This is a genomic window from Nonomuraea sp. NPDC023979 (assembly GCF_040639085.1).
Lineage (GTDB): Bacteria > Actinomycetota > Actinomycetes > Streptosporangiales > Streptosporangiaceae > Nonomuraea > Nonomuraea ceibae.
Genome location: NZ_JBEZZG010000002.1, coordinates 226106 through 282800, shown reverse-complemented (window position 1 = coordinate 282800; position 56695 = coordinate 226106). Strand labels below are relative to the sequence as shown.

Here is a 56695-nt window from a genome sequence, read left to right as displayed (position 1 = left end):
GAGCGGCTGGTGAGCGTGCTGTGGGGCGATCAGCCGCCGCAGTCGGCGGACCCGGTGCTCCGGGTGTACGTCAGCGCGCTGCGCAAGATCGTCGACGGGATCACCACGGTGCCCGGCGGCTACCTGATCGCGGCGGATCCGGACGAGGTGGACTGCCACCGGTTCGAGCGGCTGGTCGGGCAGGCCAGGATGGCGCGTGACGCGGGCGCGGTCGCCGAGGCGGCCGGCACGTTCCGGGAGGCGCTCGGGCTGTGGCGGGGGCAGGCGCTCGCGGACGTCGACAGCGCCGAGCTGCGCCGGGCGCACGGGGTGCCGCTGGAGGAGCTGCGGCTGACCGCCGTGGAGGAACGGGTCGAGCTGGACCTGCGGCTCGGGCGGGGCGCCGAGGTCGTCGGCGAGCTGCGGGCGCTGGTCAACGCGCATCCGCTGCGGGAGCGGGCCTGGGCGCATCTGCTGGCGGCGCTGCACCAGGCGGGCCGCCGTTCGGAGGCGCTGGCCGCCTACCAGGAGGCGCGCCGGATCCTGGTGGACGACCTGGGGCTGGAGCCGGGGGCCGAGCTGCGGGAGGCGCACGAGCGGGTGCTGCGGGGGGAGGTGGCCGCCGTTCCGGTGGCGGAACGGCGGGTCCCGCTCAACGAGACGCCGCCCGATATTTCGGACTTTACGGGGAGGGCGGACGTGCTCGCCTGGATTCTCCGCGCCGCCACCCCGGAAGGCGGTGGCGGGGCGCCCGTGCTGCTGGTGGTGCACGGGCCGCCCGGGTCCGGGAAGTCGGCGGTGGCGGTGCGGGCCGCGTCCCGCATGGACCTGCCCGACGGGCGGCTGTACGCCGTGCTGGGCGGCCGCGCGCCCGGCGCCGTGCTGGAGGACCTGCTGCGGTCCCTCGGCTGCCCCGACGGGAGCGTGCCGCCCACCCTCGGCGAACGGGTGCGGCTCTACCGGCGGCTCACCTCCGGGCGGCGGCTCCTGCTCGTGCTCGACGACGCCGCCGACGAGACCCAGGTACGTCCTCTGCTCCCCACCGGGGCGGGCAGCGTGACCCTGGTGACGAGCCGGTCGCCGCTCGCCGGGCTGGAGGCGGCCAGGGCGTACGAGCTGGGGGTGCTGGCCCCGGACGAGGCGCTGGACATGCTCGCCGGGGTGGCCGGGCGCGACCGGGTGGCCGCCGAGCCCGAGGCCGCGCGGGAGATCGTACGGCTGTGCGGCGGGCTGCCGCTGGCGCTGCGGATCGCCGGGTCGCGGCTGGCCAGGAAGACCGGGTGGACGGTGGCCCACCTGGCCGGGCGGCTCGGGGACGAACGGCGCAGACTGGACGAGCTCAGCGCCGGTGACCTCGCCGTGCGGGGCAGCCTGGCGGTGGGGTATCGCGGGCTGGCCGAGCCGGAGCGGCGGCTGCTGCGGGAGCTGGGGGCGTGGACGGGGCCTGACTTCGCGGACTGGGCTCTGGGGGCCGACCTGGAGCCGCTGGCCGAGGCCGGGCTGTTGCAGTCGCTCGGGCTGGACGAGGCCGGGCAGGAGCGTTACGGGTGGCACGATCTGACCCGGCTCTACGCCGTGGAGCGGCTGGCCGAGGCGGGCGGGCCCGGCCCGGTGCTGCGCGCCTGCGCCGCCGAGGTGCTCGACCGTGCCAGGCGTGCCCGGTCCGCCCTCCTCCCCGCCGAACCGGGCTCCGGCCGGACCCTGGTCTCCACCCCCGACGACCCACCCACCCCGAGACCCATGCCCGCCCGTGGTGATCAGGCTGGCCGAGGGCCGGTGGCCGCCCCGTACGGGGTGTTCCCTCTCAGCGGGGAGGGGGCACGGCGGGAGGAGGCCGGGGCCGGGGGGCCCGTGGCCGCCCCGTACGGGGTGTTCCCCCACAGCGGGGAGGGGGCGCCGTGGGAGGAGGCCGGGGCTGGGTGGGGGCCGGGGGTCGGGCGGCGGGAGGAGACGTCGCGGGGGACGGCGTGGTTGCGGCGGGAGGCGCGGTGGCTGGCGGCGGAGCGGCGGTTCCTGGCCGCGGCCGTGGGGGACTTCCACCGGGCCGGGCTGCACGAGGCGGCGTGGCGGCTGGCCTTCTATCTGACGCCGCTGTTCGAGCTGGGCGGGCACCACGACGACTGGCACGCCACCACCGCGACCGGGCTGGACGCGGCGCGGGCGGCGGGGCACCGGCAGGGCGAGGCGCTGCTGCTGCGCGGCCTGGCGGACCTGCACCGGGTGGAGGGCAGGGCCGATGCCGCGGCGGCGGCGCTGAGGGCGGCGCAGCCGCTGGTGGAGGGGCTGGAGCTGGCCCGCGTGACGCTCCGGCTCGGCCTGGTGGAGCCGCGCAGGCCCGAGGCCGAGCGGGTGCTGCGCCGCGCGCTGACGGTCTTCGAGCAGGCGGGCGACCTGCGCGGCCGGGCGGACGCGCTGCGCGGGCTGGGCGCGCTGCTGGACGATCAGGCCATGCTGGAGCGGAGCCTGGCCGGTTACGAGGAGCTGGGCGACCCGCGCGGGGCGGCCGAGGCGCGGCTGGACCTGGCCAGGCTGCACCTGAGGGCGGGCCGCTACGCGGAGGCGCGCGAGCACGCGGAGCTGCGCATCGCGGCGAACCGGCGGCTCGGCGACCGCCTGCCGGAGGCCGCCGGGCTGCTCGTGCTGGCGGCGGTCGCCAGGGCGGCGGGCGTGCCGGAGTCGGCGGCCGAACCGGCCAGGCAGGCGGCGGAGACGTACACGGCGTACGGGGATCGGCGCAACGCCGCGGCGGCCCTGCTCGTCCTGGCGCGTACGTACCTGGAACTCGGCCGGAACGACGGGGCGGTTGATGCGTTGATGCGTGCTATGGGAGAGTTTGACGTTCTCGGCGACCGGCAGAGCCGCGCCGAGGCCGAACACCTGGCGCGGGAGGCGCGCCGGCGCCTATAGCGGGCTATGCGGATCCTGAAGGTCGCAGCGTTAGCTTGTCGAGCCAAGAGTCGAACCCCCGAAAGGTGACCATGGACATGCGCAGGACGATCGCGCTCGTGGCGGCGGCCGTCGCGCTGGCGGGCTGCGGGATGCTCCCGGCCCAGCCGGGCAGCGGCGGCGGTGGCGAGGAGAAGCAGCAGACGGCCGCCACCACGCAGCAGGAGAGCGCCGCGCCCGCCGAGGAGCCCACCCCCGAGCAGCCCGGCGAGCAGCCCGCCGACCAGCAGAGCGCGCCGCCGCAGAGCGGGAAGGCCATCGCCACCCACGAGACCGACGTGTCCGGCGCGGGCGACACCGGCCGGGCCCGCGTCGAGATCACCGCGCTCAAGCGGCAGGGCAGGACGGTCACGCTCAACTGGACCGTCACCGCCGTCGAGGGCAAGGTCAACATGCACAACGGCATGGCCGAGACCCCGTCGGACTACTCGGTCTCCGGCGTGTCGCTCATCGACCCGGTCAACGCCAAGCGCTACCGCGTCGCCCGCAACAACTCCGGCCCCGGCGCGGAGTGCGTCTGCTCCGAGACCCAGGGCGGCTTCCTGAAGGCGGGCGACAAGAGCTCTCTGTACGCGGTCTTCGCCGCGCCGCCCGCCGACGTGACGAAGGTCAACGTCGAGATGCCGATGATCGGCGTGCTGACCGATGTTCCGATCTCTTAGCCTGGCGCTCGCCCTGGTGCTGTCCCCCACGCCGCCGCCCGAGTCGGCGGTCGGCGCGGTGGAGGACCTGGTGATGCCGGTGGAGGACATCATCGGCGCCGTGGAGTCGCTCGACGGCACCGAGAGCGAGACCCAGCAGGGCACCCAGGTGACGGTGGCGCTGACCAGCGACGTGCTGTTCGCGCTGGACAAGTGGGCGCTGACCGGCAAGGCCAGGCAGCGGCTCAAGCAGGTCGCCGAACAGATCAACGCCGAGGGCGCGGGCGGCGTCGTCAAGATCGAGGGGCACACGGACGACCAGGGCTCCGACTCCTACAACCGGACGCTCTCCACCCGCCGCGCCCAGGCCGTCCAGCAGGCCATGCGCGGGCTGCTCACCGGCGCGGGCGTGTCGCTCCAGGCGCAGGGCTTCGGCGAGAGCCGCCCCAAGCTGCCGAACATCGTCGACGGCGAGCCCGTACCGGCGAACCGCGCCAAGAACCGCCGCGTCGAGATCGTCTACGACGTCAAGGAATCCGGATGAGCGCGTCGCCTCGGGGCGCGCGGGTTCAGTCGGCTGCGAGCTCGCCGAGCGTCACCGTGACCGTCTGCGGGGCGCCGCCGCCCCTGGTCAGCTCGATCCGTACCTTGTCGCCCGGCTTGTAGGTGGTGAGCGCCTCGGTGAGGGCCGCCATCGTGGGCGTCTCGGTGTCGTTGACGCCGGTGATCACGTCCCCCTCCTGGATGCCGGCCTTCTCCGCGCCGCTGTTCTTGACCAGCGACACGACGCCCACGCCCGCGGGCTGGCCGTTCTCGCCGATGACCGTGCTGCCCCGGACGCCGAGCGCCGCCCGATGGCTGTTGATCACCTTGCCGTGCTTGATGATCTGGGCGGCGATGTCCGTGGCGGTGTTGCTCGGGATGGCGAACCCGATGCCCGGCGCCGCCCCGCCGCCCAGGCTCGGATCGGTGGCCGCCAGCGTCGGGATGCCGATCACCTGGCCCGACAGGTCCACCAGCGCGCCGCCGCTGTTGCCCGGGTTGATCGCCGCCGACGTCTGGACCGCCCCGGCGATCGTCGCGCCCGGCGAGCCCGGGTTCTCCGGCTCGCTGACGGTACGGCCCAGCGCCGACACGATGCCGTTCGTCACGCTGCCCGACAGGCCCAGCGGGTTGCCCATGGCCAGCACGAGCTGCCCCACGCGGAGCTTGGCCGAGTCGCCGAACCTGGCCGGCTGCAGCCCCTGCGGATCGTCCACCTTGATCACCGCCAGGTCGCCGGCCGGGAACGCCTTGACCAGCCTGGCCCGCCGGGTGGCGCCGCCGGTGGCGAGCGTGACGTCCATCTGCTTGGCGTCGCCCACCACGTGCGCGTTGGTGACGATGTGGCCCTCGGCGTCGTAGACGACGCCGGAGCCGAGGCCGGTGCTCGTGTTGATCTGCACGATCGACGGCAGCACTTCTGCGATGACGCGCTCGTACGCGGTCTCCAGCGCCTGCGCGTGCGAGGTGGGCGACGCGGGCGGTGGATGCGAGGCGGTGTCCGTGTGCGTGGCCGACGGCGGCGCCGGGGTGCCCGGCGACTGCGCGCCCGGCGGAGGTATCTGGCCACAGCCCGCGACCAGCGTCAACGCGGTGAGTGCTGGCAAGATCCGCTGCATGGAGCACTACTGCCCGGCTCAGCCGGAAAGATACGCCTCCCGGACATTTCGCCTGCTCAGCTTGCCTGTGGGCGTACGCGGCAGCGACTCCCGGTACTCGATCGCGCGCGGGTGCTTCAGCCTGGCCAGCCGGGGGCCGCAGTGGCGCAGCAGCTCCGCCGTCAGCTCGTCGTCGCCAGTGGCCCCCGGCGCCGGCTGCACCAGCGCCACCACCTTCTGCCCCCATTCCGGGTCGGGCACCCCGATCACCGCCACGTCCGCCACCGCCGGATGCTCCAGCAGCGCCGCCTCCACCTCCGCCGGGTAGATGTTGACACCGCCCGAGATGATCAGATCCGTCCTGCGGTCCAGCAGGAACAGGTAGCCCTCCTCGTCCACGTAGCCGATGTCGCCCGGCGTGTAGTCGCGGCCCCGCATCGCCTCCGCGGTCTTGCCCGGATCGCCGTGATACTCGAACCGGTTGATGCCGCCGATGTACACCAGGCCCGGCTGCCCCGGCGGCACCTCCTCGCCGTCCTCGCCGACGATCGTGAACGCCATCCCGTCCAGCGCCCGGCCCACCGTGCCCGGCCTGGCCAGCCACTCTTGCGACGACACCATCGTGGCCACCGCCGCCTCCGTCGAGCCGTAGTACTCCCACAGCACCGGGCCCAGCCAGTCGATCATCGCCTGCTTGGTCGCGGGCGGGCACGGGGCGGCGCCGTGGTAGAGATGCGTGAGCGACGACAGGTCGTACGACTCCCGGTCCGGCACGGCCAGCAGCCGGTGGAACATCGTCGGCACCATGAACGCGTTCGTCACCCGGTGACGCTCGATCAGCCGCAGCGCCTGCGCCGCCTCGAACCGCTCCGGCGCCACGATCGCGTGCCCGAACTGCAGCGCCATCATCGCCTGGCCGTACGGGGCCGAATGGTAGAGCTGCGAGCAGACCAGGTGCACGCCGTCCTGCGGCAGGCCGAAATGCCGCCAGCTCTTGCGCATGAGGATCGGGTACAGGTCCTCCGGCGTCAGATCCAGCAGCCTGCGCCGCACGCCCTTCGGCCTGCCGGTCGTGCCGGACGTGTAGAGCATCATCGACCCGGCTCGGCGGTTCGCCGGAGGCTCGGCCGGGCGGCCCTCGGCCAGGTCGTCCACCGTGAGCCGGTCCGGGGCCACCACGACCTTGGCCCGGGAGTCGGCCACGATGTAGGCGATCTCGTCGTCGGTGTAATGCCAGTTGACCGGGACCAGGTAGGCGCCCGTCTGGTAGGTGGCGAGCATCATGGTCAGCGCGTCGAGCCCGTTCTTCAGCACGGTCACCACCGCGTCGCCGTGGCCCACGCCCTTGTCCATCAGGCCGTGCGAGGCCCGGTTCACCCGGGCATGCAACTCTCCGTACGTGACGGTCCCGTGGCTGGTGCTGGTGCTGTCGCTCTCGCTGTCGCCGAGTAGGGCGGGCCGTCCTGGGTCGTTCGCCGCGATCTCATAGAAGCCCCTCATATCTGGCGACATTACAGAATTTAGTTCTGCAAACGGAATAGCGGAAATTTCGGCTTCCGGGGTGACGTAGCCTCGTCCCATGGCGGACGTCGGCGACCAGGACCACACCAACGATGCTCCCACCGCTCCCTTCCGCAAGATCGTCGTCCCCCCGCCGGACGACCCCGCGGCGGACGAGACGATCATCACCACGGACTGGCGCGCCCTCTCACCCACCCCCGGCCCCATCCAGCGTGCCCTGACCCAACCCCCACCCGACCAGGCGCACCCCCCGGCACCAGGCCCCCAAGGCGGCCACGACGCCCCGGCCCCCCAAGGAGCCCCGGGAGCCGTTCCCCCCGTACCCCCCGGAGGCCCCGCCCCCACGCCCAGCGCGCCCGCGTCCGGAGCGCCCACGCCCGGACGGCCCGGCCCCGCCCCTGGAGGGCCCGCGCCCGTACCTGGAGGGGCTGCCTCTGCGCCCGGTGGGGTCGCGCCCGCTGGGGGCGCGCGCGTGCCTGGGGGGATGGCCGCCGCACCGGGTGAAGGCGCCACCGGTGGAGGCCCCGCCGCCTCGGGCGAGCGAGCGCCCGCCCCCGGAGGCCCCACCTCCGCGCCCGGCACGCCGGCGCCCTGGGGGCCCGCGCCCGTGCTCGGGGGGCCCGCGTCCGTACCTGGAGGGGCCGCGCCCGCGCCCGGTGGGGCCGCGCCCCTGCCAGGTGGGGCCGCGCCCCTGCCCGGTGGGGCCGCGTCCCTGCCCGGAGGGGGTGCTCCTGGAGGGGGCTTTCCTGAGCAGGGTGGGTCGTGGGTGGGGTTGCCGCCGGAGCCCAAGGGCGGGGTGGTGAGCCGGATCGGGGATGTGCCGATCAAGGTGATCTACCTGGTCGGCGCCGTGGTGGCGACCGTGGCGGCGGTGTTGCTGGTGTTCGTGATGTTCTCGGGCGATGTGCCGGAGGAGCCGGCGGTCGAGGAGGTGGTGCCGGTCGTGCCGGTGCCGTCCGCGAGCGGGAGCGTGAGCGGGTCCCCGACGGCGACCGGGACCACGGCGGGGGCGGCGTTGCCGGCGGTGCCGGCGAAGCGGGCGTTCCCGAGGCTGGGCGGGAAGGCGGCGGTGCCGCAGACGGTGGTCGCGTCGATTCCGGAGCCGGGAAAGGCGTACTGGGCGGATTTGAAGACGTTGGCGGCGAAAGTTCGTCCACTCTAGGCCAGAAGCATCCTCTAGAATATGGTTCTGGCATCGATGGGACCTGCCTGGAGGATGAGCACATGGCGATCGGGTTGAGCGAGGAGCACGAGGCGCTCCGCGAGTCGGTGACCGGCTGGGCCGAGCGGAACATTCCGGCCGAGCTGCTGCGCGCCGGAGGCGAGGGGCGGCCCGCGTTCTGGCCGGGGCTCGCCGAGCAGGGGCTGCTCGGCCTGCACCTGCCCGAGGAGGCCGGCGGCTCCGGCTACGGCCTGCTGGAGGCCGCCGTGGCCGTGGAGGCGCTGGCCGAGCGGATGGCGCCCGGCCCGTACGTGCCGACGGTGCTGGCGAGCGCGGTGATCCACGCCTCGAAGCGGCACGAGCTGCTGCCGGGGCTGGCCGACGGCACGCTGACCGGCGCGCTCGCCCTGGGCGGGCAGCTGACCGGGACGCCGTCGGACGACGGCACGCTGGTCGTCGGCGGCACGGCCGAGCCGGTGCTCGGCGGTTCGCTGGCGGACGTGCTGGTGCTGCCGGTGTCGACGGCCGACGGCGAGGTGTGGGTGGCGCTCGACGCCGCCTCGGCCACGGTGACCGAGGTCAAGTCGCTGGACCTGACCCGCCCGGTGGCGAAGGTGGAGCTGGACGGCGTGAGCGTGCCCGCCGACCGCGTGCTGGAGGGCGTGTCGGGCTCGGACGTGCGCGACCTGGCCGCCGTCCTGCTGGGCGCGGAGGCCGCCGGCGTGGCGTCCTGGTGCGTCACGGCCGCCGCCGACTACGCCAAGGTACGCGTCCAGTTCGGCAGGCCGATCGGCCAGTTCCAGGGCATCAAGCACAAGCTGTCGCGGATGCTGGTCGCGCTGGAGCAGGCCCGCGCCACCGTGTGGGACGCCACGCGCGCCACCGGCAAGGAGCTGGAGTACGCGGCCGCGATCGCCGGGGTGATGGCCCCGGACGCCGCCGTGCAGTGCGCCAAGGACGCGATCCAGACGTTCGGCGGCATCGGCTACACCTTCGAGCACGACGCCCACCTCTACTACCGCCGCGCGCTCACCCTGCGCGCCCTGCTGGGCCCGTCGGCCGAGTGGGCGGCCCGGGTGACGGACCTGGCGCTCCAGGGCGTCTCGCGGGAGATGGAGATCGACCTGCCGGAGGACGCCGAGCCGATGCGCGAGGCGATCCGGGCGGAGATCGCGGAGATCGCCGCCCTGGAGGGCCAGGAGCAGAAGCGGGCGCTGGCCGACCGCGGGTTCGTCATGTCGCACCTGCCGAGGCCGTGGGGCCGGGGCGCCTCGCCGCTGGAGCAGGTGCTGATCGCGCAGGAGCTCAAGGCCGCCAAGGTCAGGCTGCCCGCGATGATCATCGGCGCCTGGGTGGTGCCGTCGGTGGCCGCGTACGGCACGCCGGAGCAGCAGCAGCGCTTCCTGCCCAAGACGCTCAGCGGCGAGATGATCTGGTGCCAGCTCTTCTCCGAGCCGGGCGCGGGCTCCGACCTGGCGGCGCTGCAGATGAAGGCCGAGCAGGTCGAGGGCGGCTGGAAGCTGAACGGCCAGAAGATCTGGACGTCGGTCGCGCACTTCGCCGAGTGGGGCATCTGCATCGCCCGCAACTCCTCGGAGGGCACCAAGCACGAGGGCATCACGTACTTCCTGGTGGACATGAAGTCGCCGGGCGTCACGGTGCGCCCGCTGACGGAGATGACCGGCGAGAACCTGTTCAACGAGGTCTTCCTGGACGACGTGTTCGTGCCGGACGACCTGGTCGTGGGCGAGGTCGGCGACGGCTGGAAGGTGGCGCGCAACACGCTGTCGAACGAGCGCGTCTCGCTCTCGTCGGGCTCCGGCGGCACCGGCGCGTCCGTGCCGGACCTGCTGGGCCTGGCCGGGCGGCTGGGCCGCGAGCTCACGCCGGTCGAGCGGCACGAGCTGGCCGGGGTGATCTGCGAGGGCCACTCGATCAACGCGCTGTCGCTGCGGGTGACGCTCAAGCAGCTCGCCGGGTCGGAGCCGGGGGCCGACGCGTCGGTGCGCAAGCTGCTGTCGACCTCGCACGCCCAGCACGTCTCCGAGGCGGCGGTGAGCCTGCTCGGCGCCCAGGCGGTGACGGCGGCCGACATGAAGCTCGGCGACGCCGGCTACTGGAACCGCGCGGTGCTGGCCACCCGGGCGATGACGATCTACGGCGGCACGACCGAGGTGCAGCTCAACATCATCGGTGAGCGCATGCTGGGCCTGCCTCGGGATCCCGAGCCCGGCAAGTAACCGGCTACCCTCCCTCCTCGTGGGGAGGCTCGAACGGATGGGACCCGCGCTCCTGGGCGCGGGTCTCGCCGTGCTGGCGCTGGGGCCGGCGCTCGGGTGGGGGTTCGTGCTCCGGTACGACCTGGTGTTCGTGCCGGATCCGCCGCTGCTGCCCGACTCCGGAGGGTTCCCCCGGGCGGTGCCGAGCGATCTCGTGGCGGCGCTGCTGTCGCGGGTCCTGCCCGGGGAGCTGGTCCAGAAGGGGCTGCTGGTCGCGATCTTCGTGCTGGCGGCGAGCGGCGCGGCGGCGCTGGTGCCGCCGGAGCGCCGGATCGGGCGGCTGGTCGCGGCCGTCTTCTATGCGTGGAACGTCTACCTGGCCCAGCGGCTCCTGCTCGGCCAGTGGGCGCTGCTGCTGGGGGTGGCGGGGCTGCCCTGGGCGGTCCGGGCCGTGGCTGCCGCCGGGCACCAGCGGTGGCACGGGTGGCGGCGCGGAGGGTGGCGCGGGTGGTGGCGGCTCGTCGTGGCGCTGGTGCCGGCGGCGGTGGGCGGGTTCCAGGCGATGCTGGTGACCGCGCTGACGCTGGCGCCGATCGCGGCCGCGCGGCGGCGGGCGGCCGTGACGGGGGTGACGCTCGGCGTGCTGAGCCTGCCGTGGCTGGTGCCCGCGCTGACCTCGGGCGCGGTGACGGACCCGGCGGGGGTCGACGCGTTCGCGGCGCGGGCCGACGGGCCGTTCGGGGTGCTGGGGAGCCTGCTGTCGCTCGGCGGCGTCTGGAACGCCGAGGCCGGGGTGCCGGGCCAGGAGTCGTGGTGGCTCGCCGCCGGACGGCTGGCGCTCGCGCTGACCGGTCTGTACGGGTACGCCAGGATGCGCGCGGAGGAACGGCCGCAGTGGTGGGGCGGGCTGGCCGTGGCCGCCGGGGCGGGGTTCGGGGTCGCTTGCCTGGGGGCGTTCGCGCCGGGCGTGCTGAAGTGGCTGATCGGGGCGTGGGCGGGGTTCGGGCCGCTGCGTGACGGTCAGGCGTACCTGGCGCCGCTGGTCCTGGTGGCGGCCGTGGGCCTGGGCTCGCTGCTGCGGTCGGGCGCCCCGGCCGTGGTCGGGCTGCTGGCGCCGGTGCTGGTGCTGCCGACGTTCGCGTGGGGGGCGTCGGGGCGGCTGGAGGCGGTGGCGTACCCGCAGGAGTGGCGGGCGGTGCAGCGGATCGTGAACGCCGACCCGGCTCCGGGCGCGCTGCTGTCGCTGCCGTGGGGCGCGCACCGGGCGTTCGGCTGGAACGGCGGGCGGGTGACGCTCGACCCGGCCGCCAAGATGTTCGCGCGCCGGGTGGTCCGGGACGACACGCTGCTGGTCGGGCTGCCGGACGGGGGGCGGTTGCGGGTGCGGGGCGAGGACCCGCGCAACAGGCTGTCGCCCGCCGGTGTCAGGTACGTGCTCGTGGCCGGCACCGAGAACCGGTTCCCCTTCGATCGGCGCGGCTGGACGCCCGTGCACCAGGGCCGGGAGCTGACGCTATGGCGCCGCTGACCGGCTCATTCACGTCTTACTTGAGGGTAACTTATTACATCACGGTTTGACGATACCTATGGATTCGTCCCGTAACACGTTCTAGTGTCGGCACACATCGTACCGATGTGGAGGGAGCGCTCTGTGTTGCGAATTCTCGCGGCATTGGCCATTGGAGCCCTGCTGGCGGTCGGCGCGTCGGTCGCGGTGGTCAACGTAGCGTCGCCGGCCCCGACCCCGCCGAACCAGCCGCTCTACAACTACGGCACCAGGTAGTCCTTCCCGCCTGACAAGGCCTTACCAGCGGAGCACCGGGCGTGGCTTCGCCATGCCCGCATGCCCGCCGTCGAGGAGTGATGGTGGTCTTCACCGGTGAGCACGCCGACCAGGCACATGCGGTCGTCCGCGGCGAGGGGCCGCTCGCCGGGGTGCGGATCGCCATGCTCAACTTCCGCGAGCCCCGGCAGACGACCGCGGGCGGCGCGGAGGAGTACGCCTGGCAGGTCAGCCGCCACCTGCTGACCCAGGGCGCCTCGGTGGTGTTCGTGACCGGACGCCAGCGCGGCCAGCGCCGGGCCGAGACGCGCGAGGGCATCGCGCTGCGCCGGATGGGCAACCCGTACCTGGTCTACCTGCTGGTGCCGCTCTGGCTGCTGCTGCACCGGCGGCGCTTCGACGCGGTGATCGACTCGATGAACGGCATCCCGTTCTTCGCCCCGCTCGTGATGCCGCGCCGCACGCCGGTGGTGTGCCTGGTGCACCACGTGCACGACCGGCAGTTCGCCGCGTTCCTGCCCCGCTGGCTGGCGGTGATCGGCTGTTTCGTCGAGGGGCCCGTCGCCCGGCTCGTCTACCGGCGCTGCATGACGGTCACGGTGTCGGAGTCGTCCCGGCGGGAGCTGGTCGGCAAGCTGCGCTGGCTGGGCCCGATCGTCGTCGTGCCCAACGGGTGCGCGCACCCCGAGCCGCCGCCGGTCCGGGAGCCCGGCCCCGACCCGGTGATCGTGTACGCGGGCCGGCTGGTCGGGCACAAGCGCATCGATCGGGTGGTGGACCTGGCCGGGGAGCTGTCGGGGATGTGGCCGGGCCTGACCGTGCACATCGCCGGGCGCGGCCCGGAGTCGGGCCCGCTGGCCGGGCACGTGGCCGCCCGGGGGCTGGGCGACCGGGTCCGGCTGCACGGGTTCGTGCCGGAGGCGCGCAAGGTCGCGCTGCTGGCCGGGGCGACGCTGAACGTGACGGCCTCGGAGTTCGAGGGCTGGGGGCTGACCGTGATCGAGGCGGCGGCGCTCGGCGTGCCGACGGTCGCCTACGACGTGGCCGGGCTGCGCGACTCGGTGCGTCACGGCGTCACCGGCTGGCTCGTGCGGGATGGCGAGAGCCTGGCCGACGTGACCGCCCGCGCGCTCAAGGAGCTGGCCGATCCGCGCCGCCGCGCCGAGGTGTCCAAAGCGTGTCGGGCCTGGGCAAAGGAGTTCACCTGGTCCCGAACTGGGGCTAACATGACTGAACTTATCGTGGCGGAACTCCAAGATCGCGGCGGAGCCCATCAGTGACCCATGCCTCGCCTGGACGACGGGACGAGCTCCCCGACTCCGAAGCCGAGAGCTATGACAAGCGGATCGGGCACCGGCTGCGCCTGCTGGCCGGCTGCCTCCTGCTGGTCGCGATCGCGTTCAACACCTCGACCGAGAAGATCATCCCCGAGACGAAGCTCGACATGGCGGTCAACCCGCTCGGCTTCCTCGGCAGGGCCCTGCACCTGTGGGACGGCGCCTACTTCGGCCACCTGCAGAACCAGGCGTACGGCTACCTGTTCCCGATGGGCCCCTTCTACGCGCTCGGCCTCAACCTGGGCATGGAAGCCTGGACGGTGCAGCGGCTGTGGATGTCGCTGGTGCTGTGCACCGCCTTCCTCGGCACCGTGCAGCTCGCCCGCGCGCTGCGGATCGGCGGCCCGGTCTCGCGGATCGTCGCCGGGTTCGCCTACGCGCTCGCGCCGCACGCGCAGGCGCTGATCGGCATCAACTCCTCGGAGTTCCTGCCCAGCGCCGTGCTGCCGTGGATCGTGCTCCCGCTGGTCCTGGGGGCGCGGAGGGCGCTGTCGCCGCGCCGGGCCGCCGCGCTGTCGGCGCTCGCCTTCCTGTGCTGCGGCGGCGTCAACGCCGTGGCCGAGCTGGCCGTCCTCGTCGTCCCCATGCTCTACCTGCTGACCCGGGGGCGCGGCCCGGTCAAACGCAGGCTGATCGCCTGGTGGCTGCCGCTGATCGCGCTCGCCTCGCTGTGGTGGGCCGTGCCGCTGCTCACGCTGGGCCGCTACATCTTCTCCTTCCTGCCCTACATCGAGACGGCGGGCGCGACGACCAGCGTCACGTCCCTGGTCAACGCGCTGCGCGGGACGTCGAGCTGGCTCAGCTTCCTCACCGTGGACGGGCAGGTGTGGCTGCCGGACGCCCACCAGCAGTCGACCGTCCCCTGGCTGATCCTCGTCACCTCGGCCGTCGCCGCGCTGGGCTTCGCCGGGCTGGCCCTGCGCGCCTTCCCGGAGCGGACGTTCCTGCTGGTCAGCCTGCTGGCGGGGGTCGTCATCGTGACGACCGGGCACCCCGGCACCCCGCACGCCGCCTTCATGGCCGAGCTGCTGGACGGCCCGCTGTCGGCCTTCCGCAACCTGCACAAGTTCGACGCGCTGATCCGGCTGCCCGCCGCCCTCGGCGTCGCCGGCCTCATCACCCTCGTACGGCCGGACCTGCGCAGGCACCTGACCGTCGCGGCGGCCGGGCTGGTCGCCCTGTCGGGCCTGCCCATCCTGTACGCGGGACTCGCCCCGGCGGGCGGCTTCACCGCGATCCCCGACTACTGGAAGCAGGCCGTCTCCTGGCTGGGCCGCAACGCCGGCGACGGCATGGTGCTGGCCGTGCCGGGGGCCAAACGCGGCGAGTACCTGTGGGGTCGCCCGCTGGACGAGCCGCTGCAGCCGCTCGCGCGGACCCGGTGGGCCACGCACACGATCGTGCCGTGGGGGTCGGCGGGCGGGTCGCGGCTGATGGCGGCCATCGACGACCGCCTGGCGTCGGGCAAGGGCTCGGCCGGGCTGGCCGCCACGCTGCGGCGCATCGGCGTGAGCCACCTGGTGGTCCGCAACGACCTGGATCGGGCCACGATCGGCACCGCCTGGCCGGCCCGCGTGCACCAGGCGCTGGAGGACTCGCCCGGCATCTCGCTGGAGGCCAGGTTCGGGCCCGGCGTGGGCGTCGGCAGGCACGGCCAGGCGGCCTCCTGGCTGGACCAGCCGTACCCGGCGGTCGAGGTCTACAAGGTGGCCGGGGCCGCGCCGCTCGTCGGCACCGTCCCCGCCGACCGGGCGCTGCGCGTCGGCGGCGCGCCCGAGGCCGTGCTGGCGCTGGCCGAGGAGGGGCTGCTCGACGGCGACCGGCCGGTGCTGCTCAACGACGACGACGGCGTGCTGCCCGCCGCCGAGTCGGTGCTCACCGACACGCTGCGCCGCCGCGAGGTGGCCTACGCCGACCTGCGGCGCAACGCCGGCGCGACGCTCACGGCCGACGAGGAGCGGCGCGGCAGCTCGCCGGCCGCCGACCTGCTCGACCCCGGCTGGGAGCGGTACCTGGCCACGGCCGGGTTCAGCGGGATCGCCGGGGTGAGCGCGTCCTCGGCGGAGTCGGACGTCACGGCGTTCGGCGAGGCACGGGAGCCGGGGCACCAGCCGTTCGCCGCGCTCGACGGCGACCCGCGCACGAGCTGGCGCTCCACCGGCTGGACGGGCGCGACCGGCGAGTGGCTGGAGGTCGCGCTCGCCGGTCCCCGGCGGCTCGACACGATCACGGTGGCGTTCGAGACCGCGCCGATCGGGCCGCCGCCCGCCGAGGTCGTGGTCGAGACCGACGCCGGCGAGCTGCGCCAGGACGTCAGGGCCGGCGCAGGGCCGCAGGAGCTGGCCGTGCCCGAAGGGCCGACCTCCAGGGTGCGCGTCACCGTCACCCGCACCGCCTACGAGCCGGAGAGCGCGCTGGGCAGCCGCGTCGGCATCACCGAGCTGACGATCCCCGGCGTCCAGGCCGGCCGCTCGATCGTCGTGCCCGACCCGGGCGAGCAGCCGGGGGAGCCCGCGATCGCGCTCAGCAGGCAGGGCGACGTGCCCGGCTGCCTGCGCGGCTCGATGGTGTGGAGCTGCTCCGAGGGCCACGAGGTGCTCGGCGACGACGGCCACGGCTTCGACCGCCTCTTCACCACCAGGAAGGACGGCGACTACACCGTCACCGGCCGGGCCGTGCTGCGCGACCGCGTCGCCGTGGAGAAGCTGAGCGCGCTCCCGGACGACGCGCTGACCGTCACCGCGTCCTCGACCTCCGTGGCGCACGGCGCGGCGGCCGGCCGGTGGGCGTTCGACGACGACCCGAGAACCGTGTGGTTCGCCGACCCGCTCGACCCCAGGCCGACGCTCACCGTCGAGCTGGCCCGCCACACCAAGCTGACGGAGCTGCGCGTCACCACGCCCGACTCCTACCTCGGCGCCCCGCCCCTCCGCGTGACGGTCCGCGCGGACGGCGGCGTCCGGCAGAGCTGGATCGGCAAGGACGGGCTCGTCGAGTTCCCCGCCCTGTCGGCCAGGAAGATCGAGCTGGAGTTCGGCGCGTCCGGCGGCCGGCCCGTCGAGATCAGCGACATCGCGATCCCCGGCGCCAACCCGCTCGGCGCGCTGACCGGCTTCCCGCTGCGGCTGCCGTGCGGTTACGGCCCGACCTTCACCGTGAACGGCCGGACCGTCCACACCGAGGTCACCGAGGGGACGCTGCACGACGTCGTCACCGGGCGGCCGGTGCGGTTCGAGACCTGCGAGCGGCTGCTCATGGTGGCCGGGCGCACCAGGCTGGCACTGCGGCCCGGCGACTCCTACCGCGTCGAGTCCGCCGTGGTCCGCCGCCTCGACGAGGACGCGCGGCGGGCCGGGCCGCAGCGCATGCGCGAGACGCCCGTGCGGAGCTGGGAGGCGGGCGAGCGGGTGGTCCAGGTCGACGTCACCGCCGACTCCTACCTGGTCGTCAACGAGAACTTCAACGCCGGCTGGAAGGCCACGCTGGGAGTCGCCGAGCTCAAGCCGGTGCGGCTCGACGGCTGGCGGCAGGCCTGGTTCGTGCCCGCGTACACGTCCGGGACCGTGACGCTCACGTACGTCCCCGACGAGCCGTACCGGGCCGGGCTGGCGGCGGGCGGCGCGCTCGCGCTGCTGGTCGTGGCGCTGGCGCTGACGCCCGGCCGGGGGCGGCTGCGGCGGCTGCCGCCGTGCCGGCCCGCCGCGCCGCGCGGGGGCCTGATGCTGCCCGTGGCCGTCGCGGTCGGCTACTGGGTGGGCGGGCCGGCGGGCGCGGCGGTCGCGGCGCTCACGTTCCTGCCGGGCCTGTGGCTGCGCCCGCTGCGCGACGCCGAGCACCTGCGCGCGGGACCGCGGGCCCGGCTGCTGCGCCCGCTGTCCGGCCCGTACGCGGGCATCGCGCTGTATCTGGTCGCCGCCGCCGGGGTCGCGGCCGGCGTGGGCGGGCTGTGGACGCAGCTCCTGTGCGTGCCGCTGCTGGCGCAGCTCTGCGTCGAGGCCGCCGCCAGGACGCGGCCCGCGCCCAGGACCCGAGCCCCCGTCCCCGTCGCCGCGGGCGGCCCGACCATGACGAGCGTGCCATGACGACGACGGAGCAGCGCGGCCGGGTCGTGATCGCGGTGCCCGGGCCGCTGGTCAGGGCGGTGCGCCGGCACGGCGTGGTGCTGACCGGGGTCGTGATGGTCGCCGCCGCGCTGGCGTGGAAGGCGGTGCTCCTCCAGCACGCCTACTTCAAGGAGGACGACTACGAGTTCGTGGCCAGGGCGGTCGAGAGCGGGCTCTCCTTCGACTATCTGACCCGGATCCACTTCGGCCAGTTCATGCCCGGCGGATTCCTGCTGGCCTGGCTCTCGGCCCGGCTGGAGCCGTACGGATGGGGGGTGGCGGCGGGCGGCGTGCTCGTGCTGCACGCGGCCGCCGGGCTCGCCGTGCTGCGCATGCTGCGGGTCGTGTTCGGCGCGCGGCCGGCGATCCTGGCGCCGCTGCTGGTGTTCCTGCTGGCGCCGATCACGTTCCCGGCGCTCGCCTGGTGGGCGGCGGCGCTCAACACGGTGTTCCTGCAGCTCGCGCTGCCGATGGCGGTGGCCTCGCACTGGCACCACCTGCGCACCGGGCGGCTGCGCCACGCGGTGGCGGCGGCGGCTTGGGTGCTGGTCGGGCTGCTCGGCTTCGTCAAGGGCTTCGCCGTGCCGCTGGTGCTGCTCGCGCTGACGGCGATCTACTTCGGCGGGCTGCGCAGGCGCCTGGCCGCCTGGCTGATGTACGCGGGCGTGCTGGCCGCGTTCGGCGCCCTGTACGCGCAGCGGTCGCTGGCCGCGCCGAACACCGGCGGCCTGCCCCTCTTCGACCAGGCCGCGAGCTTCCTGTGGGAGCTGCTCGGCAGGACGTTCGCGACGACCGTGCTGGGCGGGCCGTGGAAGTGGTTCGCCGGGAACGACTGGGGCGTCGCCGCGCCGCCCACCCCGCTGGTGGTGCTCTCGCTGCTGGTCCTCGCGCTGCTGGTCGTGGTGACCGGCTACTACCGGCGGCGGGCGTACCTGGCCTGGGGGCTGCTGCTCGGCTACGCCGTCGTGGCCGACGCGCTGCCCGTCCTGTGGGGGCGGGTGCACCTGCTCGGCTCGTTCGCCGGTACGGACACCCGCTACGTGGCCGACGCCGCGCCGCTGCTCGCGCTCGTCGTCGGGCTCGTGCTGCTGCCGCTGCCCGGTGAGGCCGAGCCGTACCGCAGGCCGCTGCCCGCCAGGGAACGGGTGAGCGGGCTGTGCGGCGCGGCCCTCGGCGTGTTCGCGGGCGCGTCGCTCGTCTCGGTGACGATCTTCGCCGGCTACCTGGGCGCGGACCGGCGGCACGGCTACATCGAGACCGCCCGCGCCGAGCTGGCGAAGGCCGCGCCCGGCGCTGTCGTCTACGACCGGCTGGTGCCCGCCGACGTGGTGCCGGGCGGCTACCGCACCTACAGTCTCACCTCCAGGGTGCTGGGCGCGATGGCGTCGCCGCAGCTCCGGGCCCGCATGCAGGACCCGCCTGCGGCGCTGGACGGCCTGGTCTTCGACGACCTTGGCCGGCTGCGGCCGGTGGAGGTCGCCGGGACCGAGCTCGCGCCGCGCACGCCCGACGGCTGCTGGCCCGCGACGGGAGGGACCGTGCAGGTGCCGCTGGCCGCCTCGCCGCCGCGCGTCGAGGGCACGCTGATCCGGCTCGGCTACTCCGCCCGCGCCGACACCGAGGTCACGCTGTGGATGGCCGACCGGCCCGTCGACGTGAAGCTGCGCGCCGGGCTCGGCAAGGTGTTCATGGTCGCCGAGCCGGGGGCGGACCGCATCGTGCTGCCCGACCTGCCGCCCGGCGTGTGCGTCGGCGCGGTCACCCCCGGTCAGGCGGTGCCCGTCCCGTGACCGTGAGCCGCACGACCCTCGCGCTGGTCCTGGCCGCGGCCGGGGCGTTCCTGCTGACGATGGTCCCGCTGATGCGCTGGCACGTCTCCGCGCGGGTGTTCGTGGCGCCGCTGGAGCAGCAGACGATGACCAGGTCGGTGGCCGAGTCCGCGACCTACCTGGACCCGGCCACGATGAAGCCGCAGCGGGGCCCGCTGGTGCTGACCCGCTGGCTGATCGGCGACGTGCTGGCCGGGGACGAGCGGCGGGCGGTGTGGACGGAGTCGGTCTCGCTGGCCACCCGTGACGACCGGCGGCTCGACTACCACGAGCGGCGGCTGGCCTTCGACCGGCGGACCGGCGTGATCGTCAACTGCTGCGGCGAGTATCTGGACGAGGACGCCCGGATCAAGCAGTCGGGCCAGGCGTACCGGTGGCCGTTCCGGGCGGAGCCGCGCGACTACACGCTGTTCGACCTGCGGCTGCGGCGGGCGGTGCCGGTCACGTACGAAGGGGTCGAGCGGGTGCGCGGCGTCGAGACGCACCGCTACGCGCAGCGCACGCCGAGGCAGCTCGTGCCGGGGGAGCAGCCGCCGGTGCCGCGCCGGCTGCTCGGGCTCAAGGGCGCGGGCGACGTGGGGGTGGCCCGCTACGCGGAGATCCGCCGGACCTTCTGGGTCGAACCGGTCAGCGGGCTGCCCGTGAAGACCGCGGACCGGGTGACGGAGACGCTCGTCACGGCCGACGGGAGCGGCAGGCTGGTGGCGCTGGACGCCGACTTCACCACGGCGGCGGGCGACGTGCGGGCGGCGCTGGAGACGGCGGCCTTCTACCGGCGCTGGGAGCTGATCGCCGGGACGGTCGCGCCGGTCGGCGGCGGGCTGCTCGGCGCGGGCTGCGTGGCCGCCGCGCTGTGGCTGGCGCGGCGGCGCTCACCTGCGGCGCAGGACCAGCAGCAGGTTCCAGGTGACGAGCTCGCGGACGCCAGGTAGGTGGACGACATGCCGGGCCCAGCGCGGGTGGTAGCGGGGGATCGCGTCGAGCACGTCCACGTCGCGGTGGCGGCGCGCCCACGCCAGCGGCCCCGCCACGCCGACGGCGAACATGCTCTCCCCGTAGACGTTCTTGGGCGGCCTGCCGTGCGTGCGCTCGTAGCGGCGGGCGGCCCGGTGGCCGCCGAGGTAGTGCCACGGCGAGGTCTCGTGGCCGCCCCAGGGCGACAGCCAGATCGTGTAGGACAGGTAGACGACGCCGCCCGGCCGGGTGACGCGGACCATCTCGTCGGCCATGCGTCGCGGGTCCGGCACGTGCTCCAGCACATTGGACGAGAAGCACACGTCGACCGAGCCGGTGGCCAGCGGCAGGTCCAGCGCGCTGCCCAGCACCGCGTCGCGCGGGGGCGCGCCGTCGCGCAGCCGCATCTCGCCGGCGTCGCAGTCGACGCACACCGGGCGCGCACCCGCCGCGCGCAGCGCGTCGGCGAAGTAGCCGGGCCCGCCGCCCACGTCGGCCACCGTCGCGCCGTCGAGATCCGTGTACGTGCCGAGCTGCGCCACCGTGTCGGCGGCCAGCGTGCCGTAGAAGAAGTCGGGATCGCTCTGTTCGAGGCGGAAGGCGCGCAGCAGCCGGACGGACCTCGCCAGATCCGCCCGGAACGGTGCAGGGGTGTCCACGGCGCGGAGCATACTCCAGAGGAGGGAACGCGTTGACGGTCCAGGACGAACGCCCCGCCGGCTTCCAGATCACCCTGCCCTCCCTCGGCACCGGTCCGGTCGTCGGCGCCGGTCTGCTGCTCGTCGCGATCTCGCTGGCCTTCAGGGCGAGCGTGCTGGGCCGGGCGTACTTCGTCGAGGACGACTTCCTGTTCGTCGCCGCGGCCGGTGACAGCGGCCTGACCTGGAACTATCTGACCCGGGTGCACAAGGGGCACTTCATGCCGGGCGCGCTCGCGCTGGTGTGGGTGCTCTCGGCGGTCGCGCCCTACAGCTGGGCGCTGGTCTCGTTCGTGACGATCGCGCTCCAGGCGGCGGCGTCGGTCATGTTCCTGGTGCTGCTGCGGCGGCTGTTCGGCGACCGGCCCTGGGTGCTCGCGCCGCTGGCCGTGTACGTGTTCGCGCCGCTGACCGTGCCCGCGATGAGCTGGTGGTCGGCGGCGCTCAACGCGGTCCCGCTCCAGCTCGCGCTGGCGGGGGCGCTGGCCGCGCACGTCCGGTACGCCAGGACCGGGCAGGGCAGGTGGCACGCGCTGATCTGGACGGCCGCCGGCATGGCCTTCTCCACCAAGGGGGTGTTCATCCCCTTCGTGATCCTCGGGGTGTCCAGCGCCTTCCTCGGCAGGGGGCTGTGGGCCCGCTCGATCCTGGCGGAGCTGCGCCGGCCGGGCTGGTGGGCGCAGGGGGCGCTGCTGGCCGGCTACGCGGTGCTCTACCTGCTGCGCCGCGACAGCGCCGGGTCCGACGCGCTGACCGGGCCGAAGGCCGAGCTGGTGCCGGGGGTGGTGCGCCGGCTGCTGGGCGAGACGTTCCCGACAGGCGCCGTGGGCGGGCCGCTGCGCTGGGGCGGCGTCACCGCCACCGGGGGCCTCGCGGACCCGGAGGCGGTCACGGTGGTGGCCTCGTGGGCGCTGATCGCGCTGCTGGTGGCGCTCACCTGCGTGTACCGGCGGCGGGCCTGGCGGGCGTGGGCGATCCTGGCCGCCTACGTCGTGGTGGCCGACGCGGTCCCCACGGTGATCGCCCGCGCCACGCTGTGGGACATGGTGGGGGCCGAGACGCGCTACGTCGCCGACGCCGCCGTGCTGTTCGCCCTCTGCCTGGCCCTGGCCGCGCTGCCGGTCGCCGGGGAGGAGGACGCCGTGCGGCGGCGGACGCCCGGCGGCCTGCCCGCCGCGGCGGGCGCGCTCACGGCCGCCTTCGTGGTCGCGGCGCTGGTCTCCACCAACGCCTACGCCGACACCCTCACCGGCGACCGCGTCAGGACCTATCTGGACGCCGCCCGGCAGTCGCTGGCCCAGGCCCCGGACCTCGACGTGTACGACCGGCCGGTGCCGCCGCACCTCGTGCTGCCGTGGAACGGCTCCCGGCGGCTCACCTCGAACGTGCTGGGCCCGCTGGCCGACCCGGAGACGCGGCAGCGGATGCGCGACCCGCGCCCGTCGGCCAGGCCGTACGTGTTCGACGACGCCGGGAAGCTGGTGCCGGTGGGCCGGGTGGTGCCGTTCTTCGACGAGGTGGCCGGGGCCGAGTGCTATCCGGCGGGCGCGGTGTTCCCCGTCGAGTCGATGGGCGGGCCCGGCATGGTGGTCGCCCTGGCCTACACCAGCGAGGTGCCGGTGCGGGTGGTGGCCGACCTGGGCGGCACGGAACGGGCGGCGAGCCTGCCCGCCACGCCCGCCGACGGCGGCCTGTTCTACGTCCCGCACGACGGCGCGGGCGCCGGGCTGCGCGTCACCGTGGCGGGCGCCGGGGCTCAGGACTTCTGTCTCAGGGCGGTCGCGTTCGGCGAGCCGGGGCCCGCCCTGTGAGGCACGAACCGGATCAGCGCCCTGGCCGGCTCCTCGACCCAGCGGTAGGTGAGCGCCGACAGCCCGACCGTGATGGCGCCGATCGCGACCAGGTTGACCAGCAGGTTGCCGCTCCACGGCTGCTGCCCGGTGAAGTCGTACCAGAGATAGATCACCACGAACTGCCACAGGAACACGCCGTAGGAGATCTCGCCCAGCCGGCTCATCATCCGCCCGCCGATCACCCGCCGCACCCGCGTGACCCCCTCGGGCTCCAGCGCGGCGGGCGCCACCAGGCAGAAGGCGATGACCGTGTAGAGGAGCTGCTCGGAGAACGCGGTCCAGATGCCGCCCAGGCCGACGAAGCGCGGCCCGGTGAGCGGCGTGGCCGCGATGGCGTACGCCAGGCCGGCGATGACCCACAGCGTGCCCCACGAGGCCGCCAGGGCCGCGCCCAGCCGCCGTGCCGGGCCGTCCTCTGCCCTGGCCCAGACGGTCAGCACCGCCAGGGCCATGCCGGGCACGAAGAACGTCCACGAGCGCGGCAGCCACACGTTCATCCACGGCCGGTACTCGGGGAAGTACTCGAAGATCGTGTACACGTACGAGAGCGCGCCGAAGACGGCCAGGCCGATCAGCAGGCGCTTGGCGCGGGCGGCGACGCCGGGCCCGGCCCGCAGCGCGAAGGCGCGCAGGGCGGCGGCCATGAGCGGCAGCGTGAGGTAGAAGGCCGCCTCGACCGCGAGGCTCCACATCTGGCCGAGCCCCTTGGGCCCGAGGCCGAACCACCACGGGTCGAGGTCGTAGATGTGCACCAGGAACAGCATCTTCGCCCACGTCCACACGTCGCCGCGGTGCGCGCCGCCCCACAGCAGCAGCGCGACGGCGACGACCAGCCAGTAGGCGGGGACGATCCGGAAGAAGCGCCGCCACAGGTAGCGGCCGGCGGCGGGCTCGGGGTCGCCGGTCAGCAGGGCGGCCGCCCACGGCCGGTAGAGCAGCAGGCCGGAGAGCGTGAAGAAGATCGGCACGCCGATCTCGCCGCGCGACAGCAGCCCGCCGAGGAAGCCGGGCTGGAGCGCCGTGCCCGCCTCCATGGAGACGTGGAAGAGCAGGACCGCGAGGGCGGCGACGGCGCGGATGCCGTCGAGCGCGGGCTGGCGGCCGGACATCACGGGTCTGCCCGCCGATGTAGAACCTGTTTCGGTCACGTTTCCGCATCCCTGGTGACGTCGCTCACTGGCGGCAATAACATACCGGCAAGTAGAACTCGTTTTCAGTACGTAATCGCCCAAAACCGGCATCCGTGCACCTGTCCCATGGAGGTTCCATGAACCGGGTCGTTGGAAGCGTTCTGATCGCCATCGGTGCCTTTCTCGTCGTGCTGTCCCCCCTGACGCACTTCCAGGTGGCCTCGGCGCTGATCGCCGCCAAGGCCGACCAGTACGGGATCAGCAACCTCCGGGCCACGGGCGCACAGTACTTCAGCGCCGCCGACGGCAAGGTGCTGACCGCCGACCTCGACATCACCGTCACCACCCGGGGCGACGTCAAGGGAGCCGAGGGCGACACGGTCGTCTGGGACGAGTTCACCTACGTCAACGACGTCACCCACAGCAAGCCGATCGACTACACCGAGCGGCGCAGCGCCTTCGACAAGCGCTCCGGCGTCGGCCTCAACTGCTGCGGCGTCAGCATCGACAAGGAGCCCGTCCAGCTCCAGGGCCAGATCTACAAGTTCCCCTTCGACGTGGAGAAGAAGAGCTACCAGGTCTTCAACTCCACGGCCGGCAAGGCGTTCGAGGCCAAGTTCGTCGCCGAGGAGCAGGTCAACGGCCTGACCGTGTACAAGTTCGAGCAGACGGTCCCGGAGACCAAGACGGAGACCAGGACCGCCCCCGCCGCCTGGTTCGGCATGGGCGAGTCGGGTGACGTCCAGCTCGACCGCGTCTACTCCGGCGTCAACACCTACTGGATCGAGCCGGTCACCGGCGCGCCCGTCAAGCAGGAGCAGCAGCGCAACGAGGTGCTGCGCAGCCAGGACGGCGTCGAGCGGTCCAAGGCGTTCGTCGCCCACGCCAAGATGACGGACGAGACGGTCAAGAAGCTCGTCGACAGCGCCGCCGACAGCAAGAGCCAGATCACGCTGATCAGGACCACGATCCCGCTCGTGCTGGCGATCGTCGGCGTCGTGCTGCTGGCCGTGGGGATCTTCGCGGTGAGCCGCAAGCGCGCATGAGCCAGGACGGGGTGGTGGCGCGGCCCGTCGCCGCGCCCGTCCTCGGGCTGATCAGGGCGGCCCGGCCGCGCCAGTGGCTGAAGAACGTGCTGGTGCTGGCCGCGCCCATGGCCGCCGGAGTGATCGGCGAGCCGCGCAGCCTGCTGGCGGCGATGCTCGTGTTCGCCGCGTTCTGCCTGGCCGCCAGCGGGTCCTACCTGCTCAACGACGCCGCCGACGTGGCCGCCGACCGGCTGCACCCGCGCAAGAGCAAGCGGGCGGTCGCCTCCGGCGTGGTGCCGGTGCCGGTGGCGCGCTGGACCGGCGTGGCGCTCATGGTGCTCGCCCCCGGCGTCGCCGCGCTCACCGGCGACTGGCGTCCGGCCGCCGTCGTGGCCGGCTACCTGGCCCTGACCCTCGCGTACACGCTGTGGCTCAAGCACGTCGAGGTCGTGGACCTGATCGCGGTCGCCGGCTGCCACGTGGTCCGCGCCTACGCCGGGGCCGTCGCCGTGGACGTGCCGGTGACCGGCTGGTTCCTCGTCGTGGTGTCGCTGGCCGCGCTGCAGCTCGTCGCGGGCAAGCGGGAGACCGAGCTGCGCGCCCAGGGCGTGAGCGGCACCCGCGCCACGCTGGCCGCCTACACGCCCGCCTACCTGTCCCAGGTCCGCGTCATGTGCTCGGGCGCGATGATCGTGACCTACTGCCTGTGGGCGCTCAACGCGCACGCGAACCTGTTCTACGGGCTCAGCATCGTGCCCTTCGTGCTGCTCGTCCTGCGGCACAATCTCCTGGTGGACCGGGGGATCGGAGAAGAGCCCGAGGAGCTTGCCGTGCGCGACCCGCAGATCAGGATCTTCGCCGCGCTGCTGATCGCGCTGGCAGGGCTGGGGATCTACACATGACGACGTTCCTGACCGGGTGGGGCCGCACGTCACCCTCCCCGGCGACCGTGGTCAGGCCGCGCGACGCCGCCGAGGTGGCCGCGCTGGTCGGCGCCGCCCCCGGCCGCGGCCTCCTGGCCCGCGGCCTCGGCAGGGCGTACGGCGACGCCGCCCAGAACTCCGGCGGCCTGGTCCTCGACTGCACCGGGCTGGGCGGCTGGAGCTTCGACGAGGCGACCGGGCTGGTGACCGCCTCGGCCGGGGTGAGCCTGCACGAGCTGATGACGGCCCTGGTGCCGCGCGGCTGGTTCGTGCCCGTCAGCCCCGGCACCCGTCACGTCACCGTCGGCGGCGCCGTCGCGGCCGACGTGCACGGCAAGAACCACCACCGCGACTCCTCCTTCGGCGCCCACCTGCGCTCGCTCACGCTGGTCACGGCCGACGGCGCGGTGCGCACGCTCACCCCGGACGAGCCGCTGTTCCACGCCACCGTGGGCGGCATGGGGCTGACCGGCGTGGTGTGCGAGGCGACGTTCGGCTGCGTGCCCGTGGCGAGCTCCCTCATGCGGGTGGACGTGCGGCGCACCGGCGACCTGGACGAGACGCTGGCCGCCATGGCCGACGACGACGACCGCCACCGCTACACGGTCGCCTGGATCGACCTGCTGGCGCGCGGGCGCCGGATGGGGCGCGGCGTGCTGACCAGCGGCGACCACGCCGAGCGTGGCGCCCGCGACTTCGCACCCCGCACCCTGCTGCGCGCCCCGCGCCGGGCCCCCGGCGGGCTGCTCAACGGCGTGAGCGTGCGGGCCTTCAACGAGGCGTGGTACCACAGGGCGCCCCGGCGGGCGAGCGTCGTGCAGGGGATCGCGCCGTTCTTCCACCCGCTCGACGCCGTCGAGGGCTGGAACCGCGTCTACGGCCCACGGGGCTTCGTCCAATACCAGTTCGTGGTGCCGTTCGGAGCCGAGAAGACGCTGCGGGAGATCGTCGGACGGCTGTCGTCGACCGGGACCGTGTCGTTCCTGACCGTGCTCAAGCGGTTCGGAGCCGGGTCCAGCGGGCTGCTGTCGTTCCCGATGCCGGGCTGGACGCTGGCCCTCGACATCCCGGCCGGGCAGCGCGGGCTGGGCCGGCTGCTGCGCGGCTTCGACGAGCGGGTCGCCGAGGCGGGCGGGCGCGTCTACCTGGCCAAGGACTCGCGGCTGCGAGCTGACATGATGGCCCGCATGTATCCCGGGCTGGACCGGTGGCGGCGGATCAGGGACGAGGCCGACCCCGCCGGGCTGTTCCGCTCCGACCTGGCCAGGAGGCTCGGCCTGTGAAGAACGCTCTGGGCGCGGTCGACACCGTGCTGCTGCTCGGCGGACGCAGCGAGATCGGGCTGGAGATCGTCCGGCTGCTGGTGGGGCTGGGCGCGAGCCGGATCGTGCTGGCGATGCGCGAGCCCGGCGGCCCGCCGCCCGCCGTGACGCCGAACGTCGAGCGGCCCGCCGGGGCGGCGCCGCCCGAGGTGCACGTGCTGCCGTTCGACGCGCTCGACGCGGCCTCCCACGGCGAGGTCTTCGACAAGGCCGTGGAGCTGGTCGGCGACCTCGACGTGGTGATCTCCGCGTTCGGCGTGCTGGGCAGCCAGGACGCCTACGACGCCGACCCGGCGGCGGCCATGACCGACGTGGCCGTCAACTACGGCGCGCACGTGTCGGCGGGCCTGCACGCGGCCCGGGTGCTGCGCCGCCAGGGCCACGGCACGCTCGTGGTGCTGTCGTCGGTGGCGGGCGCGCGGGTGCGCCGGGCCAACTTCGTGTACGGGTCGGCCAAGGCCGGGCTCGACGGGTTCGCGCAGGGGCTCGGCGACGCGCTGCACGGCACCGGGGCCCGGGTGCTGATCGTGCGGCCGGGGTTCGTGATCGGGCGGATGACCGAGGGGCTGACGCCGGCGCCGCTGTCGTCGACGCCCCGGCAGGTGGCGCTGGCCACGGTGCGGGCGCTGCGTGAGGGCCGGGCGAGCGTGTGGGTGCCTCCGGCGCTCGGGCCGGCGTTCGGCCTGATGCGGCTGCTGCCCCGCGCGCTCTGGCGCCGGATGCCGCGTTAGAACCCGTTCCACAGAACCCCGTGTAGTCGAACCGCGGAGTAGAACACGTTGCAGTTGGCGGGGTCGCGGCTTATCGTCGAGCCATGCGGACCCGGGTCACGGACATGTTCGGAATCGACCTCCCGATCTTCGCTTTCAGCCACTGCCGGGACGTGGTGGCGGCCGTCAGCCGCGCCGGAGGGATGGGCGTGCTCGGCGCGCTCTACTTCACCCCGGAAGAGCTCGAACAGGAGCTCAAGTGGATCGACGACCACGTGGACGGCAAGCCGTACGGCGTCGACGTGGTCATGCCCGCCTCCTACGAGGGCGCCGACTTCGCGCCCGAGGAGCTCGTCGGCCGCCTCCAGGGGATGATCCCGCAGGGGCACCGGGAGTTCGTCGACGGCCTGCTGGCCGCCCACGGCGTGCCGCCGCTCGGCGAGGACGCCGACGCCGGCCGGGTGCTGCTCGGCTGGACAGACGCCACCGCCCGCCCGCAGGTCGAGGTCGCGCTGCGGCACCCGATCGCGCTGCTGGCCAACGCGCTCGGCCCGCCGCCCGCCGACATCGTCGAGCTGGCCCACGCGCACGGCGTCAAGGTCGCCGCGCTGGCCTCCACGCCCCGCCACGCGCTCAAGCAGGTCGAGGTCGGCGTGGACGTGGTCGTCGCGCAGGGCACCGAGGCCGGCGGCCACACCGGCGAGATCTCCACCATGGTCCTCATCCCGCAGGTGGTCGACGCGGTCGACGTGCCCGTGCTGGCGGCGGGCGGGATCGGCAACGGCCGCCAGATGGCCGCCGGGCTGGCGCTCGGCGCGGAAGGCGTGTGGACCGGCTCGCTCTGGCTCACGGTCGAGGAGGCCGACACGCCGGAGATGGCCAAGCGGCGCATCCTGGAGGCCACCTCCCGCGACACGGTCCGCTCCCGGAGCTGGACGGGCAAGCCCGCCCGCCTGCTCAGGAACGAGTGGACCGACGCCTGGGAGTCGGCCGGGTCGCCGGGCACGCTGCCGATGCCGCTGCAGTTCATGCTGGTGTCGGACGCGCTGCGGCGCATCGGCCGCTCCGACGCCGCGGAGCTGGCCACGTTCCCGGCGGGCCAGATCATCGGCATCACCAACCAGGTCCGCGCCACCAAGGACGTCGTCTTCTCCCTCGTCGAGGAGTACGCCGACGCCCTGGAGCGGCTGGAGCGCATCACCCGCGACTGAGCGGCGCGTCAGCGGCCCCGGTAGACGGGCGGGCGCTTCTCGCGGAAGGCGAGCGTGCCCTCCTTGGCGTCCTCGGAGCCGATGACCGGCCAGCCGAGCTCGTCGGAGACCTTGAGCGCCTCGGGCTCCGGCAGGCCGAGCGTGTCGCGGTAGGCGCGCAGGATGGCCTGGACGGCCAGCGGGCCGCTGGCCGCGACGTCGGCGGCCAGCTTCAGCGCCTCGGGCAGCGCCTGCCCGTCGGGGACGACGCGGTTGACCAGCCCCATCGACAGGGCCTCGGCGGCGGTGACGGCCCGCCCGGTCAGCAGGAGGTCCATGGCGTGACAGTACGGGATCTGCCGGGGCAGCCGGATCGCGCTGCCGCCCATCGGGAACAGCGCGCGCCTGGCCTCGAACAGGCCGAGCGTGGCCGACTCGGCGACGACGCGCAGGTCGGTGCCGACCAGCAGCTCGGTGCCCCCGGCCACGGCGTGGCCCTCGACGGCGCTGATGATCGGCTTGGTGGGCAGGTCGGCGCGCAGCAGGCCCTTCCAGTGGTAGTCGGCGATCTTCGCGCCGCGCGCCTGGACCTCGGGGTCCTGCGGCGGCCGGCCCATGGCCTTGAGGTCGGCGCCCGCGCAGAACGTGCCCTGCGCGCCGGTCAGGACGGCGACGCGGACGGACGGCTCGGCCGACACGTACGCCCATGCGCTCGCCAGGCCGATCAGCATGTCCGACGACAGCGCGTTGCGGGCCTCGGGGCGGTCCATGGTGACGACGACCACGTGGCCGTCCCGTTCGACGCGGCAGTGGGGGGTGCTGATCGGCAGCGATTCCACGGACACCTCCTGAAATCAAGCGCTTGCTCCCACATTAGCGGCGGGTTACGCTCCCGGAAAGAAACGAGAACAGGTTCTCGTTTGTCTGCGCCCGGGTGAGGAGTTCCGATGGGCACGCTCGGTTTCTGGAGACTGGCGCAGGCGGACCCCGGCTGGGTCGCCGCCGTGGACCCCGACGGCACGGAACATCGCGCCGGTGACCTGCTGGCCAGGGCGAACCGGCTGGTGCACGGCCTGCGCGAGCTCGGGCTGCGACCCGGCGACGGCTTCTGCGGGCTGGTGCCCAACGGGGCCGACGGCCTGGTGCTCTACCTGGCCGCGTTACAGGCGGGCTGGTACTACACGCCGATCAACTGGCACCTGACCGGCCCGGAGATCGCCTACATCCTGGCCGACAGCGAGGCCCGCGCGTTCTTCGCGCACCCGCGCTACGCGGCCGAGGCCGCCCGCGCCGCCGAGGCCGTCGACCCCGGCAGGTGCTTCGGCGTCCCGGAGCTCCCCGGCTTCCGCCCGCTGAGCGACCTGACCGACGGCAGGCCGGACACCCTGCCCGGCGACCGGACGGCCGGCGCCACCATGCACTACACCTCCGGCACCACCGGCCGGCCCAAGGGCGTGCGCCGCCCGCTCAGCGGCCTCGACCCCGACGACGCGGCCGAGCTGATGACGTTCCTGCCCGGCCTGTTCGGCATCACGCCCGGCCGCCCCAACGCCCACCTGGTCACCTCGCCCGGCTATCACACGGCCGTCACCCAGTTCGGCGGCACCGCCCTGCACATGGGCCACACCCTCGTGTACATGGACCGGTGGGACGCCGAGGAGATGCTGAGGCTCTGCGAGCGCCACCGGGTGACGAACTCGCACATGGTCCCCACGCACTTCAAACGCCTGCTGTCGCTGCCCGCGGAGACCCGGGGCCGCTACGACCTGTCGTCGCTGAGGTGGATGATCCACGCCGCCGCGCCCTGCCCGGTGCCGGTCAAGCGGGCGATGCTGGACTGGTGGGGCGACTGCGTCTACGAGTACTACGCGGCCACCGAGGGCGGCGGCACCCTGGCCACCCCCGCCGACTGGAAGGCGCACCCCGGCACCGTCGGGCGGGCCTGGCCGATCAGCGAGCTGCTCGTCGTCGACGACGCGGGCGACCCGGTGCCCACCGGCACCCCGGGGACCATCTACATGAAGATGATGGGCGCCTCCTTCGAGTACAAGGGCGACCCGGCCAAGACCGAGGCGAACCGGCTCAAGGACTACTTCACCGTCGGCGACATCGGCTACCTGGACGAGGACGGCTTCCTGTTCCTGTGCGACCGCAAGGCCGACATGATCATTTCGGGCGGGACCAACATCTACCCCGCCGAGATCGAGAACGAGATCATCGTCCACCCCAAGGTCGCCGACGTGGCCGTCTTCGGCATCCCGGACGAGGAGTGGGGCGAGCAGATCAAGGCCGTCGTCGAGCCCGCCCCCGGCGCCGAACCCGGGCCCGAGCTGGCCCGGGAGATCCTGGCCTCGCTGGAGGGCCGGCTGTCGCGGATGAAGTGGCCCAGGACCGTCGACTTCATCGCCGAGATGCCCCGCGAGCCCAACGGCAAGCTGCTCAAACGCAAGCTCCGGGCGCCCTACTGGGAGGGACACGAGCGTGCCATCTGACGAGCCGCTGACGGCCGAGCACGTGCTGGAGTTCCCCGGCGGCTACACGCGCACCACCGGGCCGGTGATCGGCCGGTTCCTGACCGAGCTGCGCGCCGGGCGGCTCGTCGGCGTGCGCACCGCCGAGGGCCGGGTGCTGGTGCCGCCGCTGGAGTACGACCCCGCGACCGGCGAACCGGTCACCGGCGAGTACGTCGAGGTCGGGCCCGCCGGGACCGTCACGGCCTGCGCCTGGGTGCCCGAGCCGCTGGACGGCCACCCGCTGGACCGGCCGTTCGCCTGGGCGCTGATCAAGCTGGACGGGGCCGACACGGCGCTCGTGCACGCCGTGGACGCGGGCAACCCCAAGGCCGTCGCCGCCGGGACCCGGGTGTGGCCGGTGTGGCGCGGCGAACGCACCGGTCACATCACCGACCTCTCCTGCTTCGCGCCGGAGGTGACGAAGATCGTCTCACCGGTGCGGAGCGCGTACACGCTCAGGGCGGGCGGGGCGCTCGGCGTCTTCCTGGAGGGCATCGGGCGCGGCGTGTTCGTCGGCGGGCGATGCGGCGGCTGCGGCAAGGTGTACGTCCCGTACCGGCTGTCGTGCCCGGAGTGCGGCCTGCGGATCGCCGAGCGGACCGAGCTGCCCGGCACCGGCACCGTCACCACCTTCGCGATCAACAACCTGCCCGACCCGCGCGCCCCCGAGGTGCCGTTCGTGTCCGCGTACATCCTGCTCGACGGCGCGGACGTGCCGATGATCGCGCTCGTCGGCGGGGTGCCCGCGCACGAGGTGCGCCACGGCATGCGGGTGCGCGCCGTATGGGTCCCCGAGGACGAGCGGACGCCGTCGATGGCCAGCGTGCGGTGGTTCGCCCCCACCGGCGAGCCGGATGTGGAGCTGTCATGAGAAGGGTGGCGATCGTCGCCTTCGCCCAGAGCGAGCACACCGACCACGACACCGGGCTGGCCGAGCCGGAGCTGATCCTGCCCGTGATCGACGCGGTCAAGGCGGCCACCGGGCTCAGCCGGTTCGGCTTCACCTGCTCCGGGAGCTGCGACTACCTGGCGGGCGCGCCGTTCTCGTTCGTCTCGGCCCTCGACGCGCTCGGCGCCTGGCCGCCCATCTCCGAGAGCCACGTCGAGATGGACGGCGCCTGGGCGCTGTACGAGGCATGGGTGCGGCTCCAGCACGGGGACGTGGACAGCGCGCTGGTGTACGGCTTCGGCAAGTCCACGCCCGGCGATCCGCGCACGCTCATGACCCTGCAGCTCGACCCGTACTACCTGGCGCCGCTCGGGCTCGACCAGGTGTCCTACGCGGCGCTGCAGGCGTCGGCGGCGGGCGTGCCGCGCGCGGAGCTGGACGCGATCGTCCGGCGCAGCCGGGCCGACGGGCGGCGCAACCCGTACGCGCTCGACCTGCCCGACGAACTGGCCGCCGACCCCGTCGCGGGGCCGGTGCTGGCCTGCGACGTGGCTCCCGTGACCGACGGCGCGGCCGCGGTCGTGCTCGCCGCCGGCGACCTGGCCGCCGAGCTGTGCGAGCGGCCCGCGTACGTGACCGGCATCGCGCACCGCATCGAGCCGCACTACCTCGGCCTGCGCGACCTGTCCAGGTCCGCGTCCGCCGCCGACGCCGCGCGGGCCGCCGGGGTCGGCAAGGGGCCCGTCGAGGTGGCCGAGCTGCACGCGCAGTTCGCGCACGAGGAGCCCATCCTGCGCCGCGCCCTGGAACTGCCGGACGACACGGTGATCAACCCGTCGGGCGGCCCGCTCGCCGCCAACCCCGTCATGGCCACCGGCCTGATCCGCATCGGCGAGGCCGCCCGCCGCGTCCACGACGGCACCGCCCGGCGCGTCGTCGGCCACGCCGCCGGCGGGCCCTGCCTGCAGCACAACCTCGTCACCGTCCTGGAGGCATGATGGCGCAGCGCTGCGCGGTGATCGGCGTCGGGCAGACGCACTACACGACCAAGCGCCGGGACGTGTCCATGGCCGGGCTGGTGCGCGAGGCCGCGCTGCGCGCGCTGGAGGACGCCGGGCTGACGTTCAAGGACATCGACGCGGTCGTCATCGGCAAGGCCCCCGACCTGTTCGAGGGCGTCATGATGCCCGAGGCGTACCTGGCCGACGCGCTCGGCGCCGCCGGCAAGCCGATGATGCGCGTGCACACCGCCGGCAGCGTCGGCGGCTCCACCGCCCTCGTCGGCGCCGGGCTCGTCCAGGGCGGCGTGCACGAGCGGGTGCTCGTCGTCGCCTACGAGAAGCAGTCCGAGTCCAACGCCACCTGGGCGCTGTCCACGCACCTGCCGTTCAGCTCCTCCCTCGTCGTCGGCGCGGGCGGCTACTTCGCCCCGCACATCCGCGAGTACATGCGCCGCACCGGAGCCCCCGGCCACATCGGCACGCTCGTGGCCGTCAAGGACCGGCTCAACGCGCTGCGCAACCCGTACGCGCACCTGAAGATCCCCGGCATCGACCGGGCGATGGTCGAGTCCACCCCCATGCTGTGGGAGCCGATCCGCTACCTGGAGACCTGCCCGTCCAGCGACGGCGCCTGCGCGCTCGTGCTGTCGTCCGAACGCGCCGCCACCGGCACCCCCGCCTGGGTGCACGGCGGCGCCATGCGCTCCGAGCCGATCTTCCGTGCCGGGCGCGACACCGTCAGCCCGCAGGCGGGCAAGGACTGCGCCGCCGACGTCTACCGGCAGGCCGGCGTCACCGACCCCCGGCGGCAGATCGACGTCGCCGAGGTGTACGTGCCCTTCTCCTGGTACGAGCCGATGTGGCTGGAGAACCTGGGATTCGCCGCCGAGGGCGAGGGCTGGAAGCTGACCGAGTCGGGCGCCACCGCGCTCGACGGCGACACCCCGTGGAACCCCTCGGGCGGCGTCCTGTCCAGCAACCCGATCGGCGCGTCCGGGCTGATCCGGTTCGCCGAGGCGGCGCTCCAGGTGCGCGGCGCGGCGGGGGAGCACCAGGTGGACGGCGCCCGGCTGGCGCTCGGCCACGCCTACGGCGGAGGAGCCCAGTTCTTCGCGATGTGGATCGTCGGACGGGAGAAGCCCTGATGGAGTTCAACCACGCTGACCTGTACGAAGGGCTCGCGGACGCGATCGGGGACCGGGTCGCCGTGGTCTGCGGCGCCGAACGCCGCACCTACGCCGAACTCGACGCCGAGGCCAACCGGCTCGCCCACCACCTGAAGGACCTCGGCGTCCGGCCCGGCGAGCACGTCGGCATCCACCTGTGCAACGGCGTCGAGTACGTCGCCGGGCTGCTGGCCGCCCTCAAGATCCGGGCGGTGCCCGTCAACGTCAACTACCGCTACGTCGAGGCCGAGCTGCTCTACCTCTACCGCGACTCCGACATCCGGGCGCTGCTCTACGACGTGGAGTTCGACGCCCGGGTGGCCGCCGTCGCCGGCGACGCGCCCCGGCTGGAGCACCTGATCGCCGTCGGCGGGTCGTCGGCCGTCCCGCACGCGGTCCCGTACGAGGAGGCGTTACGCGCCGGGCGGCCCGAGCGCGGGTTCGGGCCGCGCTCCGGGCAGGACGTGTACATCATCTACACCGGCGGCACCACCGGCCTGCCCAAGGGCGCCATGTGGCACGTCGAGGACCTGTTCATGGCCTTCGGCGGCGGCAACCCGTACGGCGAGCCGCGGGCCACGCCCCGCGAGGTGGTGGAGGAGGCCACCAGGACCGCCCCGATGATCATGATGGCGGCGCCGCCCCTCATGCACGGCGCCGCCCAGATGGCCACGTTCATCACCTGGTGGATGGGCTCCACCATGGTGTACGTGCGCAAGTTCCACGCCGCCGAGGTGTGGCGGACCGTCGAACGCGAGCGCGTCTTCACCCTCAACATCACCGGCGACGCCATGGCCAGGCCGCTCGCCGAAGCCCTGGAGGCCGGCTCGTACGACGTGTCCTCGCTGTGCGTCGTCAGCTCCACCGGCGCCATCCTCAGCGGGGCGGTGCGCGACCGGCTCCAGGAACTGCTGCCCAACGTGATCATCCTCGACAACTTCGGCTCCACCGAGTCCGGCTACACCGCCTCCGGCATCGCCGGCTCCTCGCCCGAGACCGGGCTGCGCTACCGGCCGAACGCCACCGCCGGGCTGGCGGTGCTCGACGACAAGCTGCGCCCCGTCACGCCCGGCTCCGGCGAGCTCGGCACCGTGGCCAAGGCCGGGCGGATCGCGTTCGGCTACTACAACGACCCCGGCAAGACCGCCCGCACCTTCGTCACCGACTCCGCGGGCACCCGCTGGCTGCTGACCGGCGACCTGGCCAGCGTCGAGCCGGACGGCACCGTCAACGTGTTCGGCCGCGGGTCGCAGTGCGTCAACACCGGGGGCGAGAAGGTCTTCCCCGAGGAGGTGGAGGCCGTGCTCAAGGGGCATCCCGCCGTCTTCGACGCCGTCGTCACCGGCGTGCCCGACGAGCGGTGGGGCAGCAGGGTCGCCGCCGTGATCGAGCCCCGGCCCGGCCTGCACGTCACCGAGGCCGAGCTCGACGCCCACTGCCGGCGGCTGCTGGCCGGCTACAAGGTGCCGCGCGCGTGGGCGTTCGTCGCCGAGATGATCCGCTCCCCGGCCGGCAAGGCCGACTACCGGTGGGCCAAGCAGGTGCTCACCGGAGGGTGATCACTGGGTATCGGTAGCGCGCAGCACCGTCTCGCGCACCCCGGCGGCCATGGCACGCAGCGGTGCCACGCGGTCCGCCTGCTCCGGGGGCACCCGCTCCTGCTCCGCCAGCGACCAGCCCGCCGCGTCCAGCGCCGCCCCCGGCCGGTCGAGCGCCACCAGCCCCGCCGCCAGATACGCGTACGTCAGCGCCGACGTCGCCGGGTCGTCAGGCTCGTCGCACAGGTCGGCCGCCCGCTCCAGCAGCGCCACCGCCTCCGCCGTCCGGCCCGCCTCCAGCAGCGCGATCCCGTACAGCGCCGCCGCCCGGCCGCCGCCCGGCACGTCCGCCGCCCGCGCCAGCACCGTCAGATCCGGCCGGCCCAGCTCGTGCAGCAGCCCGCCCAGCCGCCCCAGCGCCGCGCCCAGCTCCGCCCCGTAACGGGCCGGATCGCACGCGGCCAGGCACTCCAGCACCCGCACCGCCAGCTCCGCCCCGTCCGCCGCCGTCTCCGGATCGCCGACGACCTCCGTTACCGCCGCGTACGTCTCCAGGCAGCGCCCCAGCAGCTCGTACGCCTCCGCGCCCGCCCGCACCGGGACGTCACGCTCCAGCGCGGCGGCGTGGTCCGTCAACGGCGGCAGCAGCTCGGCCATCGCCTCCGCCAGCCGCGCCCGCTCCCCGGGGCCGCCGCGCGAGGCGGCCTCGAACGCCACCCCGAGATAACCGGCCAGCTCGCCCAGCACCTCCAGGCCGCCCGCCGGACCCTCCAGCGCCCGCCCGTAGAACGCCGCCGCCTCGGCCGGCTCGCCCTGGTCCACGTACCGCCCGCCCAGCCGCAGCAACGCGAGCCGGTGCGTCGCCGCGACCTCGGGAGCCACCGGGACCTGCTCGTCGAACAGCCCCGACAGCAGGGTCGTCCCGCGCACCAGCTCCACCGCCGCCCGCTCACCGTCGCCGAGCAGGCTCCGGCACAGGCCGCTGAGCTGCAGGCACGTACCGGCCAGCACCTCACGGCCCACCGGCGGCAGCACCGCCAGCGCCGCACCGGCCGCCTCCAGCGCCCCCTCCAGATCGCCCCTGGCCAGCCGGATCCCGCCGCGCAACCGCAACGCCCCGGCCAGCGCCGCCACCCCCACCCCGGCGGGCACCCCCCACTGCCTCGACTCCCGCGACGGCTGCTCCACCTGGGCGCGCAGCAGCTCGACCAGCCGGTCCGCGGCAGCCTCCGCCTCCGCGTCGCGGCGCGTCCTGGACAGCGCCGTGGCCGCCAGCACCAGGCGCTCCACCAGCTCCAGCCGCACCTCCGGCCCGCACGCCGCCACCGCCGCCGTCAGGTGCGGCACCGCCTCCTCGTCCCGGCCCAGCGCCACCAGCGACCGGCCCAGCGCCGCCGCCACGTCCCCGGCCAGTCCCGTACGCGCCTCCGCAGGGACGTACCGGTCGAGCAGCTCGGCGGCCTGCTCCGCCAGCACCACGCCGTCCGCCGGGCGGCCCGTCGCCGCCCACGTCCAGGCGAGCCTGGCCTGCACCGCGACATGCTCGCGCACGTCGCCGTCGCCGCGCCGGTGGTCGGCCAGCTCCCGTTCGGCCTTGGTCACGTCCTCCTCGGGGCGCACGCTCGGCACCAGGTTGATCAGCGCCGGCGGAGGCGGCGCCGCCTCCGCCTCCCGGCCCCGCTCCACGGCGGCGAGCACGTCCACCCGCCGCTCGCCCCGCTCCCGGTACAGCTCCGCGGCCCGCTCCAGGTACGCCGTGCCGTCGACGTTGCGGCCCAGCTCCAGCAGGCACATGCCGAGCAGCCGCGCCCCCCTCGCCGACAGGCCGCCGCCGGTCGCCGCCTCGCGCAACGGCTCCAGCGCCTCCTCCGCGCGCCCGTCACCCAGCAGGCACTCGCCCAGGTCGAGCAGCCGCCGTACGAGCTCGGGCCGATGCCCGTCCGGCTCCGTCACCACCAGCGCCCGCAGGCACGCCACGGCCTCGGCCGCGCTCGCGGCCGCCTCGCCGTAGCGGCCCCGGTCCGCGTACAGCCCGGCCAGCTCCCCGGCCGCCGACGCCAGCTCCGCACCCAGGCCCGGCTCCCGCGCGGCCGCCCCGCGCAGCCTCGCCACCGCCTCGGCCGCCGGGACCAGCGCCCCGTCCGCCTTCCCCAGCCGCCCGGCCACCCGCCGCAACGCCCGCCACACACCCTCGTCCGCCGCCTCCGGCAGGGCCCGCGTGGCGGCGACCGCCAGCGCCGTCCCGAGCTCCCTCAGCCTGCCCTCGTCCAGCGCCATCCCGGGCCCCAGCGGCGCCGGCCCGTCCGTCATGCACCCGGCCCGGCCCGCGCCGGTGCGGGCGAGCAGCACGTCTCCGACGGCCCCGGCCAGCTCCACGTCCCCGCCCGCCGCCGCGAACGCCGCCACCGCCTCCCCGAGCCGTCCCGCCCCGAGCAGCGCACACGCCAGGTTGTACTGCGCTCCGGCGGCCTGCCCGGCATACCCGGCCTCCACCTCGGCCAGCCGCCGAAACCGCCCCGCCTCCTCCCGCGCCACATCCACCGGGGTAGGGGCGCCCACCGCTTCCCGCGCTGCGGGCTCCGGGGGCGGCGCGTCCGTTGCCTCGGGCGCTCGCTCGTGCGGCGGCCTCTCCCGGGGTGCGGCCGGTGGGTGCCCGGTGGCCGTCTCTCGTGCTCGTCCGGGTGGTGCGGGCTCGCGTGACGGCGTCTCCCCGGGTGGGGTGGTCAGGAGGAGGCAGGCGGCGTGGTTGAAGAGGGCCTGGGCGACCGGGTGGCTGTCCGGGGGTGTGGTGGCGAAGGTCTCGACGGCCTCCGCCGCGGCGGCGGTCGCCTCCGGGAGCCTGCCCAGGGCCGCCAGCCGGACGGACAGGTCCGACAGGGCGGCGGCCAGCTCGGCAGGGTCGCCGCCGGCGCGCAGCGACTCGGCGCGCAGCTCCGCCAGCGTGGCCTCCAGCGCCCGGAGCCCGAGCTGCCCGGGCGGGCCCGGCGGCACCGCCATCGCCGCCCGGGCCAGCGCGGGCTCGTCGCGTAACGCCCGCACGGCCGCGTCCAGCAGGTCGCCGAGCTGCTCCCCGGGACCGGTGGCCGCCTCGACCGCCATCCGGTCGAGGCGGCCGGTCAGCAGGGCCAGCAGCGCCTCCCGGACCCGCGCGTCGCCGCACGCCGCCCGCAGCACCGCGAGCATCCGCGCCAGGTGCCCGGCCGTGCGCGTCGGGTGGTCGTGCAGGGCGAGCACCAGGTCGGTGAGCTCGTCGACGCCGCCGAGCAGCCGTTCGGCCACGACCGCCGAGGCGGGCCCGTCGTCGTCGAACCCCGCCGCGCCCGGCACCACGGACAGCAGCGCCCGCCGCTCGCCGGGGGCCGGTGCGGTCAGCGTGACGACCGCCGCCGCCTGACGCCAGGCCGGGTCGCCGTGCCTGGCCTGCTCGTGTTCGAGGAGCCGCTCGACGGGGTCGCCGCCGGGCTCGGGGGCCAGTCCCCGTACGCGCATCAGCGCGGCGACGTGCACCTGGAGCGGCCGGTCCGGCTCGTCCTCGCGCGCCTGCGGGTGCCGGTGGGCGGGCCGCTCGTCGCCCACGACGAAGAACCGGCCCGGGGCGGGCTGGTCCTGCCGGGGCGCGGGCGGGGAGCTCACCTGGGCGGAGTGCAGGGTGAAGGCGTGGGTGGCGGCGGTGGCATGGGCGGTGCGTTCGACCGGGCTGAGCGGCCGGGCGTCGAGGTGGATGGCGGTGCGGGTGAGGTGCTTGAGCAGCCCGCCGGCCGCCGCGTCGAAGCGCTGCCACCAGTCGGGCCCGGCGTGGGCCCGTGCCACGAGGAGGACGCGTACGCGAGGGTTGTGCGGGTGGGCGGCCAGCCGCCGGATCAGCTCGCCGGGCAGGGCGGCCGACGGCTCCGGGAGGTCGACGACCAGGAGCGTCGGGCCCAGGGCGTCCAGCGGGACGGCCGGGCCGGACAGGGGCGGGAGGCGGAGGAATCCGGTGTCCCAGCCGATGGAGCCGAGCTCGTCGCAGAGCTCGGCGGCCAGGCGGGTCTTGCCGGTGCCGCCCGCGCCGGTCAGGACCGCGATCGAGAGGCGGTCGGGGCTCGCGGCCCAGCTGCGCAGCGTGGCCAGCTCGTGGGTACGGCCGAGGAACGGGACGACGGCGTGGCGCGGGGCGAGCAGCGCCCAGTCGGGGGAGCCGGGCGGCAGCTCGTCGAGGGCGGACAGCAGCAGGTCGGGCAGGAGGAGGCCGGGCTCGCCGGTCAGCTCCTCGACCTGCTCGGGCCGTACGCCTGCCAGCTCGCGGAACCCGGCGTCGGCGAGCAGCGCGGCGACGGGCACGATGTCCAGCCGGCGGTGGGCGTGCCCGGAGCGGCCGGCGCGCACGACGCCGAGCACCTGCCGGCCGTGAGCGCCGACGAGCGCGGCTCCCGAGAGCCCGAGCCAGTCCGGCAGCGCCACGTCCGCGCCGCCGGGCGCCTCGGCGGGGGGCACGGCGGAGGGCACGGCGGGGGGCACGGTCCAGCCGGTCACGGTGGCGGTGGGCGGGCCCCAGCCGGGGATGCCGTCGAGGTGGCCGGTTGCCGTGATCATGGGGCGGTGGCCGTTCGGGTGGGTGGGGTGGTCGCCGTTGGGGTGGGCGCGCGGGTGGTCGTCGCGGCTGTGGGCGAGGGCGTAGCCGTACGCGACGCAGGGCAGGCCGGCCTGCCGGGTGGCGGCCCAGCGGACGTGGTCGATGCCTGGCACGTTCCGCCAGGGCGCGTCGGGGACGCGGAGGAGGGCGGCGTCGGTGCTGCCGCGCCCGCGCCATACCTGCTCGGCCTCGGCCCACCAGGGCCAGCGCGAGGAGCGCACCTGGCAGGGGGACTCGGGGTCGCGCGCCGAGGTCAGCACGAGGTCGGGGCCGATCACGTACCCGGATCCGGTCGCGCCGACGAGGTCGTCGTGACCGGAGTAGACCTCGACGACCCGCTGGAGCCCGAGGCTGTGCGGTGGCCTGTGCATGGGGCCCGCCTCTTCGCTACATGCCGTCCGAAGTGTCGTCCATGACGAGGGTGTCACCCTTTCCGGCCGCTGCGAAGGCGGTGGCGGGGTGACATGGGGTTCGCCGATGGCGGGTGCCGCGCAGAAACGCCTGAGCCCCCGCCACCCGCTCACTATGGCACTAGAGACACGAAATTTCCGGCTTGTCGCTCTTCTTCGCCGCCTGGCGATCATTCGGGAAGAGGCATGTCACCCGGCGGCTACATCCGCTACGCCTTCTCGCCGGTGAGCCAGGCCGCCAGCCCCAGGTAGACCAGCCCGCTGCCCACGTCGAGCCGCCGCCGCGCCCGGGCCGAGCCGCGCACGTAACCCGCCAGGGCCGACGACAGCAGCGCGTACGTGCCGTCACTGGCCATGCCGAGCACCATCCAGATCAGCCCCAGCACCAGCATCTGCGGCGCGACCGGCCCGGCGGACGGGTCGGTGAACTGCGGCAGGAACGCCAGGAAGAAGATGGCCGTCTTCGGGTTGAGCACGTTGACCACGAACCCCTCCCAGAACATCCGCCGCCTGGACTGCTCCGGCACCGCCACGGCCTCCTCGCCGCCGCCCCGGCGCACCAGCTTGCGCAGCCCGAGCCAGACCAGGTAGGCGACGCCCGCGTACTTGACGACGGTGAAGGCCGTCGCCGAGGCCGCCAGCAGGGCGCTGACCCCGAGCGTGGCGGCGACGACGTGCACCACGGACCCGGCGTGCACGCCCAGGACGGAGACGAGCCCCGCGGACCTGCCCTGGGCGACGCTGCGCGTGACGATGAAGAGCACCGCGGGCCCGGGGACCAGCAGCAGCGCGAGCGTGGCCGCGCAGAAGAGGGCGAGTGTCGTCAGATCCGGCATGCGGCCATCGTAGGAGGGCCCGTCAAAGGGTTTCCCGCAGTGCAGACCGCAGCGCAGACCGTGGTGCCGACCGCAGTGCCGACCGCAGTGCCGCCAGCAGTGCCTCGGTGGCCGGCGGGTGCGGCGGCTCGCCGTAGACGGCGGCGTAGACGTGCCTGGTCGAGCCCGGGATCGGGGTCGCCGACACCTCCGGGTGGCGGTGCGCGCGCAGCGCCAGCCCCGGCAGGACGGTGACGCCCATCCCGGCGGCCACCAGCGCCTGCACGGCCACGATGTCGTCGCTGGTGAACGTGATGTCCGGGGCGAATCCCGCCTTGTCGCACAGGTCGAGCAGATGGCTGCGGCACCGGTCGCACCCGGCGATCCACGTCGATCCGGCATGCTCTTCCAGCGTCCGGTCCGGGCCGGGCGAGACCAGGTAGCTCGGGTCGTCGAGCAGGTGGACCATCTGGATGCCGTTGTCCTCCGGCGCGGTGTCGTCGTAGCGGAAGATGACCGCGACGTCGACCCGCCCGGCCCGCAGCAGCTTGAGCGCCTCGGGCGGCTCGGTCTCGGTCAGGTGCAGCCGCAGCCCCGGGTGCTCGCGCCCGAGCAGCCCGGCCGCCACGGGGACGAACGTGCCGAGCGCCGACGGGAACGCCGCCAGCCGCACCCGCCCCGACCGCAGCCCGACGTGCGCGGCCAGGTCGTCCTCGGCGGCGTCGAGCCGGCTCACGATGTCGGCGGCCCGCTCGGCCAGCAGCCGCCCCGCCTCGGTCAGCCGGATGCCGCGCCCGGCCCGCTGGATCAGCTTGGCCCCGGTCTCCGCCTCCAGCCTGGCCAGGTGATGGCTGACGGACGGCTGCGCGTAGTGCAGCTCCTTGGCCGCGGCCGTGAGCGATCCCTTCCTGGCGACCGCCAGCAGGACGCGAAGCCGCACGACATCAAGCATCCATCAACCGTACCTATGAATGAGCCTCATTACTTCTGTTGGACCTATCGATGCCGCCGTAGGACCGTGGAGAAAAGGAGGCAAACCATGAAGACGACCCTGCGTCCCGGGCTCGGCGAGCTGGTGCCGGGCATCCGCGCGATCACCGACCGCGGCCTCGGCCGCCGCGAGACCGCGTTCGCGGTCGCCGACCTGCTGCGCGACGGGCTCCCCCCGCTGGACATCCTCACCGAGGAGGAGCGCGCCGGCTCACCCGACGGGTACGTGTCCCGCGTGCTGCACGCGCAGGACGCATTCTCGGTCGTGGCGGTCGTCTGGCGGCCCGGCCAGGACACCGTCATCCACGACCACGTCTCGTGGTGCGCGTTCGGCGTCCTCAGCGGCGTCGAGCACGAGACCCTCTACCGGGACATGGGCGACCACCTGCTGGAGATCGGGCGCGCCGACAACCGGCCCGGCGAGGTCAGCGGCTTCGCGCCGCCCGGCGACATCCACAAGGTGCGCAACACCAGCGCCGAGGTCGGGGTGTCGATCCACGTGTACGGGGCCGACGTGAGCAGGCTGGGCAGCAGCGTCCGTCGCGTCTACGACCTGCCGGTCCGCGCGTCCTCGGCGGCCTCCCGGTCGTAGGCTTCGAGCCGGTCGGCCAGCGCGGCGGGCCGCGACAGCATGACGCTGTGGCTGCCGTCGATCTCGTCGGCCGTCACCCCGAGCCGCGCCCGGGCCATCTCCCGCATGAACGGCGCCGGGAACCAGCGGTCGTCCCGGCAGAGCAGGAAGCGGGTCGGCACGTCCGGCCACCGCTCCAGCGGCCACGGCTCGACGAGCGCCTTGTCCGCGTGCGCCCGGTTGTGCCGCGACGCCTCGGCGGCCAGCTCGGGCGGCACGTCGTGCATGAACAGCGCCACCTCGTCGTCGATGTCCTTGTCGCCGAAGCCGGTGTTGGCCCACCAGGCGCCAGGCGCCTCCCCGGGCACGGGCACCATCGCGGCCAGCATCACCAGCAGGTCGGCCCCGGCCCGGTCGCACACCAGCGGCCCGACGAAGCCGCCCCACGAGTGCGCCACCACGGCCAGCCGCCCGGTGCTCTCCCCTGTGCCCTCCCCGCCGGCCTTCGGGGCCGCTCGCCGGATCGCTTCGGCCACGGTGTCCGCGTAGTCGCCGAGCCCGGCGTCCGGGTCCTCGATGGGCAGGTCGACGGCCACCGTGGTGTGGCCGCGCCGGCGCAGCTCGTCCTCCAGCAGGTGCCAGTACCACGCGCTGCAGCCGCCGCCGTGGATCAGTGCGAACGTCGTCACGCTCACTCCCGGCCGGCGATCGGCGCGGGCAGGCGGGTCTGGAAGTCCAGCACCCCGACCCAGGCGGGCCGGACCGCGATGCGGGCCATGCGCACGCCGGGCCGGTCCGCCTCGGCCACGTTCCTGGCGCCCTGCTCCGGGCCGGCGTAGCGGTGGTGGGCCAGGGCGTACTCCGGGACGATGCCCTCCCAGTCGGTCAACTCGGCCCGGCCCCGGATGAGCAGCACGTCGGGCGGCATCGTGTTGGCGTCGATGGTGATGGCGACGTCGGGCCTGGCGCGCAGCGCGGTGATCTTGGCCGCGCCGGCGAACGTGGCCATGACCAGCTCCTCGCCGTTCCAGTGGAACATCGTCGGGTAGACGCGGGGCGTGCCGTCGGAGGCGACGTAGGCGACCCTGGCCAGCTCCGTCGAGACGAGCAGGCTGCGGGCCACCTCGTGCTCCAGCAGCCTGAGGTCGCCCTGCGGCAGTGTGTTCAGGTCGGTCTCCATAGTCCTAAACTAGGACTAGCTGGTGCGAGTTGGCAAGGAGCCTGATGAGAACGTACGACGACCCCTGTGGCATCGCCCGCGCCCTCGACCACGTCGGCGAGCGGTGGGCGCTGCTGATCGTCCGCGAGCTGCTGCTCGGCCCCAAGCGCTTCACCGACCTGCGCGCGGGCCTGCCCGGCGCGAGCCAGAACGTGCTCTCCCAGCGTCTGCGCGAGCTGGAGGAGTCGGAGGTGGTGCGCCGCCGCAAGCTGCCGCCGCCCGCCGCGAGCCAGGTCTACGAGCTGACCGGCCTCGGCCGCGACCTGGAGCCCGTCGTGCTCGCGCTGGCCCGCTGGGGCAGCCGCACGCCGCTGCGCTCCGACCGGCCGCTCAGCCCCGACGCGCTCATGTACGCCCTGAAGTCCACCTTCGACCCCCGGGCCGCCGAAGGCTTCACCGGCAGCGTCGACCTGCGCCTCGGCGAGCAGCGCTTCCTGGCCGCGGTGGACGGCGGTCGGCTCACGCTGACCCGGGCGGCCGACGGGCAGGCCCCGGCCCAGGCCGTCCTCGACACCGACCCCGGCACGCTGCGCGCCGTCGTGTTCATGGGCGAGCCCTGCGACAGGATGGCCGTCCAGGGGGACAAGCAGGTCGCCGAGCGGTTCGTCCGGCTCTTCCCGCGCCCGGCGACGAGTTCCTGACCCCGCCGGAGTCCAATCCCCCGAACCGACACGGGAAGGACCCCGCCATGGAGACCCATCTCGACGAGCGCTTCAGCGCGCCGGGCGCCACCGCCACGCCGTGGGAGCAGGCCCGCGACGAGCTGGCCCGCGCGCAGACGTACTGGCTGTCGACCGTGCGGACGGACGGCCGCCCGCACGTCACGCCGCTGATCGCCGTCTGGCACGAGCGCGCGCTCTACTTCTGCACCGGCCCCGGCGAGCAGAAGGCCCGCAACCTGGAGACCAACCAGCGGTGCGCGCTCACGACCGGCGCCAGCACCCTGCGCGAGGGCCTCGACCTGGTCGTCGAGGGCGTCGCCGCCCAGGTGTCCGACCCCGGCCTGCTCCACGCGCTCGCCGCCGCCTACGTGGCCAAGTACGGCGAGGAGTGGCGCTTCGAGGTGCGCGACGGCGCCTTCCACAGCGAGGAGGGCGGCCGGGCGCTGGTCTTCGAGGTCGCCCCGGACAAGGTGCTCGGCTTCCGCAAGGGCGACTACGCCCAGACCCGCTGGCGCCCCTGACCCCTTGGGCTTCCCTAGACGCCGAGCGCCGAGGGGAGGCTGAGCTCGCGCAGGAACAGCGCCTCGGTGGTGGCCACCCGGCGCAGCTCCTCCAGGTCGAGCCGCTCGTTGGGCGCGTGGATGGCCGCGTCCTCGTCCTCGGCGCCGAACAGCAGGATCTCCGCCGCCGGGAACTGCTTGAGCAGCGTGTTGACCAGCGGGATGGAGCCGCCGGCGCCGACGTCGCGCGGCGGGCGGCCGAAGGCGCGCTCCATGGCGCGGTTGAGCGCCGAGCGGGCCTTGCCGCCGGAGTCGGCCTGGAAGCCGGAGCCCACGGTGAAGTCGCCGAACGACACCTTGACGCCCCACGGCGCCACCTGGCGCAGGAACTCCACGACCGCGTTGACCGTGGTCTTGGGGTCGCCCGCCGGGGGGACGCGGACGGTGACGCGGGCCCGCGCGACCGGCTGGACGGCGTTGACCGCGCCCGAGACGCTGGGCACGTCGAGGCCGGTCACGGTGATCGCGTAGGAGGCCCAGAGGCGGTCGGCGAGCGAGCCGGAGCCGACCAGCGAGACGCCGTCGACGACGCCGGCCGTCTTGCGGAACTCCTCCTCGGAGGGGCCCTGGCCGAGGAAGCTGCCGCGCGGCAGGCCGGGCACGCGGATGTCGCCGTTCTCGTCGTGGAGCGCGCTCACCATGCGCATCAGGGCGGCGAGCGCGTCGGGGGCGGCGCCGCCGAACGAGCCGCTGTGCACGGGCTCGCGCAGGGTGCGCACCTCCATCGTGAAGGCCGCCATGCCGCGCAGCGACGTGGTCACCGCGGGGTCGCCGACGCGCGGGTTGCCGGTGTCGGCGACCACGATGGCGTCGGCGCGCAGCAGGTCGGGGTTGCGCTCGACGAACGCCTCCAGCCGCTCGCCGGCGTACTCCTCCTGGCCCTCAATGATGACCTTGATGCCGACGGGGAAGCGGCCCTGGAAGGCGCGCAGGGCGGTGACGTGGGAGATGATGCCGGACTTGTCGTCGGCCACGCCCCGGCCGAAGAGCTGCCCGTCGATGAGGGTGGGCTCGAAGGGCGGGGTGCGCCAGGCGGCCGGGTCGCCGGCGGGCTGCACGTCGTAGTGGGCGTACAGCAGGACCGTGGGCATGCCGGGCGGGGCCGGCGATTCGCCGTAGACGGCGGGGAAGCTGCCCTCGACGGGGATCTGCTGCACGCGGGCCAGGCCGGTGCTGCGCAGCAGCTCCTCCACTGCCGCCGCCGCCGCGAGCACGGGCTCCTCGGGGTGCCCCGGGAAGGCCACGGAGGGGATGGCGGCCAGGCGCCTCAGTTCCTCGACGGACTGGGGCATGGCGGCCGCGACGGCGCTCTCGATCTGGTCAGGAGTCACGGGTGGGTCCCCCGGGGTCGTTCTCGATAGTTAACGTCTCATTGCATCACACAAGGCTTCACTGTGCGTGAAACCGGATGCTGCAACGGCTAATCTACCTGCGGATTTCGTAGTTGTTACATACCGGTTCTGCGGATCTCGGTTTTCTTGCAGAGTGTCGCGACGCATTCGCTTGGCAAAGCGCAGGTGAAGATGCAGACTGTGGGGAGGTCAGACACAAGGGAAGATAGCTATGACGCAGCCGGAAAACGACGTCCTGAAGGCCGCTCAGGACAACCTGTGGTTGCACTTCACGAGGCACAGCGCCTACCAGCAGTCCGAGGTCCCGACCATCGTCCGCGGTGAGGGCTCCTACATCTACGACATCAACGGCAAACGCTACCTCGACGGCCTGGCGGGACTCTTCGTGGTCCAGGTCGGCCACGGGCGCGGCGAGCTGGCCGAGGCCGCCGCCAAGCAGGCCCAGGAGCTGGCGTTCTTCCCCCTGTGGTCCTACGCGCACCCGAAGGCCGCCGAGCTGGCCCAGCGCCTGGCGGCGATGACGCCGGGCGACCTCAACCGCGTGTTCTTCACCACAGGCGGCGGCGAGGCCGTCGAGACCGCGTGGAAGCTGGCCAAGCAGTATTACAAGCTCGTCGGCAAGCCGCTCAAGCACAAGGTCATCAGCCGCCAGATCGCCTACCACGGCACCCCGCAGGGCGCGCTGTCGATCACCGGCATCCCGGCGTTCAAGCAGATGTTCGAGCCGCTGGTGCCCGGCTCGGTGCGGGTGCCCAACACCAACCACTACCGCGCCGACGAGATCACCGGCGTGCCGGGCATGACGCCCGAGCAGTACGGGATCTGGGCGGCCGACCGGGTGGCCAGGGCGATCGAGATGGAGGGCCCCGACACGGTGGCCGCCGTGTTCGCCGAGCCCGTGCAGAACGCCGGCGGCTGCTTCCCGCCGCCTCCCGGCTACTTCCAGCGGCTGCGCGAGATCTGCGACGAGTACGACGTGCTGCTCGTCTCCGACGAGGTCATCTGCGCCTTCGGCCGGCTCGGCACCATGTTCGGCGGCGAGAAGTTCGACTACGTGCCCGACATCATCACCTGCGCCAAGGGCATGACCAGCGGCTACTCGCCGATCGGCGCCATGATCGCGCACGAGCGGCTGTTCGAGCCGTTCAAGAACGGCGACCAGATGTTCGCCCACGGCTACACCTTCGGCGGCCACCCCGTCTCCGCCGCCGTCGCGCTGGCCAACCTGGACATCTTCGAGCGCGAGGACCTGCTCGGCCACGTCACCAGGAACGAGCCCGTGTTCCAGGCCACGCTCGACGGCCTGAAGGACCTGCCGATCGTCGGCGACGTGCGCGGCTCCGGCTACTTCTGGGGCATCGAGCTGGTCAAGGACAAGGCCACCAAGGAGACGTTCGACGCCGACGAGTCGGAGCGGCTGCTGCGCGGCTACCTGTCGCACGCGCTGTACGACGCCGGCCTCTACTGCCGGGCCGACGATCGCGGCGACCCGGTCATCCAGCTCGCGCCACCGCTGATCGCAGGACCGAAGGAGTTCGACGAGATCGGGTCGATACTCCGCTCGGTGCTCACGGAAGCGTGGGCGCGATTGTAGAAACCCCCCATCCGGTACGGCTCGCCGTACCGGATTTTTTGTTCCCGAAAGGAGCATCGCCCATGAAGATCGGCGTGCCGACCGAGGTCAAGAACCACGAATACCGCGTCGCGGTCACCCCTGCTGGCGTCCACGAGCTGGTCAACCACGGCCACAGCGTGACGGTCCAGCGCGGCGCGGGGCTCGGCTCGCACATCACGGACGAGGAGTACCTGTCGGCGGGCGCGAAGATCCGCGAGGGCGCCGACGCGGTCTGGGAAGAGGCCGACCTCGTCCTCAAGGTCAAGGAACCGATCGCGGAGGAGTACCACCGCCTGCGCGAGGGCCAGGTGCTGTTCACCTACCTCCATCTGGCGGCGTCGCGGCCGTGCACCGACGCGCTGCTGGCGGCGCGCACCACCGCGATCGCGTACGAGACGGTCCAGGAGGGCCGGGCGCTGCCGCTGCTCGCCCCCATGTCGGAGGTTGCGGGCAGGCTGGCGCCGCAGGTCGGCGCGTACAACCTGATGCGCTCCAACGGCGGGCGCGGCGTGCTGCCGGGCGGCGTGCCCGGCGTGGCCCCGGCCAAGGTCGTGGTGATCGGCGGCGGCGTCTCGGGGCTGAACGCGGCCCAGATCGCCGTCGGCATGGGCGCCGAGGTCACCGTCCTCGACACGAACGTCGACCGGCTGCGCTTCATCGACGCCGTCTACCAGGGCCGGCTGCGCACGCTGGTGTCGACGGCGTACGCGATCGAGCAGGAGGTGCTGCGGGCCGACCTGGTGATCGGCGCGGTCCTCATCCCCGGCGCGAAGGCTCCCACGCTGGTCAGCAACGAGCTGGTCTCGCGGATGAAGCCCGGCTCCGTGCTCGTCGACATCGCGATCGACCAGGGCGGGTGCTTCGAGGACTCCCGGCCGACCACCCACGCCAACCCCACTTACACGGTGCACGGCTCGGTCTTCTACTGCGTGGGCAACATGCCGGGCTCGGTGCCCAACACCTCCACGAACGCGCTGACCAACGCCACCCTCCCGTACGCGGTCAAGCTGGCGGACCTGGGCTGGCAGGAGGCGCTCGCCGCGGACGCGACCCTGGCGGGCGGCCTCAACACGCACGCCGGCACGCTCACCAACGAGCCGGTCGCCCAGGCGCTCCAGCTTCCGTACACGCCGGTGGCCGAGGTGCTGGCCGCCTGACCGAGCCGCGGGGCCGGTCGGCGGTGTTCACCGGCGGCGCGCCGAGCCGCCTCCGTCGCGGGCGGCGCCGGCCGTCCCGAGGCGGCGGCGCAGCTCGCGGGCCGTGGCCAGCACGTGCTCGATCTCGCCCGGGCTCGGCCACGGCCCGCTGCCGGGCCGCAGCAGCGTGCCGCGCACCGAGGCCAGGTGCTCGACCGCGCTGGCGTGCAGCCCGCTGCGGCTCACCAGCCAGCCGATCACGTCGGCGTGGTCGAGCAGCGGCCGGGTCATCAGGTCCCAGGTGCCGAGGATCTCCGTCAGCTCCGTCACCGACAGCCCGTGACCGCCCCGGCGGCCGGTGGCGGCGGCGGCCAGCTCGGCGCGGGCCACCAGCTCCGGCTCGGCGGGCCGGTCCCAGGCGGGCGGCGGCGGGTCGGCCAGCCACTCCTCGGCCTCGGCCGGCTTGCCCGCCGCCGTCAGCAGGCCGCCCAGCTCCACGGCCGCCCGGTGGTGCCCGGCCAGCGCCGCCTGGCGGAACCAGTGCTGGCCGCCGCCCAGGTCGCCGAACTCGGCGATGAGCAGCAGCGCGAAGTTGAACGCCGACTCGGCGTCGCCGCCCGCCGCGCCCCTGCCGAACCAGTGGCTGGCGCCCTGCGCGTCGTTCAGCTCCACGCAGACGAACCCGGCCATCCGCTGGTCCTCCAGCCGCCCCGCCCCGGCGGCCTGCTCGTACCAGCCGCGCGCGGTGCGCAGGTCGCGGCGCGACAGCGCGATGGCGCCGAGCTGCGAGGCGGCGCCCGGGTGCTCGCTCTTGGCGGCCAGCCGGTAGTAGCCCTCCGCGCCCTCGGGGTCGCGGCTGGCCTGGAGGAACAGGCCCAGGCAGTAGGCCGACTCGGCGTGCCCGGCCCGGGAGGCGGTCTCCCACCAGCGCACGGTCTCCTCCTCGTCGCCGCCCGAGTAGGCGAGGAACCCGGCGTCGTGCGCGGAGGGCGCGTCACCGGCGGCGGCGGCGTGCCGGTGCCACTCCCGCGCCGCCTGGATCTCGCCCGCGTCCTCGCACATCAGCGCCAGCCGGCGCGCCGCGGCCCGCGACCCGGCCCGCGCGGCGTTCTCGTACCAGCTCCGCGCCATCGCGTAGTCGCCGCGCTGCTCCAGCAGCAGCGTGGCCAGGTTGACGGCGGCCTCCGCGTCGCCGGTGCCGGCGGCCAGCTCGTACCAGGTGACGGCCTCGTCGAGGCTGCCGTGCTTCTCGTGCCAGATGCCGAGGTTGTAGGCGCTGTCGATGTTGCCGCCCGCGGCGGCGCGCTCCCACCACTGCCTGGCCGACAGGCGGTCGCCGCGCTGCGCGTAGAGCCTGCCCAGCCGGTGCGCGGCCTGCGCGTCGCCCGCCTGCGCCGCCATCAGCAGCTCGGCCTCGTCCCCCACCCGTGGCGCCGGCACGGCCGGCAGCGCCACGTCACCTTGCCTCCACGCCATGGCCCACAGGGTGGCACGTGATCGCCCGATCGCGAACGGTAATCGCCGAGCCTGTCAGGAGAACTTGATGAAGCCTGTGAACATGCCCATCCCGCAGGCGTAACGCAGCTCTCCCGGCGGCTGCGGCGGCAGCTTCACCGTCGCGGGAACGGCCAGGTCGCGCCCGGCGAACGCCACGGTCTGCGCGCATCCCCGGTCGACCAGCTTGAACACCACCTCGACGGGCACCCCGGCCGGCGCCTCCACGGCCGCGGGCCGGTAGCCGTCGTGGGTGGCGTAGATGGTGACGGTCCTGCTCAGCGGCCGGTCCGGCCCGGCGCTCGCGCCCGCGGGCAGCCAGCCGCCCAGGTTGACGCCCGCCCCGATCGTCCACAGCCCCGCCGCGACGGCCAGCACCGCCGTCACCTTGGACAGCCGGGTACGGGACACGCGCCGCAGCACGTAACCCAGGAGCGCCAGCGCGGGCGAGCTGCCGAGCACGAACCCGGCCATCACCGCCGCGCCCGGCAGCGGCGAGCCGCTGGAGACCGCGACCAGCTCCATGCCGATCGTCACCCCGCACGGCACCAGGATCGTGGCGGCCCCGAGCAGCGGCGCGGCCATCGGGGGCAGCTCCCGCCCGCCCGGCGCGCAGCCGGTGCGGCGCAGCGCCCGCACGGCGAAGACGATCACCAGGACGCCCGCGGCGACCAGCAGGACCGCCCGGGCGGCGGGCGGCGGTTTGACGGCGGCGCCGATCAGCCCGAGCAGCGCGCCGGCCGCCGAGTAGGAGGTGAGCCGGCCGGCCAGGAACCAGGCCACCGCCCGGCCCCGCCCCTCGGCCAGCCCGACCATCAGGCCGCCGTGCACGGCGGTGCACGAGGCGGTGCCCGCCAGCAGCCCGGCGGCCAGGCCGCTGCCGAGCAGCGTGAGCGCCTGTGCCGTGGTGCTCAGTGGACCAGCGCCAGCTCGTCCAGCGATCCGGCCTTGGCCGCCTCCACGATCGAGGCGAACTGGTCGTGGCTCATCTCCACCCGCTGGCCGAAGTCGTCCGTGATGACCACCTGGCGATCCTCAGGCGCCGTCGGGTCGACGAACAGCTCCGGGCAGCCGCAGCTGCACTGGCCGCAGAACCTGGCGATTGACCGCATCTCATCCCCACTTCTGGAAGAGGTCCTGTAGGGAAAGTAACCTTGCGTGCTGAATGCGGCCAGTGACAGTTGTTTCACCCTGCGTACCGTTTATCAGGCCCCGCCTCTGAGCACGGACATCCTTTCGAGGTATTCGTCGTCGCTCATCTCGCCGCGGGCGTACCTCTCGGCCAGGATCTGCTCGGCGGGCGCGGTGGGCCTGGTCTCCGCGGGGCGTCCCCGCCGGCCCCAGACGCCCCGGCGCCAGGTCCAGGCGGCGAGCGCGACGACGGCGATCCAGAACAGGCCCCAGATCATCGGGATGACGGGCCAGAAGCCCGCGTGCGCGAACGTGTTCATGTTCTCCTCCTTCGGCGTACCTCCAGGGTCGCCGCCGGAGGGTCGCGGCGAATCGGACGGCGGGCGTGTCCCGGGGTCCGCCCGGGGGAGTACGCGCTGCCCGGTGTCCGTACGCCTCAGGGGGAGAGGCGGGCGCGGGCGGCGGCGCGGTCGACGCCGAGGGCGTCGATGAGCTCGGCCACCGGGTCGGGGTGGCGCTGGTCGAGCAGGGCCAGCAGGAGCCGGCCCGGACCTTCCTGGTCGCGATTCTTCCTGGTGGTGGCCTTGGCCGCCTGGACGATGGAGGCGCGGGCGCTGGAGGACAGCGCGGTGCCGGGGAGCGGCGGGTGCTTGCGCGGCCTGGCCGCCGGGGCGTCGCCGACGTCGATGCCGATCGCGCGCAGGGCGGCCCGGTCGAGGGTGTCGAGCGCGCCCCGGGCCGTCGCGGCGTCGACGCCCAGCGCCCGCGCCGGGGCGCCGGACGGGTCGCGGAGCAGGCCGAGCAGCAGGTGCTCGGTGCCCAGGCGGCGGTCGCCGCGCTGCCGGGCCTCGTCCTGGGCGGCCTTGATCGCCTGACCGAACGGGCTCTTGTCCATGCCGAACATGGCGGGCCTCACTTTCCGTACTTGGCGTGCACCGACTGGCGCGACATCCCGAGGGCGTCGCCGATCTGCTCCCACGTCCAGCCCTGCTCGCGGGCGAGCCCGACCGAGACGGCCTCGACCTGCTCGGCGAGCCGGTGGAGTGCGCCGACAGCGCGCAGGCCCACGGCGGGGTCGTGGGACTTGATGCGTTCAGACAGTTCTCCCATGTCCACGCTGTCAGGCTAGATTGACAGCCGGAGATTTGTCAATCTAGCCTGACAGGCATGGACGATGTCGTGATCGTGGGAGCCGGGCCCGTCGGGCTGATGCTGGCGGGTGAGCTGGCGTTGGCCGGAGTGCGGCCGCTCGTGCTGGACAAGAGGCCGGAGCCGAGCGAGCTGCCGCGCGCCAACGGCGTCATCGGGCAGGCCGTCGACCTGCTCGAACAGCGGGGACTGCTGAAGGGGGCCCGCAGGCCGCCGCGCTTCCCGTTCGGGCCGGTGCCGCTGCCGCTGGCCCGGCTGGACGTGCCGCTCCGGACGGTGGTCATCCAGCAGCCGCGCCTGGAGAGACTGCTGGCCGGGCGCGCCGCCGAGCTGGGGGCGGAGATCCGGCGCGGCCGGGAGGTGCGCTCGCTCACCCAGGACGAGCAGGGCGTGACGCTGCACGTCGCGGGCGAGCGGCCGGTGCGGGCCGGGTTCGCCGTCGGCTGCGACGGCGGCCGCAGCCTGGTCCGCGAGCAGGCGGGGATCGGCTTCCCCGGCACCACCGACGACGAGGTGCTGCGGCTCGGCCACTTCCGGGGCAGGCCGAAGCTCGGCGGGCTGGCGCGGGGCTGGAACGAGTTCCCCGGCGGCCGCGTCCTGCTGACCTCGCTGCGGCCCGGCGTCCACATCGTCGCCGTACGCGAGAAGGGCGGCCCGGGGGAGAAGGGCGGGGCCGTCACCGTCGGCGACCTGCGGGCCGCCCTGCGCCGGGTCACCGGCCGCGACCTGCCGCTGGGCGAGCCGATCTGGCTGACCGCCACCGTCGCCCAGGCCCGGCTCGCCGAGCGCTACCGGGCCGGGCGGGTGTTCCTCGCGGGCGACGCCGCCCACCTGTTCCCGGCGGGCGGATCAGCGCTGAACGTCGGCCTCGTCGACGCCGCCGAGCTCGCCGCCAGGCTCGCCGCCCATCTGGCCGGCGCTCCAGCCCGGGTGCTCGACGCGTACGAGGCCGAGCGCCGCCCGCAGGCCGAGCGGACGCTCGCGCACACCCGCGCCCAGCGGGCGCTGGAACGGCTGTCCGGCGAGGAGGGCGCGGCCCTGCGCGACCTGCTCGGCGAGGTGTTCGCCCACCCGGGACCCGCCCGCCACCTGGCCGCGCTGCTGCACGGCTCGACCGGCCCGTACACGCCCCCGGACGCGCCGGCCCGCCGGCGGCGGCGCTGGCCGGCGCTCAGAGCCAGCCGGGCTTGACCAGGCCGGACTCGTAGGCGATCACGACGAGCTGGGCCCGATCGCGGGCGTGCAGCTTCATCATCGCCCGGCTCACGTGCGTCTTGGCCGTCGCCGGCGACATGAACAGCCGGGCGGCGATCTCGTCGTTCGTCATGCCGGAGCCGACCAGCGTCAGCACCTCCCGCTCGCGGTCGGTGAGCTGGTCCAGGCCCTCGGCGGCCAGCGGCTCCTTGGCGCGGGAGGCGTACTCTGCGATCAGGCGGCGGGTCACGCTGGGCGACAGCAGCGCCTCCCCGGCCGCCACCACCCGCACGGCCTGGATCAGCTCGGCCGGCTCGGTGTCCTTGACCAGGAAGCCGCTCGCGCCGCCGCGCAGCGCCTCGAACACGTACTCGTCCAGCTCGAACGTCGTCAGGATGACGATGCGCGGCCCCTCCGGCATCTGCCGGGTCGCGGTGAGGCCGTCGGTGCCCGGCATCCGGATGTCCATCAGCACCACGTCGGGGTGGTGCTCGGCGGCCAGGCGGACCGCCTCGGCCCCGTCGGCCGCCTCGGCCACCACCGACATGTCCGGCTGGGCGTCCAGCAGCGCCTTGAACCCGGCCCGCACGAGCGCCTGGTCGTCGGCCAGCAACAGCTTGATCATCAATCCTCCTGGGGTAGGGGCAGCCGGGCCGAGACCTGGAAGCCGTCGCCCGACGGGCCGGCCACCAGCGTGCCGCCCAGGGCCGAGGCCCGCTCACGCATGCCGGGGATGCCGTTGCCGCTGCCCTCCTCGGACAGCGCGCCCGGCGCCGTCGCGCCGGAGTCGGTCACCCGGACGGCCAGCTCGTCCGCGCCGTACTCCAGCCGCACCGTCACCCGCGAGCCGGGCGCGTGGCGGGCGGCGTTCGTCAGCGACTCCTGGACGATCCGGTAGGCGGCCCGCTCCACCGGCAGCGGCAGCGGGCGCGAGCCCACCCGCTTGATCGTCACGTCCAGGCCGCTGCGCTCGGCCAGGTCGTCCAGCCGGTCGAGCCCCGCCGTGGGGGCGCGCGGGGCGCCCTCGCGCAGCACGTTCAGCACCGAGCGCATCTCGCCCAGCACCTCCTTGGAGGCGGCCTTGATCGTGGTCAGCGCGGTGCGGGCCTGCTCGGGCTGGTCGTCGATCAGGTGCAGCGCGGTCGACGCCTGCACGTGGATGAGCGAGATGTTGTGCGCCAGCACGTCGTGCAGCTCCTGCGCCATCGTCAGCCGCTCCTCGCTGGCCTGGCGCCTGGTCTCCTCCTCGGCGGCCCGCTGCTGCTGGGCGCGGCGCTCGCGCCAGATCCGGGTGAGCTCCGCGACCACCATGATGAGCAGGATGAACGCGGTGACGGCCAGGTCGTGGAAGAGCCCGAGCGACAGCTCGCTGCCGATGTAGCCGTACGCGACGAAGACCGCGAGCGTGATCCCCGCCATGATCCAGCCGGCCAGCCGCCGCCCCTGGGTGATCAGGCAGAACAGCAGGATCGCCGGGGCGAAGTAGACGGGCCCGAGCGGGTAGTCGAGCCAGGTGTAGGCGTACGTGGCGAGCAGCGCCACGACCGACGAGGCGACCGGGAACTTGCGGCGGAACACGATCGCCGCCGGGCCGATCAGCAGCAGCACGTACGCCACCGCGTCGAGCGGCCGCCTGAACTCCCGCTGCCCCCAGGCCGCCCCCTGGGACAGCACGACCTGGGCGACCGCCATGATCAAAGCGAGGTAGGG

Annotated in this window: 46 protein-coding genes (2 of these 46 cut by a window edge); 27 read left to right on the top strand and 19 right to left on the bottom strand. The window is 74.3% G+C overall.

Going from position 1 to position 56695, the window contains the following annotated elements:
• From AB0G11_RS04630 to AB0G11_RS04620, 3 genes are all read left to right on the top strand, one after another.
• Nucleotides 1-2886, top strand: partial view of a BTAD domain-containing putative transcriptional regulator gene (locus tag AB0G11_RS04630; protein WP_357583984.1) — the 3' portion only. It extends 117 nt beyond the left edge of the window; only the last 2886 of its 3003 coding nucleotides appear in the window; its start codon lies off the left edge, out of view; its stop codon occupies nucleotides 2884-2886.
• Nucleotides 2887-2963: 77 nt separating this feature from the next.
• Nucleotides 2964-3587: a hypothetical protein gene (locus tag AB0G11_RS04625; protein ID WP_219499505.1), complete on the top strand. Its 624-nt coding sequence runs from the start codon at nucleotides 2964-2966 to the stop codon at nucleotides 3585-3587.
• Nucleotides 3571-4110 carry an OmpA family protein gene (locus tag AB0G11_RS04620; RefSeq protein ID WP_219499497.1) on the top strand — a complete coding sequence of 180 codons (540 nt, stop codon included), beginning with the start codon at nucleotides 3571-3573 and terminating at the stop codon, nucleotides 4108-4110. Before AB0G11_RS04625 ends, AB0G11_RS04620 begins: the two co-directional genes overlap by 17 nt.
• A gap of 25 nt (nucleotides 4111-4135) precedes the next feature.
• On the opposite strand, the gene AB0G11_RS04615 is transcribed toward AB0G11_RS04620, so the two are convergent.
• Nucleotides 4136-5215 (bottom strand): trypsin-like peptidase domain-containing protein, encoded by a 1080-nt coding sequence (locus AB0G11_RS04615; protein WP_357583982.1) that lies wholly within the window; start codon nucleotides 5213-5215, stop codon nucleotides 4136-4138.
• 30 nt (nucleotides 5216-5245) lie between these two features.
• Nucleotides 5246-6706, bottom strand: coding sequence for an AMP-binding protein (locus AB0G11_RS04610; RefSeq protein WP_357583980.1), 1461 nt, complete (start codon nucleotides 6704-6706; stop codon nucleotides 5246-5248).
• Between the two features lie 787 nt (nucleotides 6707-7493).
• On the opposite strand from AB0G11_RS04610, the gene AB0G11_RS04605 reads away from it, so the two are divergent.
• From AB0G11_RS04605 to AB0G11_RS04575, 7 genes are all read left to right on the top strand, one after another.
• The gene (locus AB0G11_RS04605) at nucleotides 7494-7889 is read left to right on the top strand and encodes a hypothetical protein (RefSeq protein ID WP_357583978.1); all 396 of its coding nucleotides are present in this window, start codon (nucleotides 7494-7496) and stop codon (nucleotides 7887-7889) included.
• Between the two features lie 62 nt (nucleotides 7890-7951).
• Nucleotides 7952-10129 carry an acyl-CoA dehydrogenase gene (locus AB0G11_RS04600; RefSeq protein ID WP_219499489.1) on the top strand — a complete coding sequence of 726 codons (2178 nt, stop codon included), beginning with the start codon at nucleotides 7952-7954 and terminating at the stop codon, nucleotides 10127-10129.
• Between the two features lie 37 nt (nucleotides 10130-10166).
• Nucleotides 10167-11636, top strand: a complete 1470-nt coding sequence (locus AB0G11_RS04595; protein ID WP_357583976.1) for a hypothetical protein — start codon at nucleotides 10167-10169, stop codon at nucleotides 11634-11636.
• Nucleotides 11637-11971: 335 nt separating this feature from the next.
• Entirely contained in the window at nucleotides 11972-13171 is a 1200-nt protein-coding gene (locus AB0G11_RS04590; RefSeq protein ID WP_219499485.1) for a glycosyltransferase family 4 protein, read from the top strand.
• Nucleotides 13168-17310: an alpha-(1->3)-arabinofuranosyltransferase gene (locus AB0G11_RS04585; RefSeq protein ID WP_357583974.1), complete on the top strand. Its 4143-nt coding sequence runs from the start codon at nucleotides 13168-13170 to the stop codon at nucleotides 17308-17310. The genes AB0G11_RS04590 and AB0G11_RS04585 overlap by 4 nt, the downstream gene beginning before the upstream one ends.
• The gene (locus AB0G11_RS04580) at nucleotides 17307-19121 is read left to right on the top strand and encodes a hypothetical protein (RefSeq protein ID WP_357583973.1); all 1815 of its coding nucleotides are present in this window, start codon (nucleotides 17307-17309) and stop codon (nucleotides 19119-19121) included. The genes AB0G11_RS04585 and AB0G11_RS04580 overlap by 4 nt, the downstream gene beginning before the upstream one ends.
• A 2-nt stretch (nucleotides 19122-19123) precedes the next feature.
• Entirely contained in the window at nucleotides 19124-20092 is a 969-nt protein-coding gene (locus AB0G11_RS04575; protein ID WP_357583971.1) for a DUF3068 domain-containing protein, read from the top strand.
• Here AB0G11_RS04575 and AB0G11_RS04570 read toward each other — a convergent pair.
• Complete coding sequence (locus AB0G11_RS04570; RefSeq protein ID WP_219511298.1) at nucleotides 20033-20785, bottom strand: methyltransferase domain-containing protein; 753 nt, start codon at nucleotides 20783-20785, stop codon at nucleotides 20033-20035. The two genes, AB0G11_RS04575 and AB0G11_RS04570, sit on opposite strands and share 60 nt — an antisense overlap.
• Nucleotides 20786-20805: 20 nt before the next feature.
• Here AB0G11_RS04570 and AB0G11_RS04565 point away from each other — a divergent pair, with 20 nt between their 5' ends.
• On the top strand, nucleotides 20806-22623 hold the full coding sequence (locus AB0G11_RS04565) for a hypothetical protein (RefSeq protein ID WP_357583969.1): 1818 nt from the start codon (nucleotides 20806-20808) through the stop codon (nucleotides 22621-22623).
• On the opposite strand, the gene AB0G11_RS04560 is transcribed toward AB0G11_RS04565, so the two are convergent.
• Nucleotides 22569-23813 carry an acyltransferase gene (locus AB0G11_RS04560; protein WP_357583967.1) on the bottom strand — a complete coding sequence of 415 codons (1245 nt, stop codon included), beginning with the start codon at nucleotides 23811-23813 and terminating at the stop codon, nucleotides 22569-22571. The two genes, AB0G11_RS04565 and AB0G11_RS04560, sit on opposite strands and share 55 nt — an antisense overlap.
• A gap of 119 nt (nucleotides 23814-23932) precedes the next feature.
• Here AB0G11_RS04560 and AB0G11_RS04555 point away from each other — a divergent pair, with 119 nt between their 5' ends.
• The 5 genes from AB0G11_RS04555 to AB0G11_RS04535 all read left to right on the top strand — a co-directional run bounded on the left by AB0G11_RS04555 (nucleotide 23933) and on the right by AB0G11_RS04535 (nucleotide 28989).
• On the top strand, nucleotides 23933-24841 hold the full coding sequence (locus AB0G11_RS04555) for a DUF3068 domain-containing protein (RefSeq protein ID WP_219511290.1): 909 nt from the start codon (nucleotides 23933-23935) through the stop codon (nucleotides 24839-24841).
• On the top strand, nucleotides 24838-25725 hold the full coding sequence (locus AB0G11_RS04550) for a decaprenyl-phosphate phosphoribosyltransferase (RefSeq protein WP_219511288.1): 888 nt from the start codon (nucleotides 24838-24840) through the stop codon (nucleotides 25723-25725). The genes AB0G11_RS04555 and AB0G11_RS04550 overlap by 4 nt, the downstream gene beginning before the upstream one ends.
• On the top strand, nucleotides 25722-27029 hold the full coding sequence (locus tag AB0G11_RS04545) for an FAD-binding oxidoreductase (RefSeq protein WP_357583965.1): 1308 nt from the start codon (nucleotides 25722-25724) through the stop codon (nucleotides 27027-27029). The genes AB0G11_RS04550 and AB0G11_RS04545 overlap by 4 nt, the downstream gene beginning before the upstream one ends.
• Nucleotides 27026-27799, top strand: a complete 774-nt coding sequence (locus tag AB0G11_RS04540) for an SDR family NAD(P)-dependent oxidoreductase (protein ID WP_357583963.1) — start codon at nucleotides 27026-27028, stop codon at nucleotides 27797-27799. Before AB0G11_RS04545 ends, AB0G11_RS04540 begins: the two co-directional genes overlap by 4 nt.
• Nucleotides 27800-27882: 83 nt before the next feature.
• The gene (locus AB0G11_RS04535) at nucleotides 27883-28989 is read left to right on the top strand and encodes a nitronate monooxygenase family protein (RefSeq protein WP_357583961.1); all 1107 of its coding nucleotides are present in this window, start codon (nucleotides 27883-27885) and stop codon (nucleotides 28987-28989) included.
• Between the two features lie 8 nt (nucleotides 28990-28997).
• On the opposite strand, the gene AB0G11_RS04530 is transcribed toward AB0G11_RS04535, so the two are convergent.
• Nucleotides 28998-29807, bottom strand: a complete 810-nt coding sequence (locus tag AB0G11_RS04530; protein WP_357583959.1) for a crotonase/enoyl-CoA hydratase family protein — start codon at nucleotides 29805-29807, stop codon at nucleotides 28998-29000.
• Nucleotides 29808-29915: 108 nt separating this feature from the next.
• Between AB0G11_RS04530 and AB0G11_RS04525 the strand changes: the two genes are divergently transcribed.
• The 5 genes from AB0G11_RS04525 to AB0G11_RS04505 are packed head-to-tail and all read left to right on the top strand — an operon-like array spanning nucleotide 29916 to nucleotide 36096.
• Nucleotides 29916-31460: an acyl-CoA synthetase gene (locus AB0G11_RS04525; protein WP_357583957.1), complete on the top strand. Its 1545-nt coding sequence runs from the start codon at nucleotides 29916-29918 to the stop codon at nucleotides 31458-31460.
• Nucleotides 31450-32352 carry an OB-fold domain-containing protein gene (locus AB0G11_RS04520; RefSeq protein WP_357583955.1) on the top strand — a complete coding sequence of 301 codons (903 nt, stop codon included), beginning with the start codon at nucleotides 31450-31452 and terminating at the stop codon, nucleotides 32350-32352. Before AB0G11_RS04525 ends, AB0G11_RS04520 begins: the two co-directional genes overlap by 11 nt.
• Nucleotides 32349-33368 (top strand): lipid-transfer protein, encoded by a 1020-nt coding sequence (locus AB0G11_RS04515; protein WP_219511277.1) that lies wholly within the window; start codon nucleotides 32349-32351, stop codon nucleotides 33366-33368. The genes AB0G11_RS04520 and AB0G11_RS04515 overlap by 4 nt, the downstream gene beginning before the upstream one ends.
• Nucleotides 33368-34516: a thiolase domain-containing protein gene (locus AB0G11_RS04510; RefSeq protein ID WP_219511304.1), complete on the top strand. Its 1149-nt coding sequence runs from the start codon at nucleotides 33368-33370 to the stop codon at nucleotides 34514-34516. Before AB0G11_RS04515 ends, AB0G11_RS04510 begins: the two co-directional genes overlap by 1 nt.
• Nucleotides 34516-36096: an acyl-CoA synthetase gene (locus AB0G11_RS04505; protein WP_357583954.1), complete on the top strand. Its 1581-nt coding sequence runs from the start codon at nucleotides 34516-34518 to the stop codon at nucleotides 36094-36096. The genes AB0G11_RS04510 and AB0G11_RS04505 overlap by 1 nt, the downstream gene beginning before the upstream one ends.
• On the opposite strand, the gene AB0G11_RS04500 is transcribed toward AB0G11_RS04505, so the two are convergent.
• From AB0G11_RS04500 to AB0G11_RS04490, 3 genes are all read right to left on the bottom strand, one after another.
• Nucleotides 36097-41058, bottom strand: coding sequence for a hypothetical protein (locus AB0G11_RS04500; protein ID WP_357583952.1), 4962 nt, complete (start codon nucleotides 41056-41058; stop codon nucleotides 36097-36099).
• Between the two features lie 248 nt (nucleotides 41059-41306).
• Nucleotides 41307-41933: a LysE family translocator gene (locus AB0G11_RS04495; RefSeq protein ID WP_219511272.1), complete on the bottom strand. Its 627-nt coding sequence runs from the start codon at nucleotides 41931-41933 to the stop codon at nucleotides 41307-41309.
• 22 nt (nucleotides 41934-41955) lie between these two features.
• Nucleotides 41956-42864, bottom strand: coding sequence for a LysR family transcriptional regulator (locus AB0G11_RS04490; protein ID WP_357583950.1), 909 nt, complete (start codon nucleotides 42862-42864; stop codon nucleotides 41956-41958).
• A gap of 87 nt (nucleotides 42865-42951) precedes the next feature.
• On the opposite strand from AB0G11_RS04490, the gene AB0G11_RS04485 reads away from it, so the two are divergent.
• Nucleotides 42952-43494, top strand: coding sequence for a cysteine dioxygenase family protein (locus AB0G11_RS04485; protein WP_357583948.1), 543 nt, complete (start codon nucleotides 42952-42954; stop codon nucleotides 43492-43494).
• Here AB0G11_RS04485 and AB0G11_RS04480 read toward each other — a convergent pair.
• Nucleotides 43449-44162 (bottom strand): alpha/beta hydrolase, encoded by a 714-nt coding sequence (locus tag AB0G11_RS04480; RefSeq protein ID WP_357583946.1) that lies wholly within the window; start codon nucleotides 44160-44162, stop codon nucleotides 43449-43451. The genes AB0G11_RS04485 and AB0G11_RS04480 overlap by 46 nt on opposite strands.
• Nucleotides 44163-44164: 2 nt before the next feature.
• Nucleotides 44165-44653 (bottom strand): pyridoxamine 5'-phosphate oxidase family protein, encoded by a 489-nt coding sequence (locus AB0G11_RS04475; protein ID WP_357583944.1) that lies wholly within the window; start codon nucleotides 44651-44653, stop codon nucleotides 44165-44167.
• A 44-nt stretch (nucleotides 44654-44697) separates the two neighbouring features.
• Here AB0G11_RS04475 and AB0G11_RS04470 point away from each other — a divergent pair, with 44 nt between their 5' ends.
• Both AB0G11_RS04470 and AB0G11_RS04465 read left to right on the top strand, forming a co-directional pair.
• On the top strand, nucleotides 44698-45333 hold the full coding sequence (locus AB0G11_RS04470; protein ID WP_357583942.1) for a helix-turn-helix domain-containing protein: 636 nt from the start codon (nucleotides 44698-44700) through the stop codon (nucleotides 45331-45333).
• A 47-nt stretch (nucleotides 45334-45380) separates the two neighbouring features.
• Complete coding sequence (locus tag AB0G11_RS04465; RefSeq protein WP_357583940.1) at nucleotides 45381-45875, top strand: pyridoxamine 5'-phosphate oxidase family protein; 495 nt, start codon at nucleotides 45381-45383, stop codon at nucleotides 45873-45875.
• A gap of 14 nt (nucleotides 45876-45889) precedes the next feature.
• Here the strand turns inward: AB0G11_RS04465 and AB0G11_RS04460 are convergent, their stop codons facing one another.
• Nucleotides 45890-47245, bottom strand: coding sequence for a M20/M25/M40 family metallo-hydrolase (locus AB0G11_RS04460; RefSeq protein WP_219511258.1), 1356 nt, complete (start codon nucleotides 47243-47245; stop codon nucleotides 45890-45892).
• Between the two features lie 232 nt (nucleotides 47246-47477).
• Between AB0G11_RS04460 and AB0G11_RS04455 the strand changes: the two genes are divergently transcribed.
• Complete coding sequence (locus tag AB0G11_RS04455) at nucleotides 47478-48860, top strand: aspartate aminotransferase family protein (protein ID WP_219511257.1); 1383 nt, start codon at nucleotides 47478-47480, stop codon at nucleotides 48858-48860.
• A gap of 62 nt (nucleotides 48861-48922) precedes the next feature.
• Nucleotides 48923-50038 carry an alanine dehydrogenase gene (gene ald, locus AB0G11_RS04450; protein WP_357583938.1) on the top strand — a complete coding sequence of 372 codons (1116 nt, stop codon included), beginning with the start codon at nucleotides 48923-48925 and terminating at the stop codon, nucleotides 50036-50038.
• A gap of 27 nt (nucleotides 50039-50065) precedes the next feature.
• On the opposite strand, the gene AB0G11_RS04445 is transcribed toward ald, so the two are convergent.
• From AB0G11_RS04445 to AB0G11_RS04420, 6 genes are all read right to left on the bottom strand, one after another.
• A complete protein-coding gene (locus AB0G11_RS04445) occupies nucleotides 50066-51493 on the bottom strand; it encodes a sel1 repeat family protein (protein ID WP_357583936.1) in 1428 nt (475 codons plus the stop codon).
• 54 nt (nucleotides 51494-51547) lie between these two features.
• Nucleotides 51548-52372 (bottom strand): sulfite exporter TauE/SafE family protein, encoded by an 825-nt coding sequence (locus tag AB0G11_RS04440; RefSeq protein WP_357584322.1) that lies wholly within the window; start codon nucleotides 52370-52372, stop codon nucleotides 51548-51550.
• A 50-nt stretch (nucleotides 52373-52422) separates the two neighbouring features.
• Nucleotides 52423-52623, bottom strand: a complete 201-nt coding sequence (locus AB0G11_RS04435; protein ID WP_219511251.1) for a hypothetical protein — start codon at nucleotides 52621-52623, stop codon at nucleotides 52423-52425.
• Between the two features lie 93 nt (nucleotides 52624-52716).
• Nucleotides 52717-52962: an SHOCT domain-containing protein gene (locus AB0G11_RS04430; protein WP_219511249.1), complete on the bottom strand. Its 246-nt coding sequence runs from the start codon at nucleotides 52960-52962 to the stop codon at nucleotides 52717-52719.
• Between the two features lie 116 nt (nucleotides 52963-53078).
• A complete protein-coding gene (locus AB0G11_RS04425) occupies nucleotides 53079-53546 on the bottom strand; it encodes a Clp protease N-terminal domain-containing protein (protein ID WP_357583934.1) in 468 nt (155 codons plus the stop codon).
• An 8-nt stretch (nucleotides 53547-53554) separates the two neighbouring features.
• Nucleotides 53555-53752 (bottom strand): hypothetical protein, encoded by a 198-nt coding sequence (locus tag AB0G11_RS04420; protein ID WP_197094079.1) that lies wholly within the window; start codon nucleotides 53750-53752, stop codon nucleotides 53555-53557.
• A 57-nt stretch (nucleotides 53753-53809) separates the two neighbouring features.
• On the opposite strand from AB0G11_RS04420, the gene AB0G11_RS04415 reads away from it, so the two are divergent.
• Entirely contained in the window at nucleotides 53810-54982 is a 1173-nt protein-coding gene (locus tag AB0G11_RS04415) for an FAD-dependent monooxygenase (RefSeq protein WP_357583932.1), read from the top strand.
• On the opposite strand, the gene AB0G11_RS04410 is transcribed toward AB0G11_RS04415, so the two are convergent.
• Nucleotides 54963-55610: a response regulator transcription factor gene (locus AB0G11_RS04410; protein WP_219511241.1), complete on the bottom strand. Its 648-nt coding sequence runs from the start codon at nucleotides 55608-55610 to the stop codon at nucleotides 54963-54965. The two genes, AB0G11_RS04415 and AB0G11_RS04410, sit on opposite strands and share 20 nt — an antisense overlap.
• Nucleotides 55610-56695: the 3' portion of a sensor histidine kinase gene (locus tag AB0G11_RS04405; RefSeq protein WP_219511238.1), read on the bottom strand. The gene runs 24 nt beyond the window's last position; the window shows 1086 of its 1110 coding nt (coding positions 25-1110); its start codon lies off the right edge, out of view; the stop codon is at nucleotides 55610-55612. The genes AB0G11_RS04410 and AB0G11_RS04405 overlap by 1 nt, the downstream gene beginning before the upstream one ends.

Excerpts from the sequence above, each read along its gene's own strand:
- AB0G11_RS04625 (WP_219499505.1), top strand. The coding sequence starts at position 2,964 with ATGCGCAGGACGATCGCGCTCGTGGCGGCGGCCGTCGCGCTGGCGGGC.
- AB0G11_RS04620 (WP_219499497.1), top strand. The coding sequence starts at position 3,571 with ATGTTCCGATCTCTTAGCCTGGCGCTCGCCCTGGTGCTGTCCCCCACG.
- AB0G11_RS04610 (WP_357583980.1), bottom strand. The coding sequence starts at position 6,706 with ATGAGGGGCTTCTATGAGATCGCGGCGAACGACCCAGGACGGCCCGCC.
- AB0G11_RS04600 (WP_219499489.1), top strand. The coding sequence starts at position 7,952 with ATGGCGATCGGGTTGAGCGAGGAGCACGAGGCGCTCCGCGAGTCGGTG.
- AB0G11_RS04595 (WP_357583976.1), top strand. The coding sequence starts at position 10,167 with ATGGGACCCGCGCTCCTGGGCGCGGGTCTCGCCGTGCTGGCGCTGGGG.
- AB0G11_RS04590 (WP_219499485.1), top strand. The coding sequence starts at position 11,972 with ATGGTGGTCTTCACCGGTGAGCACGCCGACCAGGCACATGCGGTCGTC.
- AB0G11_RS04580 (WP_357583973.1), top strand. The coding sequence starts at position 17,307 with ATGACGACGACGGAGCAGCGCGGCCGGGTCGTGATCGCGGTGCCCGGG.
- AB0G11_RS04570 (WP_219511298.1), bottom strand. The coding sequence starts at position 20,785 with ATGCTCCGCGCCGTGGACACCCCTGCACCGTTCCGGGCGGATCTGGCG.
- AB0G11_RS04555 (WP_219511290.1), top strand. The coding sequence starts at position 23,933 with ATGAACCGGGTCGTTGGAAGCGTTCTGATCGCCATCGGTGCCTTTCTC.
- AB0G11_RS04550 (WP_219511288.1), top strand. The coding sequence starts at position 24,838 with ATGAGCCAGGACGGGGTGGTGGCGCGGCCCGTCGCCGCGCCCGTCCTC.
- AB0G11_RS04545 (WP_357583965.1), top strand. The coding sequence starts at position 25,722 with ATGACGACGTTCCTGACCGGGTGGGGCCGCACGTCACCCTCCCCGGCG.
- AB0G11_RS04535 (WP_357583961.1), top strand. The coding sequence starts at position 27,883 with ATGCGGACCCGGGTCACGGACATGTTCGGAATCGACCTCCCGATCTTC.
- AB0G11_RS04525 (WP_357583957.1), top strand. The coding sequence starts at position 29,916 with ATGGGCACGCTCGGTTTCTGGAGACTGGCGCAGGCGGACCCCGGCTGG.
- AB0G11_RS04515 (WP_219511277.1), top strand. The coding sequence starts at position 32,349 with ATGAGAAGGGTGGCGATCGTCGCCTTCGCCCAGAGCGAGCACACCGAC.
- AB0G11_RS04510 (WP_219511304.1), top strand. The coding sequence starts at position 33,368 with ATGGCGCAGCGCTGCGCGGTGATCGGCGTCGGGCAGACGCACTACACG.
- AB0G11_RS04505 (WP_357583954.1), top strand. The coding sequence starts at position 34,516 with ATGGAGTTCAACCACGCTGACCTGTACGAAGGGCTCGCGGACGCGATC.
- AB0G11_RS04500 (WP_357583952.1), bottom strand. The coding sequence starts at position 41,058 with ATGCACAGGCCACCGCACAGCCTCGGGCTCCAGCGGGTCGTCGAGGTC.
- AB0G11_RS04495 (WP_219511272.1), bottom strand. The coding sequence starts at position 41,933 with ATGCCGGATCTGACGACACTCGCCCTCTTCTGCGCGGCCACGCTCGCG.
- AB0G11_RS04490 (WP_357583950.1), bottom strand. The coding sequence starts at position 42,864 with ATGCTTGATGTCGTGCGGCTTCGCGTCCTGCTGGCGGTCGCCAGGAAG.
- AB0G11_RS04485 (WP_357583948.1), top strand. The coding sequence starts at position 42,952 with ATGAAGACGACCCTGCGTCCCGGGCTCGGCGAGCTGGTGCCGGGCATC.
- AB0G11_RS04475 (WP_357583944.1), bottom strand. The coding sequence starts at position 44,653 with ATGGAGACCGACCTGAACACACTGCCGCAGGGCGACCTCAGGCTGCTG.
- AB0G11_RS04470 (WP_357583942.1), top strand. The coding sequence starts at position 44,698 with ATGAGAACGTACGACGACCCCTGTGGCATCGCCCGCGCCCTCGACCAC.
- AB0G11_RS04465 (WP_357583940.1), top strand. The coding sequence starts at position 45,381 with ATGGAGACCCATCTCGACGAGCGCTTCAGCGCGCCGGGCGCCACCGCC.
- AB0G11_RS04455 (WP_219511257.1), top strand. The coding sequence starts at position 47,478 with ATGACGCAGCCGGAAAACGACGTCCTGAAGGCCGCTCAGGACAACCTG.
- ald (WP_357583938.1), top strand. The coding sequence starts at position 48,923 with ATGAAGATCGGCGTGCCGACCGAGGTCAAGAACCACGAATACCGCGTC.
- AB0G11_RS04445 (WP_357583936.1), bottom strand. The coding sequence starts at position 51,493 with ATGGCGTGGAGGCAAGGTGACGTGGCGCTGCCGGCCGTGCCGGCGCCA.
- AB0G11_RS04435 (WP_219511251.1), bottom strand. The coding sequence starts at position 52,623 with ATGCGGTCAATCGCCAGGTTCTGCGGCCAGTGCAGCTGCGGCTGCCCG.
- AB0G11_RS04430 (WP_219511249.1), bottom strand. The coding sequence starts at position 52,962 with ATGAACACGTTCGCGCACGCGGGCTTCTGGCCCGTCATCCCGATGATC.
- AB0G11_RS04425 (WP_357583934.1), bottom strand. The coding sequence starts at position 53,546 with ATGTTCGGCATGGACAAGAGCCCGTTCGGTCAGGCGATCAAGGCCGCC.
- AB0G11_RS04420 (WP_197094079.1), bottom strand. The coding sequence starts at position 53,752 with ATGGGAGAACTGTCTGAACGCATCAAGTCCCACGACCCCGCCGTGGGC.
- AB0G11_RS04415 (WP_357583932.1), top strand. The coding sequence starts at position 53,810 with ATGGACGATGTCGTGATCGTGGGAGCCGGGCCCGTCGGGCTGATGCTG.
- AB0G11_RS04410 (WP_219511241.1), bottom strand. The coding sequence starts at position 55,610 with ATGATCAAGCTGTTGCTGGCCGACGACCAGGCGCTCGTGCGGGCCGGG.